This is a genomic window from Agromyces litoreus (genome assembly GCF_040496015.1).
In the GTDB taxonomy this organism is placed as follows: Bacteria; Actinomycetota; Actinomycetes; order Actinomycetales; family Microbacteriaceae; genus Agromyces; species Agromyces litoreus.
Window position 1 is genome coordinate 1 of record NZ_JBEPKA010000014.1, and the last position, 56,587, is coordinate 56,587.

51 protein-coding genes, 1 pseudogene and 1 riboswitch (1 of these 53 cut by a window edge) are annotated in these 56,587 nt (G+C 72.5%); of the genes and pseudogenes, 27 read left to right on the forward strand and 25 right to left on the reverse strand.

Annotated features, from left to right (window positions below; all coding sequences use genetic code 11):
- Nucleotides 1-830, reverse strand: an 830-nt coding sequence (locus ABME01_RS11415) for a carbohydrate kinase family protein (protein WP_353828536.1), incomplete at its 3' end; no start/stop codon positions are given.
- A complete protein-coding gene (locus ABME01_RS11420; protein ID WP_353828537.1) occupies nt 814-1,734 on the reverse strand; it encodes a pseudouridine-5'-phosphate glycosidase in 921 nt (306 codons plus the stop codon). The genes ABME01_RS11420 and ABME01_RS11415, both read right to left, overlap by 17 nt.
- A 186-nt stretch (nt 1,735-1,920) precedes the next feature.
- Here ABME01_RS11420 and ABME01_RS11425 point away from each other — a divergent pair, with 186 nt between their 5' ends.
- The gene (locus ABME01_RS11425; RefSeq protein WP_353828538.1) at nt 1,921-4,650 is read left to right on the forward strand and encodes an AMP-binding protein; all 2,730 of its coding nucleotides are present in this window, start codon (nt 1,921-1,923) and stop codon (nt 4,648-4,650) included.
- Here ABME01_RS11425 and ribH read toward each other — a convergent pair.
- The 6 genes from ribH to ABME01_RS11455 all read right to left on the reverse strand — a co-directional run bounded on the left by ribH (nt 4,616) and on the right by ABME01_RS11455 (nt 10,761).
- Complete coding sequence (gene ribH, locus ABME01_RS11430; RefSeq protein WP_353828539.1) at nt 4,616-5,086, reverse strand: 6,7-dimethyl-8-ribityllumazine synthase; 471 nt, start codon at nt 5,084-5,086, stop codon at nt 4,616-4,618. The genes ABME01_RS11425 and ribH overlap by 35 nt on opposite strands.
- Nucleotides 5,083-6,387 carry a GTP cyclohydrolase II gene (gene ribA, locus ABME01_RS11435; RefSeq protein WP_353828540.1) on the reverse strand — a complete coding sequence of 435 codons (1,305 nt, stop codon included), beginning with the start codon at nt 6,385-6,387 and terminating at the stop codon, nt 5,083-5,085. The genes ribH and ribA overlap by 4 nt, the downstream gene beginning before the upstream one ends.
- Nucleotides 6,384-7,085 carry a riboflavin synthase gene (locus ABME01_RS11440; RefSeq protein WP_353828541.1) on the reverse strand — a complete coding sequence of 234 codons (702 nt, stop codon included), beginning with the start codon at nt 7,083-7,085 and terminating at the stop codon, nt 6,384-6,386. The genes ribA and ABME01_RS11440 overlap by 4 nt, the downstream gene beginning before the upstream one ends.
- Nucleotides 7,086-7,088: 3 nt before the next feature.
- The gene (gene ribD / locus ABME01_RS11445) at nt 7,089-8,144 is read right to left on the reverse strand and encodes a bifunctional diaminohydroxyphosphoribosylaminopyrimidine deaminase/5-amino-6-(5-phosphoribosylamino)uracil reductase RibD (RefSeq protein WP_353828542.1); all 1,056 of its coding nucleotides are present in this window, start codon (nt 8,142-8,144) and stop codon (nt 7,089-7,091) included.
- 75 nt (nt 8,145-8,219) lie between these two features.
- A riboswitch (FMN riboswitch) is annotated at nt 8,220-8,363 on the reverse strand.
- A 103-nt stretch (nt 8,364-8,466) separates the two neighbouring features.
- Nucleotides 8,467-9,663, reverse strand: coding sequence for a hypothetical protein (locus tag ABME01_RS11450; RefSeq protein ID WP_353828543.1), 1,197 nt, complete (start codon nt 9,661-9,663; stop codon nt 8,467-8,469).
- A gap of 93 nt (nt 9,664-9,756) precedes the next feature.
- Nucleotides 9,757-10,761, reverse strand: coding sequence for a sugar-binding transcriptional regulator (locus ABME01_RS11455; protein ID WP_436407430.1), 1,005 nt, complete (start codon nt 10,759-10,761; stop codon nt 9,757-9,759).
- A 123-nt stretch (nt 10,762-10,884) separates the two neighbouring features.
- On the opposite strand from ABME01_RS11455, the gene ABME01_RS11460 reads away from it, so the two are divergent.
- The 3 genes from ABME01_RS11460 to glpK all read left to right on the forward strand — a co-directional run bounded on the left by ABME01_RS11460 (nt 10,885) and on the right by glpK (nt 15,111).
- On the forward strand, nt 10,885-12,630 hold the full coding sequence (locus ABME01_RS11460; RefSeq protein WP_353828544.1) for a glycerol-3-phosphate dehydrogenase/oxidase: 1,746 nt from the start codon (nt 10,885-10,887) through the stop codon (nt 12,628-12,630).
- Between the two features lie 131 nt (nt 12,631-12,761).
- The gene (locus ABME01_RS11465) at nt 12,762-13,535 is read left to right on the forward strand and encodes an MIP/aquaporin family protein (RefSeq protein WP_353828545.1); all 774 of its coding nucleotides are present in this window, start codon (nt 12,762-12,764) and stop codon (nt 13,533-13,535) included.
- A 61-nt stretch (nt 13,536-13,596) separates the two neighbouring features.
- On the forward strand, nt 13,597-15,111 hold the full coding sequence (glpK, locus tag ABME01_RS11470; RefSeq protein WP_353828546.1) for a glycerol kinase GlpK: 1,515 nt from the start codon (nt 13,597-13,599) through the stop codon (nt 15,109-15,111).
- Between the two features lie 117 nt (nt 15,112-15,228).
- On the opposite strand, the gene ABME01_RS11475 is transcribed toward glpK, so the two are convergent.
- The 8 genes from ABME01_RS11475 to sdhC all read right to left on the reverse strand — a co-directional run bounded on the left by ABME01_RS11475 (nt 15,229) and on the right by sdhC (nt 22,876).
- A complete protein-coding gene (locus ABME01_RS11475; RefSeq protein WP_353828547.1) occupies nt 15,229-16,026 on the reverse strand; it encodes an HAD family hydrolase in 798 nt (265 codons plus the stop codon).
- Nucleotides 16,023-17,033, reverse strand: coding sequence for a tryptophan--tRNA ligase (gene trpS, locus ABME01_RS11480; RefSeq protein WP_353828548.1), 1,011 nt, complete (start codon nt 17,031-17,033; stop codon nt 16,023-16,025). Before trpS ends, ABME01_RS11475 begins: the two co-directional genes overlap by 4 nt.
- 23 nt (nt 17,034-17,056) lie before the next feature.
- A complete protein-coding gene (locus tag ABME01_RS11485; RefSeq protein ID WP_353828549.1) occupies nt 17,057-17,893 on the reverse strand; it encodes an exodeoxyribonuclease III in 837 nt (278 codons plus the stop codon).
- Nucleotides 17,894-17,947: 54 nt separating this feature from the next.
- The gene (locus ABME01_RS11490) at nt 17,948-19,279 is read right to left on the reverse strand and encodes a YihY/virulence factor BrkB family protein (RefSeq protein ID WP_353828550.1); all 1,332 of its coding nucleotides are present in this window, start codon (nt 19,277-19,279) and stop codon (nt 17,948-17,950) included.
- Nucleotides 19,280-19,411: 132 nt separating this feature from the next.
- A complete protein-coding gene (locus tag ABME01_RS11495; RefSeq protein WP_353828551.1) occupies nt 19,412-20,179 on the reverse strand; it encodes a succinate dehydrogenase iron-sulfur subunit in 768 nt (255 codons plus the stop codon).
- Between the two features lies 1 nt (nt 20,180).
- Complete coding sequence (sdhA, locus tag ABME01_RS11500) at nt 20,181-21,989, reverse strand: succinate dehydrogenase flavoprotein subunit (RefSeq protein ID WP_353828552.1); 1,809 nt, start codon at nt 21,987-21,989, stop codon at nt 20,181-20,183.
- Nucleotides 21,990-21,996: 7 nt separating this feature from the next.
- The gene (locus ABME01_RS11505; RefSeq protein ID WP_353828553.1) at nt 21,997-22,443 is read right to left on the reverse strand and encodes a succinate dehydrogenase hydrophobic membrane anchor subunit; all 447 of its coding nucleotides are present in this window, start codon (nt 22,441-22,443) and stop codon (nt 21,997-21,999) included.
- A gap of 10 nt (nt 22,444-22,453) precedes the next feature.
- Nucleotides 22,454-22,876 carry a succinate dehydrogenase, cytochrome b556 subunit gene (gene sdhC, locus ABME01_RS11510; RefSeq protein ID WP_353828554.1) on the reverse strand — a complete coding sequence of 141 codons (423 nt, stop codon included), beginning with the start codon at nt 22,874-22,876 and terminating at the stop codon, nt 22,454-22,456.
- A gap of 137 nt (nt 22,877-23,013) precedes the next feature.
- Here sdhC and ABME01_RS11515 point away from each other — a divergent pair, with 137 nt between their 5' ends.
- The 10 genes from ABME01_RS11515 (at nt 23,014) to ABME01_RS11560 (ending at nt 33,528) form a co-directional block, all read left to right on the forward strand.
- The gene (locus ABME01_RS11515) at nt 23,014-24,132 is read left to right on the forward strand and encodes a mannose-1-phosphate guanylyltransferase (RefSeq protein ID WP_353828555.1); all 1,119 of its coding nucleotides are present in this window, start codon (nt 23,014-23,016) and stop codon (nt 24,130-24,132) included.
- A gap of 211 nt (nt 24,133-24,343) precedes the next feature.
- The gene (locus tag ABME01_RS11520) at nt 24,344-25,447 is read left to right on the forward strand and encodes a BMP family lipoprotein (RefSeq protein WP_353828556.1); all 1,104 of its coding nucleotides are present in this window, start codon (nt 24,344-24,346) and stop codon (nt 25,445-25,447) included.
- Nucleotides 25,448-25,610: 163 nt separating this feature from the next.
- Entirely contained in the window at nt 25,611-27,152 is a 1,542-nt protein-coding gene (locus ABME01_RS11525) for an ABC transporter ATP-binding protein (protein ID WP_353828557.1), read from the forward strand.
- On the forward strand, nt 27,149-28,453 hold the full coding sequence (locus tag ABME01_RS11530) for an ABC transporter permease (protein ID WP_353828558.1): 1,305 nt from the start codon (nt 27,149-27,151) through the stop codon (nt 28,451-28,453). Before ABME01_RS11525 ends, ABME01_RS11530 begins: the two co-directional genes overlap by 4 nt.
- Complete coding sequence (locus ABME01_RS11535) at nt 28,450-29,760, forward strand: ABC transporter permease (RefSeq protein ID WP_353828559.1); 1,311 nt, start codon at nt 28,450-28,452, stop codon at nt 29,758-29,760. The genes ABME01_RS11530 and ABME01_RS11535 overlap by 4 nt, the downstream gene beginning before the upstream one ends.
- Before the next feature lie 11 nt (nt 29,761-29,771).
- Nucleotides 29,772-30,191, forward strand: coding sequence for a cytidine deaminase (locus ABME01_RS11540; protein ID WP_353828560.1), 420 nt, complete (start codon nt 29,772-29,774; stop codon nt 30,189-30,191).
- The gene (locus tag ABME01_RS11545) at nt 30,188-31,489 is read left to right on the forward strand and encodes a thymidine phosphorylase (protein ID WP_353828561.1); all 1,302 of its coding nucleotides are present in this window, start codon (nt 30,188-30,190) and stop codon (nt 31,487-31,489) included. The genes ABME01_RS11540 and ABME01_RS11545 overlap by 4 nt, the downstream gene beginning before the upstream one ends.
- 101 nt (nt 31,490-31,590) lie before the next feature.
- Nucleotides 31,591-32,712, forward strand: coding sequence for an adenosine deaminase (locus ABME01_RS11550; RefSeq protein WP_353828562.1), 1,122 nt, complete (start codon nt 31,591-31,593; stop codon nt 32,710-32,712).
- A 55-nt stretch (nt 32,713-32,767) separates the two neighbouring features.
- Nucleotides 32,768-33,247: a PTS sugar transporter subunit IIA gene (locus ABME01_RS11555; RefSeq protein ID WP_353828563.1), complete on the forward strand. Its 480-nt coding sequence runs from the start codon at nt 32,768-32,770 to the stop codon at nt 33,245-33,247.
- Nucleotides 33,244-33,528 (forward strand): PTS sugar transporter subunit IIB, encoded by a 285-nt coding sequence (locus ABME01_RS11560; protein ID WP_353828564.1) that lies wholly within the window; start codon nt 33,244-33,246, stop codon nt 33,526-33,528. Before ABME01_RS11555 ends, ABME01_RS11560 begins: the two co-directional genes overlap by 4 nt.
- 18 nt (nt 33,529-33,546) lie before the next feature.
- Here ABME01_RS11560 and ABME01_RS11565 read toward each other — a convergent pair whose 3' ends face one another.
- The gene (locus ABME01_RS11565) at nt 33,547-35,223 is read right to left on the reverse strand and encodes a phospho-sugar mutase (RefSeq protein WP_353828565.1); all 1,677 of its coding nucleotides are present in this window, start codon (nt 35,221-35,223) and stop codon (nt 33,547-33,549) included.
- A 64-nt stretch (nt 35,224-35,287) separates the two neighbouring features.
- Nucleotides 35,288-36,115 (reverse strand): purine-nucleoside phosphorylase, encoded by an 828-nt coding sequence (locus tag ABME01_RS11570; protein WP_353828566.1) that lies wholly within the window; start codon nt 36,113-36,115, stop codon nt 35,288-35,290.
- A 123-nt stretch (nt 36,116-36,238) separates the two neighbouring features.
- Here ABME01_RS11570 and ABME01_RS11575 point away from each other — a divergent pair, with 123 nt between their 5' ends.
- Nucleotides 36,239-37,669: an NAD(P)H-quinone dehydrogenase gene (locus tag ABME01_RS11575; RefSeq protein WP_353828567.1), complete on the forward strand. Its 1,431-nt coding sequence runs from the start codon at nt 36,239-36,241 to the stop codon at nt 37,667-37,669.
- A gap of 114 nt (nt 37,670-37,783) precedes the next feature.
- Here the strand turns inward: ABME01_RS11575 and ABME01_RS11580 are convergent, their stop codons facing one another.
- Entirely contained in the window at nt 37,784-39,556 is a 1,773-nt protein-coding gene (locus ABME01_RS11580; protein ID WP_353828568.1) for an acetyl/propionyl/methylcrotonyl-CoA carboxylase subunit alpha, read from the reverse strand.
- A 74-nt stretch (nt 39,557-39,630) separates the two neighbouring features.
- Nucleotides 39,631-40,335, reverse strand: a complete 705-nt coding sequence (locus ABME01_RS11585; RefSeq protein ID WP_353828569.1) for a Maf family protein — start codon at nt 40,333-40,335, stop codon at nt 39,631-39,633.
- Nucleotides 40,336-40,493: 158 nt separating this feature from the next.
- Here ABME01_RS11585 and ABME01_RS11590 point away from each other — a divergent pair.
- The 4 genes and pseudogenes from ABME01_RS11590 to ABME01_RS11605 all read left to right on the forward strand — a co-directional run.
- Nucleotides 40,494-41,741 (forward strand): annotated as a pseudogene (locus tag ABME01_RS11590) (class I SAM-dependent RNA methyltransferase); the annotation flags it as partial.
- A gap of 62 nt (nt 41,742-41,803) precedes the next feature.
- Nucleotides 41,804-42,508 carry a response regulator transcription factor gene (locus ABME01_RS11595; protein WP_353828570.1) on the forward strand — a complete coding sequence of 235 codons (705 nt, stop codon included), beginning with the start codon at nt 41,804-41,806 and terminating at the stop codon, nt 42,506-42,508.
- The gene (locus tag ABME01_RS11600) at nt 42,495-43,730 is read left to right on the forward strand and encodes a sensor histidine kinase (protein WP_353828571.1); all 1,236 of its coding nucleotides are present in this window, start codon (nt 42,495-42,497) and stop codon (nt 43,728-43,730) included. Before ABME01_RS11595 ends, ABME01_RS11600 begins: the two co-directional genes overlap by 14 nt.
- Nucleotides 43,727-44,734 (forward strand): DUF8320 family protein, encoded by a 1,008-nt coding sequence (locus ABME01_RS11605; RefSeq protein WP_353828572.1) that lies wholly within the window; start codon nt 43,727-43,729, stop codon nt 44,732-44,734. The genes ABME01_RS11600 and ABME01_RS11605 overlap by 4 nt, the downstream gene beginning before the upstream one ends.
- A 405-nt stretch (nt 44,735-45,139) precedes the next feature.
- Here ABME01_RS11605 and ABME01_RS11610 read toward each other — a convergent pair whose 3' ends face one another.
- Entirely contained in the window at nt 45,140-45,370 is a 231-nt protein-coding gene (locus ABME01_RS11610) for an acyl-CoA carboxylase epsilon subunit (protein WP_353828573.1), read from the reverse strand.
- A gap of 9 nt (nt 45,371-45,379) precedes the next feature.
- Entirely contained in the window at nt 45,380-46,981 is a 1,602-nt protein-coding gene (locus ABME01_RS11615; RefSeq protein ID WP_353828574.1) for an acyl-CoA carboxylase subunit beta, read from the reverse strand.
- A gap of 136 nt (nt 46,982-47,117) precedes the next feature.
- Here ABME01_RS11615 and ABME01_RS11620 point away from each other — a divergent pair, with 136 nt between their 5' ends.
- From ABME01_RS11620 to ABME01_RS11630, 3 genes are all read left to right on the forward strand, one after another.
- A complete protein-coding gene (locus ABME01_RS11620) occupies nt 47,118-47,957 on the forward strand; it encodes a biotin--[acetyl-CoA-carboxylase] ligase (protein WP_353828575.1) in 840 nt (279 codons plus the stop codon).
- Between the two features lie 7 nt (nt 47,958-47,964).
- Complete coding sequence (locus ABME01_RS11625; RefSeq protein ID WP_353828576.1) at nt 47,965-48,549, forward strand: PH domain-containing protein; 585 nt, start codon at nt 47,965-47,967, stop codon at nt 48,547-48,549.
- A 101-nt stretch (nt 48,550-48,650) separates the two neighbouring features.
- Complete coding sequence (locus ABME01_RS11630) at nt 48,651-49,493, forward strand: DarT ssDNA thymidine ADP-ribosyltransferase family protein (protein WP_353828577.1); 843 nt, start codon at nt 48,651-48,653, stop codon at nt 49,491-49,493.
- Here the strand turns inward: ABME01_RS11630 and ABME01_RS11635 are convergent.
- On the reverse strand, nt 49,463-50,101 hold the full coding sequence (locus tag ABME01_RS11635) for a GtrA family protein (protein ID WP_353828578.1): 639 nt from the start codon (nt 50,099-50,101) through the stop codon (nt 49,463-49,465). The genes ABME01_RS11630 and ABME01_RS11635 overlap by 31 nt on opposite strands.
- A 65-nt stretch (nt 50,102-50,166) precedes the next feature.
- On the opposite strand from ABME01_RS11635, the gene ABME01_RS11640 reads away from it, so the two are divergent.
- The 3 genes from ABME01_RS11640 (at nt 50,167) to ABME01_RS11650 (ending at nt 53,229) form a co-directional block, all read left to right on the forward strand.
- Nucleotides 50,167-51,309: a 5-(carboxyamino)imidazole ribonucleotide synthase gene (locus ABME01_RS11640; RefSeq protein ID WP_353828618.1), complete on the forward strand. Its 1,143-nt coding sequence runs from the start codon at nt 50,167-50,169 to the stop codon at nt 51,307-51,309.
- A 91-nt stretch (nt 51,310-51,400) separates the two neighbouring features.
- Nucleotides 51,401-51,868 carry a 5-(carboxyamino)imidazole ribonucleotide mutase gene (purE, locus tag ABME01_RS11645; protein ID WP_353828619.1) on the forward strand — a complete coding sequence of 156 codons (468 nt, stop codon included), beginning with the start codon at nt 51,401-51,403 and terminating at the stop codon, nt 51,866-51,868.
- Nucleotides 51,865-53,229 (forward strand): LCP family protein, encoded by a 1,365-nt coding sequence (locus ABME01_RS11650; RefSeq protein WP_353828579.1) that lies wholly within the window; start codon nt 51,865-51,867, stop codon nt 53,227-53,229. The genes purE and ABME01_RS11650 overlap by 4 nt, the downstream gene beginning before the upstream one ends.
- A 22-nt stretch (nt 53,230-53,251) precedes the next feature.
- On the opposite strand, the gene ABME01_RS11655 is transcribed toward ABME01_RS11650, so the two are convergent.
- Together ABME01_RS11655 and ABME01_RS11660 are read right to left on the reverse strand one after the other, a co-directional pair.
- Nucleotides 53,252-54,388, reverse strand: a complete 1,137-nt coding sequence (locus ABME01_RS11655; RefSeq protein ID WP_353828580.1) for a glycosyltransferase — start codon at nt 54,386-54,388, stop codon at nt 53,252-53,254.
- Nucleotides 54,389-54,507: 119 nt separating this feature from the next.
- Complete coding sequence (locus ABME01_RS11660) at nt 54,508-55,488, reverse strand: glycosyltransferase (protein WP_353828581.1); 981 nt, start codon at nt 55,486-55,488, stop codon at nt 54,508-54,510.
- A gap of 42 nt (nt 55,489-55,530) precedes the next feature.
- On the opposite strand from ABME01_RS11660, the gene ABME01_RS11665 reads away from it, so the two are divergent.
- Nucleotides 55,531-55,815, forward strand: coding sequence for a hypothetical protein (locus ABME01_RS11665; protein WP_353828582.1), 285 nt, complete (start codon nt 55,531-55,533; stop codon nt 55,813-55,815).
- On the forward strand, nt 55,812-56,587 hold the 5' portion of the coding sequence (locus ABME01_RS11670; protein ID WP_353828583.1) for a glycosyltransferase family 2 protein. 742 nt of this gene lie beyond the right edge of the window; the window shows 776 of its 1,518 coding nt (coding positions 1-776); the start codon lies at nt 55,812-55,814; the stop codon falls past the right edge of the window. The genes ABME01_RS11665 and ABME01_RS11670 overlap by 4 nt, the downstream gene beginning before the upstream one ends.

Below are 56,587 nucleotides of genomic sequence, written 5' to 3' on the forward strand. Positions count from 1 at the left end.
GCGACGCAGGCCGCCGTGGCATCCGCCCCGCCGATCCTGGCCGCGAGCCAACCCGCCGCGAACGCGTCGCCCGCACCGGTGAGGTCGCGGACCCCCGCGACCGGCGGAACCGGGACCCGGGCGGCGAGCTCGCCGGTCTCGTATACCTCCGTCGGGTCCGGTCCGTGCTTGATCACCACGGTTCCCGCGAGCGGGACGGCCGCGTCGCCGCCGCCGGCGATGCCGAGCAGCGCCGCCTCGCTCCCGTTCGCGAAGAGCACGTCCGGCGCGAGGTCGGCGATCCAGCCCCGGACCCGCTCGACGCCGAGGCCCTCGATCAGCCCGGTCGAGGAGGCGTCGACCGAGCTGCGCGCGCCGCGGCGCCCGGCGAGCGCCGCGAGCCGGTGCAGCTCGCTCCGCATGGGCTCGTGCTCGAGGCCGTAGCAGGGCAGGTGCAGCCAGGCGATCCCGTCGAGCCAGCCGGGCTCGACCTCGGCGAGGTCGGCCGCCGACGCGCGGTCGGGGAACATGGTGCGCTCGCCGTCGGGCGCGACGACGACCACGACCGCGCCCGTGCGCCCGGCGCGCTGGACGCGCACGTCGACGCCGGCCGCGGCCAGCGCCGTCACGAGCGCGACGCCCGCGGCATCGTCGCCGACGCGCCCGATGAACCGCGTCGGCGTGCGCGACGCGGCATGGGCGGCGACGTTCGCGGCGCTGCCCCCTCGGGAACGGAACACCTGCGCCGCGGAGTCCGTGGCCGCGCGGATGGGCTCGGTCGCCCAGACGACGATGTCCTCGAGGAGGTCGCCGACGACGACGAGCGCGCCCGACTCAGCCGGCGAGTGCACGCGCGATCTCCGCACCGAGCCGGGCGTTCCCGCGGTAGACGGCGAGGTTCGCCTCGAGGCTGCGCCCGCCGGTCGCCCGCTGCACGAAGTCGAGCAGGAACGGGGTCGTGTCATGGCCGGTGACGCCGCCGGCCTCCGCCGCGGCCAGCGCCTCGGCGAGCACCCGGTCGTGCAGTTCCGGGTCGAGCTGCTCGGACTCGGGCACCGGGTTGGCGACGAGGACGGCGGCGTCGAGCCCGAGTTCGTCGCGGGCGAGCGCCACCGCGGCGGCCTCCGCCGCCGAGTCGACACGCGACGGCACCGGGAAGCCCGAGTCGGCGAGCGTGAATCCCGGGAAGCGGTCGGTCCGGTAGCCGACGACGGTGATGCCGAGCGTCTCGAGGCGTTCGAGGGTCGCGCCGACGTCGAGGATCGACTTCACCCCGGCGCTGACGACCACGATCGGCGTCGCGGCGAGTGCGGGGAGATCGGCCGACTCGTCGAACGTCGCGCCCGCGCCGCGGTGCACGCCGCCGAGCCCGCCCGTCGAGAAGACGCGGATGCCGGCGCGGTGCGCGAGCCACGCGGTCGCGGCGACGGTCGTGCCCGCGTCGAGCCCGGCCGCGCGCGCCACGGGCAGGTCGCGCGTGCTCGCCTTCGCCACGCCCCGGGCGGTGCACAGCCGCTCGATCTCGTGCTCGTCCAGGCCCACCGTCGCGACGCCGCCGACGACGCCGATCGTCGCCGGCTCCACCCCGGTACGCCGCACGGCGGCCTCGGTCGCCAGCCCGACCTCGAGGTTGCGCGGGCTCGGCAGTCCGTGCGTCAGGATGGTCGACTCGAGGGCGAGCACGGGTCGCCCTGCCTCGACCGCTGCGCGCACGCGGTCCGCCACCCTGAGGGCGGGGACGGCGGCGGCTGGCATGGGCCTCATGCTATGCCGGTCTGCACGCTCGTGGGACCGGGCACGGGTGCGCGCCGGAGCCGCCGCGCGCCCGAGGGGAGCCGATCGTCCGATTTCGACGCCGCCGGTCCCTTCGCGTAAGGTAAGCCTTACCTTCCCGTCGATCGCGACGGGCACCGATCCACCCGCGACCTCCCGGATCCCGCCATGCCGATGCTCCTGACCAGGACCGAGCCCGCGCTCGACCTGCTCGGCGGCGACCCCGGTGCACCCGCGCTGGTCACGCCGGAGGCGCAGGTCGACTACGCCGAGCTGCGGGCCCGGGTCGACGAGCGGCGCATCGCCCTCGGCGGCGGGCGGCGCCTGGTGTTCCTCTCCGGATCGAACACGGTCGAGAGCGTGGTCACGTACCTCGCCGCGCTCGCCGCGGGTCACCCGGTGCTCGTGCTTCCGCCGGGGCTCGACTCGGCGGCGCGCGACGCACTCGTCGCCGGCTACCTGCCCGACGTCGTCGCGCACGCGGACGAGTCGGGCGTCGAGATCGCGGACGCCGGACCCGGCAGCGCGCACGAGTTCCATCCGGAGCTCGCACTGCTCGCCAGCACGTCCGGGTCCACCGGGTCGCCCAAGCTCGTTCGGCTGTCCCGTGCCAACGTGCTCGCGAACGCGCGCAGCATCGCGCAGTACCTCGCCCTCACTCCCGCCGATCGGGCCGCCACGACGCTCCCGCCGGCGTACTGCTACGGATTGTCCGTCGTGAACAGCCACCTCGTCGCGGGCGGGAGCCTGCTGCTCACCGACCGCTCGGTCGTCGAGCCCGAGTTCTGGGACGAGTTCGCCGAGCTCGGGGCCACGTCGTTCGCCGGCGTGCCCTACACCTACGAGCTGCTCGAGGCGACCGACTTCGCGAGCCGCGAGCTGCCCGACCTCCGCTACGTCACCCAGGCCGGTGGACGCCTCGCGCCCGAGCGCGTGCGCGCCCTCGCCGGCCTGGGGCGCGAACGCGGGTTCGAGCTGTTCGTCATGTACGGCCAGACCGAGGCGACGGCGCGGATGGCGTACCTGCCGCCCGCGCTCGCCGAGTCCGCGGCCGGCGCGATCGGCGTGCCCGTCCCGGGAGGGTCGTTCCGCATCGACGAGTCCGTCGGCGAAGGCGGGGGCGAGGGCGAGCTCGTCTACGCCGGCCCGAACGTCATGATGGGCTACGCCGAGACGCCGGCGGACCTCGCGCGCGGGGCGGAGCTGGACGAGTTGCGCACCGGCGACCTCGCCCGGCGGCGGCCCGACGGCCTGCTGGAGCTCACGGGACGCCTCAGCCGCTTCGTCAAGAGCTACGGCCTGCGGCTCGACCTCGACCGGATCGAGCGTCGCCTCGCCGAGGACGGCATCGAGGCCCGCACCGTGGCGCTCGACGAGCGGCTCGTCGCCTTCGTCGCCCACGACCGCCTCGTCGCGGCGGCCCGGGGCACGATCGCCGCGCACACGGGCCTGCCCGGCCGCGCGTTCGACGTCCGCGTCATCGCCGAGTTCCCACGTACCTCCAACGGCAAGCCCGACCACGCCGCGCTGCGGGCGCACGCCGCACTCCTGGCCGGCGCCGCGTCCCCGGCCGCGCCGGACGCCGCGCGGCCCGCGTCCGCGACGTCCGCGGGCGAGGCGACGGCCGACCTGCGCGACCTCTTCGCCGAGCTGCTCGGCCGGCCGGACGCCACGGCGGATGACACCTTCGGCTCCCTCGACGGCGACTCGCTGAACTACGTCGAGCTCGCCATCCGGCTCGAGGAGCGCATCGGCGAGCTGCCGACGGACTGGCCCGGTCGCACCATCCGCGACCTGGCGGCCCTCGGCAGCGAGCGCGCGGGCGGCACCCTCCGCGCGGCGCCGGAGCCCGCGTCCGCGGAAGCGCCCGTCCATGCCGGCCGGGGCCCGCGGGTCGAGGGCGATGCGCCGCCCGCCGTGCCGGCGGGTCGGGCGCGCCGGCGCTGGGCACGCCTCGAGACCTCCGTCGTGCTGCGCGCCGTCGCGATCGTGCTCGTCGTCGCGACGCACGCCGACGTCGTCCAGCTCAAGGGCGGGGCGCACCTGCTGCTCGCGGTCGCCGGCTTCAACCTCGCGCGGTTCCGCCTGTCGGGCGGCGTGCCCCGGGCGGGCGACGCCGGGAGCGCTCGTCGTGCGCGCGTGCGCGGCCTGCTCCGGAGCGTGGGCGCGATCGCCGTGCCGGCGGTCCTCTGGATCGGCGGGGTCGCGCTCATCGCCCGCAGCTACGACCCGACCACGGTGCTGCTGTCGAACTGGCTGGTGCCGGGCGCCGAGGCGTGGAGCGACCAGTGGCGCTTCTGGTTCCTCGAGGCGCTCGTCTGGTCGATCGCCGTGCTCGCCGCCGTGTTCGCGATCCCCCGGGCCGACGCCCTCGAGCGGCGCCACCCGTACGCGTTCGCCGCGGTCGCGCTCGGCGCCGCGCTCGTGCTGCGCTACGTCGTGTCGGGCGGGATCACGCCCTTGTCGCCGATGCGCTACGCGCTCCCGGCCATCGCGTGGCTCATCGCGCTCGGCTGGCTGGTCGCGCGGTCCGACACGACCCGGCGTCGCGTGGTCGCGACGCTCGTCGCCGTCGCGACCATCCCCGGCTTCTTCGGCGAACCGGTGCGGGAGGGCATCGTGCTCGGCGGCATCCTGCTGCTGGTCTGGGCCCGCAGCATCCCGGTTCCCGCGGCGATCGCCGGTGCCCTCGGCACCGTGGCGTCGGCGTCGATGTTCGTCTACCTCACGCACTGGCAGGTGTACCCGCAGGTCGAGGAGGTGTCGCCGCCGCTGGCGATCGTCGCCTCCTTCGCCCTCGGCCTCGCCGTGTGGTGGGCGTGGGGCCGCGCGACCGGATGGCTCCGCTCTCGACGACGGCGACTCAGCCGCGCAGGCGCGCCAGCAGCCGCGCGGTGACGATCGCGGCCTCGCTGGCCTCCCGCCCCTTGTCCTCCTTCGATCCCGGCAGTCCCGCCCGGTCGAGGCCCTGCTGCTCGTCGTCGAGCGTGAGCACGCCGAAGCCCACCGGCTTGCCGGTGTCCAGCGCGACGCGCGTGAGGCCGTCGGTCGCGGCCGACGAGACGTACTCGAAGTGCGGCGTGCCGCCGCGGATGATCACGCCGAGCGCCACGACGGCGTCGGCTCCGGCGTCGAGGGCCGCCTTCGCGGCGACCGGCAGCTCGAAGCTGCCGGGCACGCGCACGAGGTCGTAGTCGGCGCCGGCCGCCTCGAGCGTGCGCGTGGCGCCCGCGATCAGGCCGTTGGTGATCTCGTCGTGCCAGCTTCCGGCGACGACGACGACGCGCAGGCCGCGGCCGTCGACCTCGAGTTCAGGGGATCCGGCTCCGCTCATGATGCATGTCCTCTCAGGAGTTCGTCCGCAGCCGCATCGGTCAGCTGCGCGTCGTCGATGGCGTGGCCCATGCGGGTCCGCTTGGTCTCGAGGTACTCGTGGTTCACCGCGCCGACGCCCACGACGAGCGGGATCCGGTCGGCGACCCGGATGCCGTGCGCCTCGAGCTGGCGCACCTTCTCCGGGTTGTTCGTCAGCAGCCGCACCCGATCGACGCCCAGGTCGTCGAGGATGGCGCTCGCCGCAGTGTAGTCGCGCGCGTCGATCGGCAGGCCGAGCGCCAGGTTCGCGTCGAGCGTGTCGAGTCCGCCCTCCTGCAGGCGGTACGCACGCAGCTTGTTGATCAGCCCGATGCCGCGGCCCTCGTGGCCGCGGAGGTAGACCACGACCCCGCCGCGCTCGGCGATCGTCGCGAGGGCCGTGTCGAGCTGCGGTCCGCACTCGCACTTGAGCGAGCCGATCGCCTCGCCCGTGAGGCACTCGGAGTGCACCCGCGCGATCGCGCCCGCCGGGTCGGAGGCCGGGTCGCCGGCGATGATCGCCAGGTGGTCGGCACCCGTGTTGTTGTCGCGGTAGGCGCGGACGCGGAACGTGCCGTGCACGGTCGGCAGGTTCGTCTCGACCTCGAAGCGCACGCGCGGGGACTCGTCGATCGGCGTCGGGGACTCGCCCTGCGCCAGGTCGTGGCCGTCGTGGTGCTCGCGCAGCCAGTCGACGAGCGCCGCCACGGTCGTGACCGGCAGGCCCTCGCGCTCGCCGAGCTCGATGAGGCCGGGCAGCCGCATCATCTCGCCGTCGTCGGCGACGAGTTCGCCGATCACGCCGACGGGGGAGAGCCCCGCGAGTCGCATGAGGTCGACGGCGGCCTCGGTGTGCCCGCCGCGTTCGCGCACGCCGCCGTCGACGGCGCGCAGCGGAAGGATGTGGCCGGGCCGGATGAGTCGGTCGGGCGTGGAGCCCGGGTCCGCGAGCACCCGGAGCGTGTGGGCCCGGTCGGATGCGGAGATCCCGGTCGACGTGCGGTCCGCCGCGTCGACGGACACGGTGTAGGCGGTCCCTCGCGCGTCTTCGTTGCGCTCGACCATGAGGGGAAGGCCGAGGCGGTCCGCCACGGTGTTGGGCATCGGCGCGCAGAGGTAGCCGCTCGTGTTGCGGACCATCCACGCGATCCACTCGCGCGTGGCGAACTCGGCCGCCATGATGGCGTCGCCCTCGTTCTCGCGCGCCTCGTCGTCTGCCACGATCACGGGCGTGCCCGCGCGGAGCGCCGCCAGGACCTCTGGGATCGTCGCCAGGCTCATCGGTCTCCTCCGAATCCGATCGACGCCGGGTCGCCGGCGCCCACCTCCCACTCCGGACCGCCCGGCTCGGCGAGCGACGAGGGCAGTGCGCGGTGCGCGTCCAGGCGCAGCATCCGCTGCACGTGGCGTGCGAGCACGTCGGTCTCGAGGTTGACGCGATCGCCCGGTCCGAGCGAGCCGAGCGTCGTCGCCGCGAGCGTCTCGGGGATGAGCGAGACCTCGAACCACGATCCGTCCGGGTCGTCGCCGAGCGCGCTCACGGTGAGTGAGACGCCGTCGACCGCGATCGAGCCCTTGTCGACGACGAGGGCCGCGAGCGGTGCCGGGAGTGAGAACCGGACGACGCTCCACGCCTCACCGGGCGTGACCTGCAACACCTCGGCGGTCCCGTCGACGTGTCCCTGCACGATGTGACCGCCCAGGCGGTCGCCGACGAGCGCCGCGCGCTCGAGGTTGACGCGCCGGCCCTCGGCCACCGCGTCGAGCGTCGACATCGCGAGCGTCTGCGCCATGACGTCGGCGCTGAACGACTCGGCGTCGGCGTCGACCACGGTCAGGCACACGCCGGAGACCGCGATCGAGTCGCCGTGGTGCACGCCCTCGACGACCTTCGGCCCGCGCACGGTGACGCGCACGACGTCCGCGCGCGGTTCGACGCGCGTGACCTCGCCGAGTTCCTCGATGATTCCGGTGAACATGTGTCAGGCCCTCTCTCGGGTGTCGGTCTCGGGGTGCACGGGCCGGGCGACGACGAGCAGGTCGTCGCCGAGCCGCACCACGTCGGTGAGGTGCAGTCGCAGCGCGTCGGAGATCGTGGCGACCCCGAGGTCGCCGATCGCCGTGCGCGGCCCGCCGATGAGGGCGGGGGCGAGGTACACGAGCAGGTCGTCGGCGAACCCGGCCGCGAGGAACGCGCTCGCGAGCGTCGGGCCGCCCTCGACGAACAACGACCGGATGCCGCGCCGCTGCAGCTGCTCGAGGTCGTCGGCGAGGTCGGCGCCCGCGAGCACCACCGGCTCGTGCGGATGGCGCAGGAGCGCGGCGCCGACCGGGATGGGCCGTCGCCCGAAGACGACCGGGATCGGCTGGTGTCCGAGGAGCGCGCCGTCGTCGTCCCGCGCCGTGAGCGCGGGGTCGTCGGCGAGGACGGTGCCGGTGCCGACGGCGATCGCGTCCGCCGCCGCGCGGCGGCGGTGCACGTCGGCGCGCGCGTGGGGGCCGGTGATCCACCGGCTCGTGCCGTCGGCTGCGGCGGCGCGTCCGTCGAGGCTCGACGCCCACTTGACGGTGATGCGCGGCCGCCGCTCGCGCGCCGCGAACAGCCAGTCCTCGAGGAACGCCTCGACCTCGTCCGCGAGCACGCCCGAGGTCACCTCCACGCCCGCATCGCGGAGCGTGCGCGCCCCGCCGGCCGAGTGCCGACCCGGATCGTCGACCGCGTACACCACGCGGGCGATCCCCGCGTCGATCAGCGCCGCCGAGCACGGGCCGGTCCTCCCGGTGTGGTTGCACGGCTCGAGGGTCACCACCGCCGTCGCACCGCGCGCCCCGTCGTCTCCGACCTTCGCGAGCGCGTCGACCTCGGCGTGCGGGGTCCCGGCGCCGCGGTGCCAGCCCTCGGCGAGCACGTCGCCCGCGGGGGAGAGGATGACGCAGCCCACCCGGGGATTCACGCCCCTCGCCGGTCCGCGTTCGGCCAGCCCGAGCGCTCGGCGCATCGCAGCGGCATCGGTCGCCGCTCGCGTGACCGTGGTCATCGCCTGTCGCCTGCCTTCCAGGCTCCGGGGCGTCCCGGCAGCGCCGGATCCGTCGACCGCGCAGGGCGCCGCCGACCCGTGCTGCCTCCCATCCGGACTTTCACCGTCGGTACCGGAGTTCCACCGGTTCAACCGTTCGCGCGCGACCGGACGGTCACGCGCTCGCGGCTCGCGGACTTTCACCGCCGGTTCGGACTTGCACCGACCCCGGAGCACGTTGTGTCTCGATTCTAGGACAACGCGCGAGGGCGTCCGGTATTCCCCGGCCCGACGGGCCTCGGGCGGCCCCGGCGGACCGCCCCGGACGGCAGTCCGTCAGGGCTCAGCGGCAGCCCTCGGCGGCCGCGACCTGCGCGTCGGTCGGCCGGCCGTAGGGCTCGATGCCCGCGCCCGGCAGGTCGTATCCCATCGAGATCGCCCACGCGGTCGCCCACGTCTCGTGGTCGCCCGCGAACTGGTCTCCGGTCAGGATCGCGAGGCACTCCTCGCGTAGCGCCTGCAGGTGGCCGACCTCGTGCACGACGACCGCCTTCGCGTTCTCGTCCCACGACCAGGCGTCCTCGATGCTGAACGTGAGGGACATCAGGCCCCAACTCGCGCCGTCCTGGGGGAACTCGACGGTGCCGGAGTAGTACTCGGCACTGGAGTAGCCGCCGACCTCGTCGGCCCACTCGGTGTCGAACGGCACGTCGAACGAGATGGATCGGGCGAAGTCCTCGATCTCCGCGCGCACGGGATGCTCGGCCAGGCGCGCGAGCTCGGCGTCGTTCGAGGCGCGGACCTCGTCGACCGCGTTCGCCAGCTCCTCGTAGCGGTCTCCGCTGCCCGAGGAGATCGTGGACGAGCGCCGGAGCCCGTCGATGGCCTGCTCGAGCTCGAACCGGGCGCGGTGCGTCGCCGACGGGCTCGCGGCGAGCACGTCGAGCGCACGGGCCTCGGTTCCGGCGACGAGGCGCTCCGAGGCGTCGGCCAGCGCCACCGTGCGTTCGGCGACCCGGTCGCGGGCGTCGTCGATGCGCTCGGCCGCTTCGGCGCGCTCGGGGATGAGCCCGAGCATCCGCCAGGCGTCCGAGTACCGCTCCCAGGCGGGTGCGAACCGGTCGGGCGATCCGAGCGCGGCGATCCCCGGGCCGGCGGGGCGGTCCTCGATCACCGACTGCGCGAGCGCCAGTTCGGCTTCGAGCGCCTCGACGTCGGCGGGGTCGACGAGGTCCCCTGCCGCGATGCCGAGCAGCGCGTCGCCGCGCCGGATCGCGCTCAGGCCGCGCTCCGCCGTCGAGCGGTAGTCCGTGACCGACTTCACGTAGCGACCGTCGCTCTCGACCCAGGCGGGCCAGAGCTCCGCGTGCGCGGCGGCGGCGAGAGCCTGGTGTCCGACCGCCCACGCGGCGATCACCGCCGTGATCGCGAGGCCGGCCGCCACCGCGCGTCCACGTCCGCGCCTCGAGGCGGCGCGTGCCTCGGCCGCGGGGGTCTCTGCGCCGTCGCGCCGCTCGTCGTCGGTGGTGAAGTCGTGCACGGGTGTTCCTTTCGGCGGGCGGCTCGAGCGAGCGCCCGGGTCAGGCTACCCCGGCGCGCCGGCCGGACGGGATCACGAACCGGTCGCGATCGATCACGCGGCCGGAGCGTCCTCCACGAGCCGGCGCGCGGTGCCCTCGTCGACGATGAGGTCGGTGATCAGGCCGGCCGCGAGGGCGCCCTCGAGTCCGGGCAACTTCGCCCTGCCGCTCACGACGCAGATCCGGCGCGGGGCGTGCCGGAGCGTCGTGAAGTCGGGACCGGTGGCGCGCTCGTTCAGGGCGATGCCGTCGGTGGAGCCGTCCTGCCGGTAGAACACGGTGGCGACGTCCCCGACGACGCCGTCCCGGCTGAGCGCCTCGTAGTCCGCGCGCTCCAGGTACCCGCCCTGGTACACGTGGCTCGGCACCTCGGCGAACGGCGAGCCGATGCCGAAGATCGCGACGTCCAGGGACGCCTGCAGGTCGAGCAGGCGCCGGGTGCTGCGTTCGCGCCAGAACGCCTGCTTGGTCGCGGGGTCGTCGAAGAACGCCGGCACGGGGAACTGCTGCACCCGTGCCCCGAACGCGTCGCCGAAGCGACGCAGCAGCTCGGACGCGTACAGGATCCCGGTGGTGCGCAGGTTGCCGGCGCCGTTCAGCTGCACGATCTCGGAGTTGTGCGTGGCCTTCGGGGTGAGGTGCCGGCTCATGGCGCTCATCGTCGACCCCCAGGCGACGCCGATGGCCTGGTTGGAGTCGATGAACCGAGTGAGAATCCGTGCAGCCGAGAGGGCGACGCGCTCGAGCCGGTCGACGTCGCTGGCGTGATCGGGCACGGGCACGACGTGCGCGGCGACCTCGTGGCGCTCGAGGATCTCCTGCTCGAGCCGGCTCGGCAGGTCGAGGGGCGAGTGGATGGAGATCTCGACCAGTCCCGTCGCCCGGGCATGACTGAGCAGGCGGGAGACCGACGACCTGGAGGTGTGCAGCTCCCGGGCGATGGCCTCCATCGTGAGGTCCTGCAGGTAGTACAGGTGGGCTGCGCGCAGGGCGTCGCGGGTCTTGCCCGTGGGCATCTCGTCGGGGCCCGCTGCCCCCGCGGCATCCGTCACGACCATGGGGGACTCCGTCCTGCACGTATGTGCATATGACTTGCAAGGATGTGCATCACTGCCACGATGTATTCATCCACACGCGGGGGGCGCACCGCAACCCGCCGGGACCAGCTCGAAAGGACAGCGATGTCGCCCACCACCTCGCCGACGAACCCCGCCACTCCCGCCGACGGCACCCGCCCCGAGATCGCCGCGCTCCGAGCGCGCCCGACGGCCGAGGTCGTGATCATCGGCGGCGGCATCAACGGCCTCGCGACCTTCCGCGACCTCGCCCTCCAGGGCGTCGACGTCGTGCTCGTCGAGCGCGACGACTTCGTGGCCGGGGCGTCGGCCGCGTCCAGCCACATGATCCACGGCGGCATCCGCTACCTCGAGAACGGCGAGTTCCGCCTCGTGAGGGAATCGGTGCAGGAGCGCAACGGGCTCCTCAGGATCGCGCCGCACTACGTCCGGCCGCTGCAGACGACCGTGCCGATCTTCTCGACCTTCTCGGGCATCCTCTCGGCGCCGCTGCGCTTCCTCACCCATCGGCAGGGCAAGCCCTCCGAGCGCGGCGCCGCGCTCATCAAGGCCGGCCTGACGATCTACGACGCCTTCTCGCGCGACGGCGGGGCGGTGCCGCGCCATCGCTTCCTCGGTCGCACGCGCTCGCTGCAGGAACTGCCCGCACTGAACGCCGACGTGAGGTTCACCGCGACCTACTACGACGCGAGCATGCACGACCCCGAGCGCCTCGCCCTCGACGTGCTGTTCGACGGGCTCGCCGCGGGGCCGAACGCCCGGGCCGCGAACCGGCTCGAGGCCATCGGGCTCGGCGCCCGCGGGGTGCGCGTGCGCGACGCCGTCACGGGCGGCGAGTTCGACCTGGCCGCCGAGGCCGTCGTCAACACGTCGGGCCCGTGGACCGACCTCACGAACGCGCAGCTCGGTCGCCCGACCCGGTACATGGGCGGGACCAAGGGCTCGCACATCGTGCTCGACAACGACGAGCTGCTCGAGGCGACCGGCGGTCGCGAGATCTTCTTCGAGCACTCGGACGGTCGCATCGTGCTCATCTACCCGCTCAAGGGGCGCGTCATGGTCGGCACGACCGACCTCGAGCACGACATGCGCGAGCCCGCCGTGTGCACCGAGGAGGAGGTCGACTACTTCCTCGACCTCATCGCGCACGTGTTCCCCGACGTCCGCGTGGAGCGGTCGCAGATCGTCTTCCGCTTCTCGGGCGTGCGGCCGCTGCCGCGCCACGACGACACGCAGCCGGGGTTCGTGAGCCGCGATTACCGGATCGAGCGCTCGGAGGTCGCCGAGCGGCCGGGCACCACGCTCCTGAGCCTCGTCGGCGGCAAGTGGACGACGTTCCGTGCGCTCGCCGAGCACCTCTCGGACGAGGTGCTCGGCCTGATCGGCCGGGACCGGATCCGATCCACGAAGGGCCTGCCGATCGGCGGCGGCGCCGGCTACCCGACGACGGATTCCGCGCGGCTCGTCTGGATCGTGGGCCACGGCGACGGCGTCGGTCGTGACCGGGCCGAGGTGCTGCTCGAGCGCTACGGCACGCGCGCCGAGCTGATCATCCGTGCGGTCGAGGAGGCCGCCGAGACGCCGCTCGCGGATGCCCCCGGGTACTCCCGGGAGGAGATCGCCTGGCTCGTCGCCAATGAGCGCGTCGTGCACCTCGTGGACGTCCTGCTGCGTCGCACGAGCCTCGCCTTCACCGGCGCGGTCACCGCGCCGCTCCTCGACGAACTGGCGGAGGTCGTGGGCGACGTCCTCGGCTGGGATGCGGCCACGCGTCGAGAGGAGGTCGGGCTCGCCCGCACCGCGCTCGCCGAGCGCCACGGCGTCGAGGTCGCGGAGATCGCGACGCCCTGAAATCTGCACGGATGTGCATGGGGATCGCCGCGTGATCGGCCGATTCCGCCGGTACGTTTCTTCCGGGCCGGCTGAACCCGGCCCGGAAGCGGCGGTCCGGCCAGGGCCGCCCGTAACCCGGAAAGGTCAACGTGGACAATCTCGGAGTGCTGTTCCTCTCGGAACTCGTCGGCACCGCCATGCTCGTGCTGCTCGGCTGCGGCGTCGTCGCCAACGTCGCCCTCACGAAGAACAAGGGCTTCAATGGCGGATTCCTGATGGTGAACATCGGCTGGGGCCTCGCGGTCTTCGCCGGCGTCATCGTGGGCTACGCCTCGGGCGCGCACATCAATCCGGCCGTGACCCTCGGACTGGTCGCCAACGGCGCGACCGAGTTCGGCAACGCGGACCTGGGCACGACGGTTGCGGTCAACGTGCTGAGCGTGCTCACCTTCATCGGCGCGCAGTTGATCGGCGCCATCCTCGGCGCGGTGGTCGCGTGGCTCGCGTACAAGCAGCACTTCGACGAGGAGCCCGAGCCGGCGACCAAGCTCGCGGTGTTCTCGACCGGTCCTGCGATCCGCAGCTACGCGTGGAACCTCGTGACCGAGATCATCGGCACGTTCGTGCTGGTGTTCGTCGTCATCGGCTTCGGCCGCAACGGCGACGCCTCGGGCCTGGCCGCGCTCGGCGCGCTGCCCGTGGCGCTGCTGGTCATCGGCATCGGCGCCTCCCTCGGTGGCCCGACCGGCTACGCGATCAACCCGGCCCGCGACCTGGGCCCGCGCATCGCGCACGCGATCCTGCCGATCGCGGGCAAGGGCGGCAGCGACTGGAGCTACTCCTGGGTGCCCGTCGTCGGCCCCATCATCGGCGGGGTCCTCGCCGGATGGGCCGCGCTCGTCGCCCTGCCGGTGCTCGGCTGAGCACGGCATCCGGCCCCGTCACCCAACCTCCATCCATCACTGACAGCAACGGAGTTCTCAGATGGCCGACTACGTCCTCGCGATCGACCAGGGCACGACCTCGTCGCGCGCGATCATCTTCGACCGGCACGGCTCGATCGTCTCGACCGGGCAGCTCGAGCACGAGCAGATCTTCCCCAAGGCGGGCTGGGTCGAACACGACCCCAAGGAGATCTGGGCCAACACCCGTGAGGTGATCGGCCAGGCCCTCGGCAAGGCCGAGCTGACCCGGCACGACATCGCCGCGGTGGGCATCACCAACCAGCGCGAGACCGCGGTCGTGTGGGACCGCACGACGGGCGAGCCCGTGTACAACGCGATCGTCTGGCAGGACACGCGCACCCAGCCGATCGTCGACCGCCTCGCGGCCGACGGCGGGGTCGAGCGCTTCAAGGCCACGGTCGGCCTGCCGCTCGCGACCTACTTCTCGGGCACCAAGATCGTGTGGATCCTCGAGAACGTCGACGGCGCGCGCGAGAAGGCGGAGGCCGGCGACCTGATCTTCGGCACGACCGACACGTGGGTGCTCTGGAACCTCACCGGCGGCGTCGACGGCGGCGTGCACGCGACGGATGTCACCAACGCGAGCCGCACGATGTTCATGGACCTCGAGACCCTGCAGTGGGACGACGAGATCCTCGGCATCTTCGGGGTGCCGCGCTCGATGATGCCGGAGATCAAGTCCTCCTCGGAGGTCTACGGCACCGTCAGGTCCTCCAGCCTGCTCCGCGAGACGCCCATCGCGGGCATCCTCGGCGACCAGCAGGCCGCGACCTTCGGCCAGGCGGCCTTCGACGCCGGCGAGGCGAAGAACACGTACGGCACGGGCAACTTCCTGATCTTCAACACGGGCGAGGAGATCGTCCACTCGAAGAACGGGCTGCTCACGACCGTCGGGTACAAGCTCGGCGACCAGCCGGTGCACTACGCCCTCGAGGGCTCGATCGCGGTGACGGGGTCGCTCGTGCAGTGGCTGCGCGACAACCTCGGCATCATCTCGAGCGCACCGGAGGTCGAGGAGCTGGCGAAGTCCGTCGAGGACAACGGCGGCGCGTACTTCGTGCCCGCCTTCTCGGGGCTCTTCGCCCCGTACTGGCGTCCGGATGCGCGCGGCGCGCTCGTGGGCCTGACCCGCTACGTGAACAAGGGGCACATCGCGCGGGCGGCACTCGAGGCGATCGCGTTCCAGACGCGCGACGTGGTGGAGGCCGTGAACGCCGATGCGGGGATCGACCTCACGGAACTCCGCGTCGACGGCGGTGCGACGGCCAACGACACGCTGCTGCAGTTCCAGGCCGACGTCCTCGGCGTGCCCGTGGTGCGCCCGGTCGTCGCCGAGACGACCGCGCTCGGCGCCGCGTACGCGGCCGGCCTCGCCGTCGGATTCTGGACCGACCTCGACGACCTCGCCAAGAACTGGCAGGAGGACCGTCGCTGGGAACCGTCGATGGACGAGGCCGAGCAGGGGCGCCTCGTGCGCAACTGGAAGAAGGCCGTCACGAAGACCCTCGACTGGGTCGACGACGACGTCCGCTGACGCGGTCGGAAGGCCGGCTCACTCGCACGGGTGAGTGGACGGTGCGGGCCGGGGTGCACGGGAAGGCACCCCGGCGCGCGCCGTCTGCGGCCGATCCGCCGGCACCTCCGCACCCCGTCAGGCGAGACGCTCGGCGAGCAGCGGCGCGAGCTCGTGCAGCGTGCGGATCTCGTGCACGCCGGCCGCCGCGGCATCCTCCGCGTCCGGGCGGACGGGCCGCGCGCCCGACCGATTGAGCCACACGCCGAACAGTCCCGCCTCGGCCGCTCCGATGGCGTCGGTGCGCAGCCGGTCGCCGACGTACGCGGCGCGCGAGACCGCGCCATCGCGCGCGAAGCGTGCCACCGCGGCGCGGAAGATGCGGGCGTCGGGCTTGGTCGTTCCCTCGGCGCCCGAAGCGACCAGGTGCGCCATCCTCCCGGCGTCGCCGACCCCGATCCCCAGCTGCCGGAGCTTGGCCAGCTGGAAGTCGGGTTCGCCGTTCGTGATGACGCCGAACCGCACCCCTGGCAGCACCCGTTCCAGCGCGTCGAGCGACGGCTCGACGTCGTCGTGCAGGCGCCACGCCTCGCGGTACCGCTCGAAGTAGCGCGCGAACCACGCGCTCGCGGCCTCGTCGTCGATCGCGTCGCCATGCGCGAGCGCGAACTCGGCGGCGCGCGCCCGTCGCTGCTCCTCGAACGAGAGCTCGCCCGCGAGGTAGGCGTGGTAGTGCCGTTCCTCGAGCTCGTGCCAGAACCGCTGCGCCGCTGTCTCGTCGGCGTCGTAGCCGCGATCGCGCAGGTGCTGCACGATGCCGCTCGCGACCGCCTCGCGATGCGCCATGAGCGTGTCGTCGAGGTCGAACAGCACGAGCGGGCGCCCCTCGATCCGCCCGCCGGAGGCGCGCTCGCCGTGCGACCCGCTCGACGTCACCGGCGGCGCAGGAACCCGACGCGGTCGTACACCGTCGCGAGCGTGCGCTCGGCGCGCTCGGCGGCCTTGTCGGCGCCGATGCCGAGCAGGCGGTCGAGCTCGGCCGGATCCTGCATCAGCTCCAGCGTGCGCTCGCGGATCGGGGCCACGCGATCGACGACGACCTCGGCGAGGTCCTTCTTCAGGTCGCCGTAGCCCCGGCCCTCGTACTCGGCCTCGAGCTCCGGGATGGAGCGGCCGGTGACGGTCGCGTAGATGTCCAGCAGGTTCGCAATGCCGGGCTTGGCCTTCGGGTCGTACCGGATCTCGCGCTCGGTGTCGGTGACCGCGCTGCGGATGCGCTTCGCGATCACCTTCGGGTCATCCATCAGGTTGATCAGGCCGTTCGGGCTCGAGGCCGACTTCGACATCTTCGCCGTCGGGTCCTGCAGGTCGTAGATGCGGGCCGACTCCTTCGGGATCATCGCCTCGGGGACGACGAACGTGTCGCCGTACCGCGAGTTGAACCGGCCCGCGAGGTCGCGCGAGAGCTCGAGGTGCTGGCGCTGGTCGTCGCCGACCGGAACCAGGTGCGTGCCGTAGAGCAGGATGTCGGCGGCCATGAGCACCGGGTAGGTGAAGAGGCCGACGGTGGTCGACTCGGCCCCGAAACGCGAGGACTTGTCCTTGAACTGCGTCATCCGGCTGGCCTCGCCGAAGCCGGTCATCGTGCCCAGCACCCAGGCGAGCTCGGCGTGCGCCGGCACGTGCGACTGCACGAACAGGGTCGAGCGCTCGGGGTCGACGCCGGCCGCGAGGTACTGCGCGGCGGTGCGCCGCGTCGCCGCGCGCAGCGTCTCCGGGTCCTGCGGGACGGTGATCGCGTGCAGGTCGACGACGCAGTAGATCGGGTCGTGGTCGTCCTGGAGCGCGACCCAGTTCACCAGGGCACCGAGGTAGTTGCCGAGGTGGAGCGAGTCGCCCGACGGCTGCATGCCGGAGAAGACGACGGGGCGTGCGGTGTTCATCGTTGGTGGGGGTCCTTTGCGTGTCAGATGGCGTAGTCGACGACGACTGGGGCGTGGTCGGACCATCGCTCGGCGTACGCCTCGGCGCGGTCGACGGCATAGGAGACCATCGCGTCGGCGAGTGCGGGTGTGGCGAGCTGGTAGTCGATGCGCCACCCGCTGTCGTTGTCGAACGCCTGGCCGCGCCAGGACCACCACGTGTACGGGCCGGGGACCTCGCCGGCGGAGCGGCGCCCGAGGTCGACCCAGCCGAATCCGCCGCCGGCGTTGTAGTCGTCGTCGCCCTCGGCGCCGACGTAGCGGTCGAGGTAGGCGCGCTCCTCGGGCAGGAACCCGGCGTGCTTCCGGTTGCCCTTCCAGTTCTTGATGTCGAGGGTGCGATGGCCGATGTTGAGGTCGCCCACGACCACCGCGAGCTCGTGCGTCGCGAGCTGCGACATCCGATCGCTCATCGCGTCGAGGAAGTGGTACTTCTCGACCTGCTTCGGGGTCTCGGCCACCCCCGAGGGCACGTAGCAGCTGACGACCGTGACGATCCGGTCTCCGACCTCGTAGTCGGCCTCGAGCCAGCGGCCCGCGGTGTCGTGCTCATGCCCGCCCAGCTCGACGCGGTGGATCCGAGCGCTCGCGCGACTCGCGATCGCGACGCCGGCGCGGCCCTTCGCGGTGGCGGGCTCGTGGAGGACGCTCCACTCGTCGCCGAGGAGTCCGGCGAGGTCGTCGGTCGAGGCGCGCACCTCCTGCAGGGCGAGGATGTCGACCTCGCGCGACGCGAGCCAGTCGCCCATGCCGCGACGGAACGCCGCCCGGACCCCGTTGACGTTGGCGCTGGCGATCCTGAGCGGGGAGTCGGCGGGCATGCCTTCGATCCTAGGCGAGCCCGCCGACCTCGCCGCGCGCCGACGGCGCCCCGCTCACGAGCGCGAGGATCTGCGATCGCCGTTGCGGCCGCCGTTGCGCCAGGGGTGCGAGCGGACCGGTGGCGGAGGCGGCGGCGAGGCCTCGAGCTCGTCCAGGTCGCGCCGCGCACGGGTCAGCCGGCGCCCCGCCTGGAGGCGCTCGTACCACCGCACGTGCTCGGCCGTGAGGAGCGCATCGCGCACGCGCACCCGAGCCGCCGTGACGAGCGCGTCGTACTCCCGCTGGCGTCGTTCCGCCTCGAGCTCCTCCGCCGTGACGCGACGGAGCGACTCGTTGCGATCGGCGGCCTCGACGGCGATCCACGCCCCGGCGACGAGGATGATGATGCTCGCGATCCGGAACCACAGCAGCAGGGCGACGATCACCGTGAACGTGGCCAGGAGCGGGTTGCCGCCGGCCCACGAGAGCACCCAGCCGCCGATGAGCTGCAGCACGCTGAGCGCGGCCGAGCCGAGCAGCGATCCCGTCCACATGCGACGCCACGGCACCTCGGCCCCCGAGAGGAACCGGAACATGACCGCGAGCGCGAGGGTGTCGATCACGAACACGATGAGCAGTGCGCCGAACTGCAGGCCGACCTTCACGCCGGGCGACTCGGAGTTCAGGTCGACGCCGACGAGGCCGAACAGCCAGTCGAGGAAGCCCGTCGCGACGATCGAGAGCACGGCGGCGAGCAGGATGGCGAGGCCGAACAGGAACGCCGCCGCGAAGTCGCGGGCCTTGAGGTACAGGTATGCGCGACGGTCCTTGGGCAGCATGAAGATGCTCCGCACCGCCATCCGCGAGTACGTCACCCACCCGATGGCCGTCCAGATCAGGCCGCCGAGGGCGACCGCGCCCGTCCACCCGAACAGGCTCGTGCTCGAGTTGGCGGCCTCCTGCAACGCCTCGGGCGTGATGATGCCGTTCTCGCCGACCAGGCCGGGGGCGTAGGTGTTGATCAGCACGTAGAGCGCATCGAGCGTGTCCTGGTCGTTGAAGAGCCACAGCCCGGCGACGGCGAAGACGATGTAGATGGCCGCGAACACCGCGAACAGCGACTGGTAGCTCATGCCCGCGGTCAGCAGGAACCCGTTCCGGGCGAGGAAGTGCCGCCACACCCGCACGGGGAAGAGTCCCATCGCCCAGTCGGTGACGTGCTCGGCGCGCGAGATGGGCTCGTCGAGCCGCTCCAGGATCGGGACGCTCGCCGCCTCGATCCGGTCGCGGACGCGCGCGGCGGCGGAGCCCGTCTCGCGGCCCGCCGCCGCGGCAGTCGCGTCCGCCGCCGCGGCGTGCCCGGCCGTCGGCGCCGCGTCCGCGCGTCCCCGTCCGCGATCGCTCACGCATTCACCCTAGCGAGCGGATGCGGCGCTCCGGCCCGCCACGGCCGGCACCGGGCCGGCCGGCGCGGTCCCCGGGAACGCCGGAGGGGCCGGCGCGATCGCACCGGCCCCTCCGCTCCGCGGGACGTCCGCTCAGGGCTTGCCGCGCATGATGGCCTGCTTGACCTCGGCGATGGCCTTGGTCACCTCGATGCCGCGCGGGCACGCGTCGGTGCAGTTGAAGGTCGTACGGCAGCGCCACACGCCCTCCTTGTCGTTGAGGATGTCGAGGCGCACCTTCGCCTCCTCGTCGCGCGAGTCGAAGATGAACCGGTGCGCGTTCACGATCGCCGCCGGGCCGAAGTACTGCCCGTCGGTCCAGAACACGGGGCACGACGAGGTGCACGCGGCGCACAGGATGCACTTGGTCGTGTCGTCGAAGCGCGCGCGCTCGGCGACCGACTGCACGCGCTCCTTGCCCTGCGCCGGGGCGCTGGTGGCCTGGAGGAACGGCTGCACCTCGCGGTAGCTCGCGAAGAAGGGCTCCATGTCGACGACGAGGTCCTTCTCGAGCGGCAGGCCCTTGATCGCCTCGACGTAGATCGGCTTCGAGATGTCGAGGTCCTTGATCAGCGTCTTGCAGGCGAGCCGGTTGCGGCCGTTGATGCGCATGGCGTCGGAGCCGCAGATGCCGTGGGCGCACGAGCGGCGGAAGGTCAGCGAGCCGTCCTGCTCCCACTTGATCTTGTGCAGTGCGTCGAGCACGCGGTCGGTCGCGTACATCTCGACGTCGAAGTCCTGCCAGCGCGGCTCCGAGTCGACCTCGGGGTCGAAGCGTCGGATCAGGAAGGTGACGGTGAACGACTGGGTCGCGGCATCCGCGGCACCGGTCGACTTCTTCTCGATCGTGGCGGTCGTCACGTCAGTACTTCCTCTCCATGGGCTGGTAGCGCGTGATGGTCACCGGCTTCCAGTCGAGCCGGATATGGTCGGAGGCGACCGACGAGTGCGCGTCGCCCGACAGGTAGGCCATCGTGTGCTGCATGAACTTCTCGTCGTCGCGGTCGGGGAAGTCGTCGCGCATGTGGCCGCCGCGGCTCTCCTCGCGGTTCGCCGCGGATGCGACGACGACCTCGGCGAGGTCGAGCAGGAAGCCCAGCTCGACCGCCTCGAGCAGGTCGGTGTTGAAGCGCTGGCCCTTGTCCTGCACCGAGATGCGCTGGTAGCGGTCGCGGAGGTCGGCGATCACGGACGCCACGTGCGAGAGCGACTCGCTGGTGCGGAACACCTGCGCGCCCTTGTCCATCTCGTCCTGCAGCTCCTTGCGGATGGCGGCGATGCGCTCGGTGCCGGTCGCCGCGCGGAGCTGCTCGAGCATGCCGCGGACCTCGGCGGCCGGGTCGTCCGGCAGCGGGGTGAAGTCCACGCCCGAGTTGACGTACTCGACCGCGTTGCGGCCGGCGCGCTTGCCGAAGACGTTGATGTCGAGCAGCGAGTTCGTGCCGAGTCGGTTCGAGCCGTGCACCGAGACGCAGGCGCACTCGCCGGCGGCGTACAGCCCGGGCACGACCGTGGTGTTGTCGCGCAGCACCTCGGCCTTGACGTTGGTCGGGATGCCGCCCATCGCGTAGTGCGCGGTCGGCATGACCGGGACCGGCTCGTAGACGGGGTCGACGCCGAGGTAGGTGCGTGCGAACTCGGTGATGTCCGGGAGCTTCGTCTCGAGGACCTCGGCGCCCAGGTGCGTGCAGTCCAGCAGCACGTAGTCCTTGTTCGGGCCGGCGCCGCGTCCCTCGGCGACCTCCTGCACCATGCACCGGGCGACGATGTCGCGCGGCGCGAGGTCCTTGATCGTCGGTGCGTAGCGCTCCATGAAGCGCTCGCCCGAGGCGTTGCGGAGGATGGCGCCCTCGCCGCGGGCGCCCTCCGTGAGCAGGATGCCCAGGCCCGCGAGCCCGGTCGGGTGGAACTGGAAGAACTCCATGTCCTCGAGGGGCAGGCCCTTGCGCCAGACGATGCCGACGCCGTCGCCCGTGAGGGTGTGCGCGTTCGAGGTCGTCTTGTAGATCTTGCCGAATCCGCCGGTCGCGAAGACGACCGCCTTGGCCTGGAAGACGTGGAGCTCGCCGGTGGCGAGCTCGTACGCGACGACGCCCGAGGGCTGCTTCACGCCGTCGACCTCGGTCATCACGAGGTCGAGGGCGTAGTACTCGTTGTAGAACTCGATCCCGAGCTTGACGCAGTTCTGGAACAGCGTCTGCAGGATCATGTGGCCCGTGCGGTCGGCCGCGTAGCACGCGCGGCGGACCGGCGCCTTGCCGTGGTCACGCGTGTGGCCGCCGAAGCGGCGCTGGTCGATCTTGCCGTCGGGAGTGCGGTTGAACGGCAGGCCCATGTTCTCCAGGTCGATGACGGCGTCGATCGCCTCCTTCGCGAGGATCTCGGCGGCGTCCTGGTCGACCAGGTAGTCGCCGCCCTTGATCGTGTCGAAGGTGTGCCACTCCCAGCTGTCCTCCTCGACGTTCGCGAGCGCGGCGGCCATGCCGCCCTGCGCGGCGCCCGTGTGGGATCGCGTCGGGTACAGCTTCGAGATCACGGCGGTCTTCGCACCCGGCCCGGCCTCGATGGCCGCGCGCATGCCGGCGCCGCCCGCGCCGATGATGACGATGTCGTACTGGTGGTAGTGGACGCCGTCGACGACCTTCGTCTCGACGTGGTTCTCGCTGGTCACGTGTCTCCTATGCGGCGGGGCAGAACGAGGGGAGCAGCTCGGCGGGCGAGCCGGCGGGGCACGGGTCGAAGGTGAAGACGACCAGCGTGCCGAGGACGATCAGTACGGCGGTCGACAGCAGGAGCGCCCACTTCAGCACGCGCTGGACGGTGCCGGGGCTCGTGTAGTCGTTCACGATGGTGCGCATGCCGTTCGCGCCGTGGATGAGGGCGAGCCAGAGGATGAGCAGGTCCCACCACTGCCAGAACGGGTCGGCCCACTTGCCCCCGACGAAGCCGAAGTCGATGGCCTTGACGCCCTCGCCGACCATGAGGTTGACGTAGAGGTGGCCGAAGATCAGGACGATCAGGAGCACGCCGGAGGCGCGCATGTAGATCCAACCCCACTTCTCGAGGTTGACGCCGCGCCGCGGCGCGGGACGTGCAGGGGTGCGCGGGGAGTCGATGACGGTCATCTCGGCGCTCCTAGTGGCTGAAGACGTTCATGAGGTGCCGCGGCACGAAGGCGAGCATCGTCAGGACCCAGAGGCCGATGACGACCCAGAACAGCACGCGCTGGTTGCGGGTCGCCCACGACCAGAAGTCCACGAGGATGACGCGCAGGCCGTTGAACGCGTGGAACACGATCGCGCCGACGAGGCCGACCTCGCCGATGCCCATGATCGGGGTCTGGTAGGCGCCGATCACCGCGTTGTACGCCTCGGGGCTCACCCGGACCAGCGCCGTGTCGAGCACGTGCACGAGGAGGAAGAAGAAGATCGCCACCCCCGTGATCCGGTGCAGCACCCACGACCACATGCCCTCGCGGCCGCGATAGAGCGTGCCGCCCGGCTTCTGCTTCGCCGGCGTCTCGGGTGCGATCGGGGTCCGTGTCGTCGTTGCTGACATGGACGTCCCTCCTGGCGGTGTGCGTCGCCCGACTGCGGGCATACGGGACCGATGGCCCGGATCCGAGTCTAGTCCCGACGCCGAGGTGGTCCGTTCGCCACGGTGGAGGGTTCGGGGTGCGCGGCTATCCTGACTGGATGCGACAGGCTCCCATCGACCGCTTCTACAGCGTGATCCCCGCCGGCGGCGTCGGTTCACGGCTGTGGCCGCTCTCGCGCGCCGACGCCCCGAAGTTCCTGCACGACCTCACCGGGTCGGGGCAGACGCTGCTGCGGGACACATGGGACCGACTCGCGCCCCTGTCCGGTGCGCAGCGCATCATGGTCGTGACCGGGCGCGCGCATCGCGCCGCGGTCGAGGGGCAGCTGCCCGAGCTGGCCGACGAGAACATCGTGCTCGAGAGCGAGCCGCGCGACTCGAGCGCGGCGATCGGCCTGGCCGCGGCCATCCTCGAACGACGCGAGCCGGGCGTGATCATCGGCTCGTTCGCCGCCGATCACGTCATCTCCGGGCCGCGGCACTTCCGCGAGGCGGTCACCGCGGCGGTCGCCGCCGCCGACGCGGGGTACATCGCGACGATCGGCATCACCCCCACCGAGCCGGCGGTCGGATTCGGCTACATCGAGTGCGGCGAGCCGCTCGAGGTCCCGGGCACCGAGCAGGTCACGGCGGTCTCGAGCTTCGTCGAGAAGCCCGACCTCGAGACCGCCCGCACGTACCTCGACAGCGGACGGCACCTCTGGAACGCCGGCATGTTCATCGCCAGGGCGGATCGACTGCTCGAGGAGCTGGCCCGCACCAAGCCCGAGCTCCACGCGGGCCTCGTCGAGCTCGCCGCGGCGTGGGACGACCCCGACCTCCGCGGGCCGGCGGTCGACCGGATCTGGCCGAAGCTGGAGAAGATCGCCATCGACTACTCGGTCGCCGAGCCCGCGGCGGCCGCCGGCCGGCTCGCCGTCGTGCGGGGGCACTTCCCGTGGGACGACGTCGGCGACTTCGCCTCGCTCGCCAAGCTCAACAGCTCCGGCCGCTCCGGCGAGCTCGCGATCCTCGGTGAGCACGCGCGCGTGCTCGCCGACGCGTCGAGCGGGATCGTGGTGAGCCGGGCCAAGCGCGTGATCAGCCTGATCGGCGTGCAGGACATCGTCGTCGTGGACACGCCCGACGCCCTGCTCGTCACGACGAGCGAGCACGCGCAGAGAGTCAAGGCCGTCGTCGACGCGCTCCGGCTCGGCGGATCCAGCGACGTGCTGTAGCCGCTCCCGCGGCTCCACGGCGCGACGGCCCTCGGGAGGGGCCGTGTCCCCTGCTCGGGGGTGGGAGAACCCTGCTCATATGAGCAGAAGGTCGCGGCTTCATAACCTTTGCCCGATGCGGATGGACCCGCCCGTGGCGCCGCGGGAAACACGGGGTAACGTGACTTCCCGGTCCCCGAGCTGTTCGGGGTGCAGTCTTTTGGAGGACACTGTGACGTTCACGTTCAAGAAGGCCGCGGTCGGCGGCCTCGCGACGCTCGGCACCGTCGCGCTGCTGGCGGGCTGCGCTTCGGCTCCCGAGGAGTCGGGCGACGGCGGCAACGGGGGCGAGGCCCTCGACTTCCTGCCCTGCATGGTCTCGGACGCCGGCGGCTTCGACGACAAGTCGTTCAACCAGCTCGGCGCCGAGGGCCTCGAGGCGGCGTCCGACGAGCTCGGGGTCGACCCGATCCTCGTCGAGTCGCAGGCCGAGACCGACTACGCGTCGAACCTGACGAGCCTCGTCGACCAGGGCTGCGACCTCATCGTCACGGTCGGCTTCCTGCTCGCGCCCGCCGCCCTCGAGTCGGCGACCGCGAACCCCGACCTCGAGTACGTCTCGATCGACGACACCGTCGACACGGACTTCGACGGCACGACGGACGCCGACAACATCCAGCCGATCATCTTCGACACCGCGCAGGCCGCGTTCCTCGCCGGGTACCTGTCGGCCGGCGTGACCGAGTCCGGCTCGGTCGGCACCTTCGGCGGCATGAACATCCCGACCGTGTCGATCTTCATGGACGGCTTCGCCCAGGGCGTCGACTACTACAACGAGGAGAACGGCACCGACGTCAAGGTCCTCGGCTGGGACCGCGACGCACAGGACGGCTCCTTCACCGGAGGCTTCGAGGCGAACGACACTGCGCGCCAGGTCGCCCAGGGCCTCATCGACCAGGACATCGACATCCTGCTGCCCGTGGGCGGTCCGATCTACCAGTCGGCTGCGGCGGCCATCCGCGACTCGGGTCGCGACATCATGATGCTCGGCGTCGACGCCGACGTCTACGAGACCGACCCGTCGGTCGGCGACCTGCTGCTCACCTCGATCCTCAAGGGCATCGACGTCGGCGTCCAGGACTCGGTGCTGGCCGCGGGCAACGGCGAGTTCGACACCGAGCCGTTCGTCGGCACGCTCGAGAACGAGGGCGTCGGCATCGCGCCGTTCCACGACTTCGAGGACGCCGTCCCGGCCGACCTCGCGTCGAAGCTCGACGAGCTCAAGCAGATGATCATCGACGGCGACATCACCGTCGAGTCCTACCTGGCTCAGTAGCACCTTCACCGCGAGGGGGAGGCCGGATCCGTCCGGCCTCCCCTTCGTCGTCCCCGGCGAATCTGCGCACTCGCCACAACATCTGAGCAAACCGCTCCGCTCATCGGCGCACTTCGGCGCACGGGCGCTGAGTTCGCGGGGCTCGATCAGTAGGATCAGTGGCATGAAACTCGAACTCCGAGGAATCACGAAGAAGTTCGGTTCCCTGGTGGCGAACGACCACATCGACCTCACTGTCGAGGCGGGGGAGATCCACTGCCTCCTCGGAGAGAACGGGGCCGGCAAGTCGACGCTCATGAACGTCCTCTACGGCCTCTACCAGGCCGATGAGGGTGAGATCCTCCTCGACGACCAGGTGCAGCACTTCGCCGGTCCGGGCGACGCGATGCGAGCCGGCATCGGCATGGTGCACCAGCACTTCATGCTCATCCCCGTCTTCACCGTGGCCGAGAACGTCATGCTGGGCCACGAGGAGACCCGCGCCGGCGGCCTGCTCGACCTGCCCGCGGCGCGACGGCGCGTGCGCGAGATCAGCGACCGGTTCGGGTTCGACGTCGACCCCGACGCGCTGGTCGACGACCTTCCGGTGGGCGTGCAGCAGCGCGTGGAGATCATCAAGGCGCTCTCGCGCGACGCCCGCGTGCTCGTGTTCGACGAGCCCACCGCGGTGCTCACCCCGCAGGAGACCGACGAGCTCATGGGCATCATGCGCCAGCTCAAGGAGAGCGGCGCGTCGATCGTCTTCATCACCCACAAGCTCCGCGAGGTCCGCGAGGTCGCCGACAAGATCACGGTCGTCCGGCTCGGCAAGGTGGTCGGCGAGGCCGAGCCCACGGCGTCCAACGCCGAGCTCGCCTCCCTCATGGTCGGTCGAGCGGTCGAGCTGACGGTCCAGAAGGAGGAGCCCACGCTCGGCGAGGACGCCCTCGAGGTGGAGCACCTCCGCGTGATCGACCCGATCGGGCAGCTCGTCGTCAACGACGTCAGCTTCACGGTGCGCAAGGGCGAGGTGCTCGCCGTCGCGGGCGTCCAGGGCAACGGCCAGACCGAGCTCACCGAGGCGCTCGTCGGCCTGCAGCCGCGCGTCGAGGGCAGCGTCCGCCTCGACGGCACGGAGATCACCCGGCACTCGGTGCGACGCATCCTCGACGCGGGCGTCGGCTTCGTGCCCGAGGACCGCACCGAGGACGGCCTCGTGGGCGAGTTCTCGATCGCCGAGAACCTCATGCTCGACCGTTCCGACGGCGAGCCGTTCGTCAAGGCGGGCAACGTCCAGCGCGCCTTCCTCGCCGAGTTCGCCGCCGAGAAGGTGGCCGAGTTCGACGTGCGCACCCCGGGCATCGAGACGAAGGCGGGTCGCCTCTCCGGCGGCAACCAGCAGAAGGTCGTGCTCGCCCGCGAGCTGAGCCGCGACCTCAATCTGCTCGTCGCCGCCCAGCCCACGCGCGGCGTGGACGTCGGCTCGATCGAGTTCATCCACAAGCGCATCATCGAGACCCGCGACGCCGGCGTGCCCGTCGTCGTCGTCTCGACCGAGCTCGACGAGGTGACCGCCCTCGCCGACCGGATCATGGTGATGTACCGCGGCAGGGTCGTCGGCATCGTGCCCGGCGACACCCCCCGCGACGTACTCGGCCTGATGATGGCCGGCGAGACCCCTGGCGCGTCCGGTGGCGCCCCGACTCCCGAAGGAGCCGTCGCATGACCGACCGCAACGACCCCGACGTCGCGCTCGAGACGAGTACCCAGGTCCCGCCGGACGAGCCCGTCGTCGAGCCCGAGCGCGAGCCCGAGGGCTCGCGCTGGCAGCAGGCGCTGCGCGAGATCGCCAGCGGCAACGCGATCATCTCGGTGCTCGCGGTGCTGCTCGCCCTCGTCGTCGGCGCCGTCATGATCGCGTTCACCGACGAGCGCGTCCAGGAGGCGTCCTCGTACTTCTTCGCCCGGCCGGGCGACACGCTCGCCGCGATCTGGGATTCCGTCGCAGGCGCGTACTCGGCCCTGTTCCAGGGCGCGATCTACAACTTCCGCCGCGACGACTTCCTGTCCGGCATCAAGCCGCTCACCGACACGCTGAACTTCGCGACGCCGCTCATCGCGGCGGGCCTGGGCGTGGGCCTCGCCTTCCGGGTCGGCATGTTCAACATCGGTGGCCGAGGCCAGATGCTGCTCGCCGCATCCGCGGCCGGATGGGTGGCGTTCTCGTTCGACCTGCCGCCCGTCGTGCACATGATCGTCGCCCTGATCGCGGGCGTGGTCGCCGGGGCGCTGTGGGCGGGCATCGCGGGTGCGCTGAAGGCGCGCACCGGCGCGCACGAGGTGATCGTCACGATCATGCTCAACTACGTGGCGCTGTACCTCGTGACCTGGATGCTGCGCACCCCGGGACTGCTGCAGGCCCCGGGTTCGAACAACCCGAAGACGCCGCCCATGAAGGACACGGCCGTGTTCTTCGACCTGCTCGGCCCCCGCTTCAACCTGCACTTCGGATTCCTCCTGTCGCTGGCGGCCGTGGTGCTGGTGTGGTGGATCCTCGACCGGTCGAGCCTCGGCTTCCGGTTCCGGGCCGTGGGCCTGAACCCGAAGGCGGCCCGCGTCGCCGGCATCAACGTCAACGCCATGTACATCTACGCGATGCTGATCTCGGGCGCCCTCGTCGGCCTCGCCGGCGTCGACCAGGTGCTCGGCACGGTCACGACCGGCTTCTCGTCCGGCATCGACGCGGGCATCGGCTTCGACGCGATCACGGTCGCGCTGCTCGGCGGTTCGAACCCGTGGGGCATCCTCGCGGCCGGCATCCTGTTCGGCGCGTTCAAGGCCGGCGGATTCTCGATGCAGGCCGCCGAGGGCGTGCCGATCGACATCGTCCTCGTCGTCCAGTCGCTCATCGTCCTGTTCATCGCGGCACCGCCGCTCGTGCGCGCCATCTTCCGGCTGCCCCAGCCGGGCACGAAGCCCAAGAAGCGAACGCGCACGCCCCGCAAGGAGGAGGTGGCGGCAGGATGACCGCTTCCAGCCAGCACCACGCCACCACGGCTCCGGCCCAGACGCTCGACACGACGGTCGTCGTCAGCTGGAAGGCGCCGATCTCGTTCGCGGTCGTCACCGTCCTGCTCGCCCTGCTCTTCGCGGCGACCCGGCACGGCGGCGAGGCCGTCTTCCGCATCTCCGACCCGTCGGACGTGATCCAGATCCCGCCGTTCACGGTCAGCGGCCCGGTCGTCACCTGGACGGCCGTCGCCATCATGACCATCATCACGGTCGTCTCGGCCGCGCTCGTCCGGGCCCGGCGCAGCGTGCCGCTGTGGCTCGTCGTGATCTTCGCGGTGGTCGGGCTGTTCGCGTTCCTCGCCTGGGCGGCGGCGGGCGCGAGGACGCCGAACATCCTGCTCCCCGGCCTGCTCGCCGGCGGACTCAGCCTGTCCGTGCCCCTGATCTTCGGCGCCCTGTGCGGCGTGATCTCCGAGCGGGTCGGCGTCATCAACATCGCGATCGAGGGGCAGCTGCTGGCCGGCGCGTTCACGTCCGCGGTGGTCGCGTCGATCATCGGGCAGCAGTGGCTCGGACCGATCGTCGGGCTCATCGCCGCCGCGATCTCGGGCGTCCTGGTCGCCTTCGTGCTCGCGGCGTTCGCCATCAAGTACTTCGTCGACCAGGTGATCGTCGGCGTCGTGCTCAACGTGCTCGTGATCGGCCTGACCAGCTTCCTGTTCTCGCAGGTGCTGGCGCCGAACGCGGCCCTGCTCAACTCGCCGCCCCGCCTGCAGCGCATCCCGATCCCGCTGCTCTCGGAGATCCCGCTCATCGGGCCGATGTTCTTCCGGCAGACGCTGATCGTGTACGCGATGTACGTGATCGTCGTGCTCGTCTACATCGGGCTGTTCCACACCCGCTGGGGCCTCCGCCTCCGCTCCGTGGGCGAGCACCCGACCGCGGCCGACACGGTGGGCATCAACGTGGCCCGCACCCGGTTCTGGAACGTGTCGCTGGCCGGTGCGATCGCGGGCTTCGGCGGCGCGTTCTTCACCCTGGGCGCCGTCGGTGCGTTCAACAAGGAGATGACCGCCGGCGCCGGCTTCATCGCCCTCGCCGCGGTGATCTTCGGGCAGTGGGACCCGATCCGGGCGACGCTCGCCGCGCTCCTGTTCGGCTTCGCGCAGAACCTTCAGAACACGCTCTCGGTGATCGGTGCGCCGGTGCCGAGCGAGTTCATGCTCATGCTGCCGTACGTCGTCACGATCCTCGCCGTCGCCGGGTTCGTCGGGAAGGTCCGCGGCCCTGCTGCCGCCGGCAAGCCCTACATGAAGTCCTGACGAGGAGCACGATGACCGAGCAGCACCCCATCGACTGGAACCACCTCCGCGAGATCGCCCGGGAGGCGATGGCGAAGGCGTACGCGCCGTACTCGCAGTTCCCGGTCGGCGCCGCCGCGGTGGCCGACGACGGGCGGATCCTGAGCGGATGCAACGTCGAGAACGCCTCGTACGGCGTGACCCTGTGCGCCGAGTGCTCGCTCGTGTCCGCACTGGTCATGTCCGGCGGCGGCCGGCTCGTCGCGTTCACGTGCGTCGACGGGCACGGCAACGTGCTCATGCCGTGCGGGCGGTGCCGCCAGCTGCTCTACGAGCACTCGGCGGAGGGGATGGTCCTCGAGACCGTCTCGGGACTGAAGACCATCGACGAGGTGCTGCCCGACGCGTTCGGTCCGCGGCAGCTCGCGGAGTACAAGGGGGAGCGCGCATGAGCGCCGTGGAGGCCTTCGACGCCGTCGACCTGATCCGCACCAAGCGGGATCGCGGCGAGCTCTCGACCGACCAGATCGGATGGCTCGTCGACGCCTACACGCGCGGCTACGTCGCCGACGAGCAGATGTCGGCCATGACCATGGCGATCTTCCTGAACGGCATGAGCCGCCGGGAGATCCGCGACATGACCATGGCGATGATCGCCTCGGGCGAGCGGATGGACTTCTCGGGCCTCGGCAAGCCGACGACCGACAAGCACTCCACCGGCGGCGTGGGCGACAAGATCACGCTGCCGCTCATGCCGCTCGTCGCCGCCTTCGGCGTCGCGGTGCCCCAGCTCTCCGGCCGCGGACTCGGTCACACCGGCGGCACGCTCGACAAGCTCGAGTCGATCCCCGGATGGCGCGCGGAGCTCACGAACGAGGAGATGTTCGCGCAGCTGCGCGACGTCGGCGGCGTCATCTGCGCGGCGGGCGCGGGCCTGGCGCCCGCCGACAAGAAGCTGTACGCCCTGCGCGACATCACGGGCACGGTCGAGGCGATCCCGCTGATCGCCTCGTCGATCATGTCGAAGAAGATCGCCGAGGGCACGGGTGCGCTCGTGCTCGACGTGAAGTTCGGCTCGGGCGCGTTCCTGACCGACATCCAGCACTCGCGCGAACTGGCCAGGACCATGGTCGAGCTCGGCGAGGACGCGGGAGTCGCCACGTCGGCGCTGCTGACGAACATGAACGTGCCGCTCGGGCTGACGATCGGCAACGCGAACGAGGTCCGCGAGTCGGTCGAGGTGCTGGCCGGTGGCGGACCGGCCGACGTCCGGGAGCTGACCGTGGCGCTCGCCCGGGAGATGCTCGCGCTCACGGGACGCGTCGACGTGGACGTCGAGGCGGCGCTCGACGACGGTCGCGCCATGGACACGTGGCGCGCCGCCATCCGGGCCCAGGGAGGCGACCCCGAGGCGCCGCTGCCCGTCGCGCGCGAGCAGCATGTCGTGACGGCCGATCGCGACGGCGTGCTCGTGCGGCAGGAGGCGCTGCCCTTCGGGATCGGCGCGTGGCGGCTCGGCGCCGGTCGCGCGCGCAAGGAGGACCCGGTCCAGCAGGCCGCCGGCATCGACCTGCACGCGAAGCCGGGCGACGCCGTCCGCGCCGGCCAGCCGCTCTTCACGCTGCACGCCGACGAGCCCGCGCGCTTCGCACGCGCCCTCGAGGCGGTCGACGGTGCCTGGGAGATCGGCGATCCGGGCAGCGACATCCAGGACGGCGGTCCCCTCGTCGCCGGCCGCATCGGCGTCTAGCCGCCAAGCGGATCGTCCACGCCGCCGCGCCGCGCCGCGCCGCACGGCGTGCGCAGCGATTTCCCTGCGTCGGCACGCGTGCGCGCCGCTATCGTGGTGGGGTGGACACGCGCGCGACGGACTACCGGATCGAAGGCGACGGCACCGACATCCGGTCGCTGCCCAAGATCTCGCTGCACGATCATCTCGACGGCGGGCTCCGGCCCCAGACGATCATCGAACTGGCCGACGAGATCGGGCTCGAACTGCCCGCGACGGAGGCCGACGAACTCGGCACCTGGTTCGCGGAGCAGTCCGACTCCGGCTCCCTCGTGGAGTACCTGAAGACCTTCGACGTCACCACCGCGGTCATGCAGACGCGCGCTGGCCTGACCCGGGTCGCACGCGAGTTCGTGCACGACCTGGCCGAGGACGGCGTCGTCTACGGCGAGATCCGCTGGGCCCCGGAACAGCACCTCGCGCGCGGCCTCACGCTCGACGAGACGGTGGAGGCCGTGCAGGCCGGGCTGGACGAGGGCGTCGACGACGTCCGTCGGCAGGGGAGCCGCATCCGCGTCGGCCAGCTGATCACGGCCATGCGCCACGCCGACCGCAGCCTCGAGATCGCCGAGCTCGCCGTGCGCCACCACGACCGGGGCGTCGTCGGCTTCGACATCGCCGGTGCCGAGGCGGGGTTCCCGCCGAGCCGCCACCGCACGGCGTTCGACTTCCTCGCGACGCGATTCATGCCCGTCACCGTGCATGCGGGCGAGGCGGACGGCCTCGAGTCGATCCGCAGCGCGCTCTTCGACGGACGGGCCCTCCGGCTCGGGCACGGCGTCCGGCTCGCCGAGGACCTCACGATCGAGCGGCAGGATGACGAGAACACCTACGTGTCCCTCGGGCCGGTCGCGCAGTGGGTCCGGGACCGCGAGATCGCGCTCGAGACCAGCCCGTCGTCGAACCTCCAGACCGGGGCCATCGCGGCGTGGGGCGACGAGCTCGTCGACCACCCGTTCGACCTGCTGTACCAGCTCGGGTTCCGCGTCACGGTCAACACCGACAACCGGCTGCAGTCCGGCACGACGCTCACCCGGGAGCTCGCGCTGCTGTCGGACGCGTTCGGCTACGACCTCGACGACTTCGAGATGTTCCAGCTCAACGCGGCCGCCGCGGCCTTCCTGCCGCTCGACGACCGCGAAGACCTGGCCGAGCAGATCCAGGACGGCTTCGACGAGGCCTGACGCGCGCAGGCGCCATCCGTCGCACCACCGAATCCGACCGCTGAAACGAGCCCCGATGACCCTCCCGCCGCTCTCCGAGGACGCGATCGCGCTGAGCGCCGACGTCGCGGACTGGCGCGCCGCCGTCCGGGCGGCCGGGGACGCCCTCGCCCGCTCCGGATCGACCATGCCGGGCTACACCATCCGGATGATCGAGGTGCTCGAGGAGTTCGGCGCCTACATCGTCGTCGCGCCCGGGCTCGCACTCGCCCACGCTCGACCCGGACCCGACGTGCGGCACAGCGGCCTCTCGGTCGTCACGCTCGCGGACCCGATCGCGTTCGGCCATCCGCACAACGACCCGGTGCGCGTGGTCGTCGGCCTGGCCGTGACCAACGCTGAGGAGCACGTGGCGAGCGTCGCCGACCTCGCCAACGTCTTCAACGACCCCTCCGCGATCGACCGCCTCGCGACCGCGGACTCGGCCGACCTCGTGCGCCAGGTGCTGTCCGGCGGCGCCGGACCCGTCTCCGACGCCGGGGGAACCGGCTCATGAGGATCGTCGCGGTGTGCGGGGTCGGGATCGGCACGTCGGCCATCCTCAAGGGCAACGCCGAGCGCGCCCTCGACCGGCTCGGGCTCTCGGCCGACGTCTCGGCGAGCGACCTGGCCGGCGTCGCATCCGCGGCGGCGGACGCCCAGGTGGTCCTCACCTCGACGGAGCTCGCGGACCGCGTGCGCGACGCGCTCGGGAAGACCTGGGCCGAGATCATCGAGGTCGAGAACTACTTCGACGTCGAGGAGATCGGCCGCAAGCTCGAGGCCTCGCTGGGCTGACCCGCCGGCGCGACCGGGTCAGGCGACCAGCTCGCGCATGCCGGCCTCGAGGCGCGCGACCGCGTCGGATGCCGCGGCTCGTCGCTCGGCGACGCCGCCCTCCGCGGAGGTCGCGTCGAGGTAGGCCTTGAGCTTGGGCTCCGTGCCGCTCGGGCGCACCATCACGCGGGCGCCGCCGTCGAGCACGATCCGCAGGACGTCGGCCGGCGGGTGCCCGTCGACGCCCTGGGCGAAGTCGTCGATCCGCGTCACCGCGATGCCGCCGATCTCGGCGGGGGGCTCGGCTCGCAGCCGCGCCATCACATCGGAGATCCTCGACAGGTCGGTGACCCGGATGGAGACCTGACCCGACTCGTGCGCGCCGAATCGCTCGACGAACTCGTCGAGCCGGTCCGCGATCGTGCGTCCCTCGGCGGCCAACCGTGCCGCCAGGGAGAGGAACGCGACGGCGGCGGAGATGCCGTCCTTGTCGCGCACGGTCGACGGATTCACGAGGTAGCCGAGCGCCTCCTCGTAGCCGAAGACGAGCCCGGGGGCGCGTGAGATCCACTTGAAGCCCGTGAGGGTGGCGCGGAAGTCGAGGCCGTGCGCTCGCGCGACCGCCTCGAGGCCGGGGGAGGAGACGATCGAGCAGGCCAGCGTGCCGCTCGAGGCTCGCTCGGCGACCTGCCAGCCGAGGAGCAGCCCGACCTCGTTGCCCGTGAGGCGGCGGTAGCCGTCGGTGGCGGCGGCGTCGGGGATCGCGACCGCGAGGCGGTCGGCGTCGGGATCGTTCGCGATCACGAGGTCGGCGCCGGCGGCCCGCGCGGCCTCGAACGAGAGGTCCATGGCGCCGGGTTCCTCGGGGTTGGGGAACGCGACGGTGGGGAACCGCCCGTCCGGCTCGATCTGCGCGGGCACGAGCTGCGGAAGGTCGAAGCCCGCGCGCTCGAGCACGCGGCGCAGCGTCTCCCATCCCACGCCGTGCATGGCCGTGTACACCACGCGCGGCTGCGCGGCCGGCGGTTCCGCGACCGCGGCCGTCGCGTCGACGTACGCGTCGACGACGGATTCGTCGGCCGTCTCGACCTCACCGCGCGGCAGGTCCGCGACCGAGGCCGTCTCGGCGACCCGGGCGATCTGCGCCGCGATCTCGGCGTCGGCCGGGGCGACGATCTGCGAGCCGGCGTCCGGTCCGCCCAGGTAGACCTTCATGCCGTTGTCGTTCGGGGGGTTGTGCGAGGCGGTGATCATGACGCCCGCGCTCGTGCCGAGGTGCCGGACGGCGAACGCCAGCACCGGGGTGGGCAGCAGGCGGGGCAGCAGGACGGCGCGGACGCCGGCCCCGGACATGACCTCGGCGACGTCCCGCGCGAACACCTCGGAGTTGCGCCGTCCGTCGCAGCCGACCACGACGCTCGGGGCGCCGTCGCCGTCCGCTCCCTCGAGCAGGTGGGCGGCCAGGCCCGCGGCGCCCTGCGAGACCAGCACCCGGTTCATCCGGTTCGGGCCCGCGGCGATCTCGCCGCGCAGCCCCGCGGTGCCGAACGCGAGGCGGTCGTCGAAGCGCGAGGCGAGGTCGGTGGCGGCGCCGTCCTTCCCGGATCGGACGGCCGCGATGAGCGCCGTCAGCTCCTCGCGGGTCTCGGGGTCGGGATCCTGGGCGATCCACGCCTCGGCGAGGGCGATGCGCTCGTCGTCGGTGCGCTGCGGCATCGGAGGCCTTCTCTCTCGATTGCGACGTGGTCCCGTCGCGTGTGCGGTGTGCGGGCGGCGCGACTCAGATCGAGTCGACGATCCTCGCGAGGAGTCCGGAGATCTTCGCCTCGGCGGCGCGACCCGCCTCGATGACCTCCTCGTGACTGAGCGGGGTGGTCTGGATGCCTGCGGCGAGGTTGGTGATCAGCGACATCCCCAGCACCTCCATGCCCGCCTGGCGTGCCGCGATGGCCTCGAGCGCGGTCGACATGCCGACGATGTCCCCGCCGATGGTCTTCGCCATCTGCACCTCGGCGGGCGTCTCGTAGTGCGGCCCGCGGAACTGCACGTACACGCCCTCGTCGAGCGACGGGTCGATGCCGTGCGCGAGGTCGCGCAGCCGCGACGAGTACAGGTCGGTGAGGTCGACGAACGTCGCGCCCTCGAGCGGCGAGTCGGCGGTGAGGTTGATGTGGTCGCTGATCAGCACGGGCGTGCCGGGGGTCCAGTGCTCCCTGATACCGCCCGCGCCGTTGGTCAGGATCATGGTCGTCGCGCCCGTGGCCGCGGCGGTGCGGACCGAGTGGACGACCCGGCGCACGCCGTGGCCCTCGTAGTAGTGCGTGCGCGCGCCGATGACGAGCGCGCGCTTGCCGTTCGGCAGCGCGACGGAACGCAGCGTGCCGACGTGGCCCTCGAGGGCGGGCCTGGAGAAGCCGGGCACCTCGGTGGCCGGGATCGTGTGGGTCGTCTCGCCGATGAGCTCGGCGGCGGCACCCCAGCCCGACCCGAGCGTCAGCGCGAGGTCGTGCCGTTCGACCCCGGTGAGCTCCGCGATGCGGGCGGCCGCATCGGCGGCGACGGCGAACGGATCGGCGGCGGGGTCGTCGAGCGGGTTCAGCTGCTGCATGCCCTCATGCTACGCAAGCACCGGTGGTGCGGCACGCGTGCGCGCCATCCTGCTCGTCTGCGCGGCATCCGCTCGCACGGGCGCGTTCGCGCGCGCCCGTGCGCGTATACGAGAATGGTGGCCATGCACACCACCTTCGAGCGCACCCAGAGGATCGCCGTACTCGGAGGTGGACCGGGAGGCTACGAAGCCGCGCTCGCGGCCGCCCAGCTCGGCGCCGAGGTCACGCTCGTCGAGCGCGCCGGCGTCGGCGGCTCCGCGGTGCTGACCGATGTCGTGCCGTCGAAGTCGCTCATCGCGACCGCCGAGGCGTCGAACGCCGTGAAGGAGGCGGCCGACCTCGGCGTGCAGTTCTTCGCCAAGGGCGCCGACGCGAAGGCCGTGAAGCCGGACGTCGCCATCAACCTGCAGGCGGTCAACAAGCGGCTGCTCGGCCTCGCCGCCCAGCAGTCGGAGGACATGCGCACGAAACTCCTCGACGCGGGCGTGCGCCTCGTGCAGGGCGAGGGGCGGCTCGACGGCCCGAACGCGCTGATCGTCGCGACCGCCAAGGGCGGCACCGACTTCGACCGGATCGAGGCCGACACGCTCGTGATCTCCACGGGTGCCACGCCGCGCATCCTGCCCTCGGCCGTGCCGGACGGCGAGCGCATCCTGACCTGGACCGAGCTCTACCGGCTGAAGCACGTGCCCGAGCACCTCATCGTCGTCGGGTCCGGCGTGACGGGAGCCGAGTTCGCCTCGGCGTACCGAGCGCTCGGCGCGAAGGTGACGCTCATCTCCAGCCGCGAGCACGTGCTCCCCGGCGAGGACGCCGACGCCGCCGCGGTCATCGAGAAGGTGTTCAAGCGCAACGGGATGAAGGTGCTCTCGAAGTCGCGAGCCGATTCCGTCGTGGTCGACGGCGACGGCGTGCTGGCCACCCTCGCCGACGGACGCGAGGTGCGCGGCTCCCACTGCCTCATGGCCGTCGGCTCGATCCCGAACACGGCCGACATCGGGCTCGAGGAGGCCGGGGTGCAGCTCGCGGAGTCGGGCCACATCCGCGTCAACCGGGTGGCGCGCACCTCGATGCCGAACATCTACGCCGCGGGCGACTGCACGACGTTCCTCCCGCTCGCGTCCGTGGCCTCGATGCAGGGCCGCACGGCCGTCTTCCACGCGATGGGCGACATCGTGAACCCGCCGGAGAACCGGAACATCACGTCGAACATCTTCACGCAGCCCGAGATCGCGACGGTCGGCTGGACCGAGAACGAGATCGAGCAGGGCGTCGTGCCGGGCGTCGTCTACAAGCTGCCGCTCGCCTCGAACCCGCGCGCGAAGATGATGGGGATCCGCGACGGATTCGTGAAGCTCTTCGCGTCGAGCGCCTCGGGCTCGATCATCGGCGGCGTCGTCGTCGCGCCGAAGGCCTCGGAGCTGATCTTCCCGCTCGCGCTCGCGGTCGAGCACCGCCTCACCGTCGACCAGTTCTCCGAGGCGTTCCCGGTGTACCCGTCGCTGACGGGCTCGCTCACCGACGCGGCGCGCGCGATGCACGTCGTGCGCTGACCCGCGTCGCGTCCGCGTCACGGGGCCCGCCCGTGCCTCGCGACGCTTCTCGTGACTCCTGAGAACCGTCGAGCCGTGAGACCGCGCGATGCGACGCGACTCGGACGGCGCGCGTCAGTCGTCGGCGATGGAGAGGAGCAGGTGGCCGCTCGAGACCGTGGTGCCGGGCTCGGCGTTCACGAGGCCGATCACGCCGTCCTTGTGCGCGACGATCGGCTGCTCCATCTTCATGGCCTCGAGCACCAGCACCAGGTCGCCCTTGACGACCTTGTCGCCCTCGGCGACGGCGACCTTCACGACGGTGGCCTGCATCGGCGCCGTCACGGCGTCGCCGGTTGCGGTGTCGACCGAGTGGTGCACGGAACGACGACGGGGGGCCGGACCGCGCGTCGCGCCGTCGGGGGTGGGGCCGCCGGCGAGCCGCTTCGGCATCGAGACCTCGATGCGGCGGCCGTCGACCTCGACGACCACGCTCGCCCGGGCCGCCGGGCCCTTCGTCTCGGCGAGCTCGCCCGACCACGGCTCAAGCGTGTTGTCGTACTCGGTCTCGATCCAGCGCGTGTACACCGAGAAGGGCTCGTCGCCCGCCGGGGCGAACGCGGGGTCGCGGACGATGTCGCGGTGGAAGGGGAGCACGGTCGGCAGGCCGGCGACCTCGAACTCGTCGAGCGCGCGGCGCGCGCGCTCCAGCGCCTCCTGGCGCGTCGGCGCCGTGACGATCAGCTTGGCGAGCAGCGAGTCGAACGCGCCCGAGATCTCGTCGCCGCTCGTGACGCCGGAGTCGACCCGGACGCCCGGACCTCCGGGGAAGCGCAGCTGGTGGATCGGGCCGGGCGCGGGAAGGAAGTTGCGGCCCGGGTCCTCGCCGTTGATCCGGAACTCGAAGGAGTGGCCGGTCGTGACGGGGTCCGGGTAGTCGAGGACGCCGCCCTCGGCGAGCCGGAACTGCTCGCGGACCAGATCGAGCCCCGTGACCTCCTCGGAGACCGGGTGCTCGACCTGCAGGCGCGTGTTGACCTCGAGGAACGAGACGGTGCCGTCCTGCCCGATCAGGAACTCGCAGGTGCCGGCGCCGACGTAGCCGACCTCCTTGAGGATGGCCTTGGACGCCTCGTAGAGCAGGCGGTTCTGCTCCTCGGTCAGGAACGGCGCGGGCGCCTCCTCGACGAGCTTCTGGTGGCGACGCTGCAGCGAGCAGTCGCGAGTGGAGACCACGACGACGTTGCCGTGCTCGTCGGCCAGGCACTGGGTCTCGACGTGCCGGGGCTTGTCGAGGTACTTCTCGACGAAGCACTCGCCGCGGCCGAACGCCGCGACGGCCTCGCGGGTCGCGGAATCGAACAGCTCGGCCACCTCGTCGCGCTCGCGCGCGACCTTCAGCCCGCGGCCGCCGCCGCCGAAGGCGGCCTTGATCGCGACGGGTAGTCCGTGCTGGTCGACGAACTCGAGCACTTCGGATGCGTCCGCGACGGGATTCAGGGTGCCGGGGGCCAGCGGTGCGCCGACCTTCTCGGCGACGTGGCGAGCGGAGACCTTGTCGCCGAGACGTTCGATCGCCTCGGGGGAGGGCCCGATCCAGATGAGCCCGGCGTCGATGACGGCACGGGCGAAGTCGGGGTTCTCGGCGAGGAAGCCGTAGCCGGGGTGCACCGCATCGGCGCCCGAGCGACGGGCGACCGAGAGCAGCTTGTCGATCACGAGGTACGTCTCGGCGCTCGTCGCGCCGTCGAGGGCGTATGCCTCGTCGGCGAGCTTCACGTGGCGCGCGTCCCGGTCCTGGTCGGCGTAGACGGCGACGGAGCCGAGCCCGGAGTCGCGGGCGGCACGGATGACACGAACGGCGATCTCGCCGCGGTTGGCGATGAGGACCTTGGTGATGCGACGCATGATGACCAAGCCTATTGGCGGATTCCCAGCCGACTTTGGGTGCTGTCGACAAAAAAGGCCCGCGGGTGTTTCGGTCACGGACAACGGTTCGTGGCGCGCACGCCGTCCGCGCCGAGTCCGAGCCGTGGTCCCGCCGAGTCCGTGCCGAGGTCCCAGAGGTCCGTCCACTCCACGCCGAGCTCGCGCACGAGGTCGCGCAGCGTGGAGAGCGACAGGCCGACCACCGTCGACGGGTCGCCGGTCACCGACCGGATGAAGGGGCCGCCGAGGCTGTCGACCGTGAAGGCGCCGGCGACCGCGAGCGGCTCGCCCGAGGCGACGTAGGCGTCGATCTCGACGTCGTCGAGCCGCGCGAACTCGACGACCGCCGACGCCGGCCGGCCCACGGCGCCCCGCACCGCGCCGCCGCGGTGGTCGATCACCCAGTGCCCGGACCACAGCACGCCCGATCGCCCGTTCTGGCGGTGCCACCGCTCGCGGGCGACCTCGGGCCGGTGCGGCTTGCCGTGGAGGGTGCCGTCGACGAGGAACGCGGAGTCGCCGCCGAGGATCAGCCCGTCGATCGGCGCTCCGTCGAACTCGCGACCGACGATCGCCTCGGCCTTGCGCCGGGCGAGCAGCTGCACGAGTTCGTCGGGCTCGAGCGGGCCGTGCGCGGCCTCGTGCTCGGCGACCGCCGCCTCCTCGTCCACGCCGGGGGCGAGCAGTGCCGGCTCGATGCCCGCCTGGCGCAGCAGCTGTCGTCGGGCGGGCGAGGTCGAGGCGAGGTACAGGCGCATGCGTCCCATCCTGCCCGGGCCGCTCCCGGCGTGCACACGGGGCCGTGTGGGATCCTCGGAGGATGGCCGAGACCCATCGCCGACGCCCACGCCGACCCTCCCGGGGCCCCGCCCGAGGGGAGCCGCGCCGGTCCGCTCCGGCGCGGCCGGCGGAGCCCGGGCCCGTGCTCGACCTCGAGGTCGAGCGCATCGCGCACGGCGGCGTCGCGGTCGCGCGGCACGACGGCCGCGTCGTCTTCGTGGCCGACGCGATCCCCGGGGAGCGCGTGCGCGCGCAGGTCACCGATGCCGGGCGCGAGCGATTCTGGCGTGCCGAGACGCTCGAGGTGCTCGACGCCTCGCCCGACCGCCGCGAACACGTCTGGGCCGAGGCGTCGGTCGACCGTGCGCCGCAGGACCGCGCCGGCGGCGCCGAGTTCGGCCACATCGCGATGCCGCGCCAGCGGACGCTGAAGGCCGAGGTGCTGCGCGATGCGCTCTCCCGCATGGGCGGGGTCGACCGCGAGGTCGACGTGGTCCCCGTCGACACGGCCCTCGCGCCGGGCGTCGATGCGGAGGCGGGCACCGGATGGCGCACGCGCGTGCGCCTGCACGTGGCCGAGGACGGCACGGTCGGCCCCTACGCCGCGCGCACCCACCACGTGGTGCCGGTGCGGGCGATCCCCCTCGCCGGCGAGGCCCTCGCCGAGCTCGCGCCGCTCGGCGGGGTGGAACCGGGGGCGACGGCCGTCGACCTCATCGCGCCCTCGTCGGGTGGCGGACAGGTCGTCGTCCGGACGCCCGGCGGCGACCGGCACGAGCCCGCGCCCACGGTGACCGAGGTCGTCGGCGAGCGCCGGTTCACGGTCGACCGCGACGGATTCTGGCAGGTGCATCGCGGTGCCGCGGCGATGCTCACCCGCGCCGTACAGGAGGCGATCGACGCCGGCCGCTTCGATCCGGCCGCGCCGAACCAGGACCTCTACGGCGGCGTCGGGCTCCTCGCGGCGGCGGTCGGCGACCGCTTCGGTCCTGCCACCCGGATCACCACCGTCGAGGCCGACGGCCGGGCGACCGAGCACGCGGGCGCGAACCTCGCCGACTGGGTCGGCGCCCGCGCCCTCACCGACCGGGTCGACCGATACCTCGAGCGGATGGTCGCCGACGCCGCAGGCGTCCCTGCGCTCCGCGGGGCCGCCGTCGTGCTCGACCCTCCCCGCTCGGGCGCGGGACGCGCCGTCGTCGAGCGCCTCGCCGCGCTGGGTCCCGCGCAGGTCGTCTACGTCGCCTGCGATCCGGTCGCGCTCGCGCGCGACGTGGCGACGTTCCGGGCGCAGGGCTACGAGCTCGAGGCCCTCGAGGCGTTCGACCTCTTCCCGAACACGCACCATGTCGAGGCGGTCGCGCGTCTGACGGCTATCGTGTGAGGACGGACCCGCTGCGGCGCACGACGCGTCGCCGGGGCGGGCCGCGGCGACGGGGAGGCGACGTGACGACCGAGGCGATCCGAGGCGGGACGCGACCGGCCACGACCGTCGCGATCGTCGACGACCACGAGGCGGTCCGACTGGGGCTGCGCGCCGCGTGCGGCGACGCCGGGTACGTCGTCGTCGCCGACACCGCGGACGTGCCGACCCTGCTCGGAACCCTCGGCGACCCGGCCGCCGAGCCGGCCCGGGTCGTCCTGCTCGACCTCTCGCTCGGCGACGGATCGCAGGTCACCGACAACGTCCGAGCGGTGCTCGCGACCGGCAGCCTGGTGCTGGTGCACAGCATCGCCGACCGGGTCGCGGCCGTCCGCGAGGCCCTCGCGGCGGGCGCGGCCGGCGTCATCCCGAAGTCCGCGCCCACCGCGGCGGTCATCGCCGCGATCGCGACCGTCGCGCGCGGCGAGGCGCTGAACAACGTCGAATGGGCGAGCGCGATCGAGGCCGACCGGGACTTCGCGAAGGCCCAGCTGGGCCGCCGCGAGCGCGACGTGCTGAACCTCTACGCCTCGGGCCTGCCGCTGAAGCTGGTCGCCCAGCAGCTGGGCATCGCGCACTCCACGGCACGCGAGTACCTCGATCGCATCCGCGCGAAGTACGTCGAGGTCGGCCGGCCCGCGCCGACCAAGGTGGACCTGCTGCGGCGGGCCGTGGAGGACGGCATCCTCCCCGGGCTCGATGCCGAGGCCGGGGATGCCCGCCGCTGAGTGGCGGGCGAGCCGGCTCGTCCCGCGCCGCTCGGCCGTGAGCCGGGCGCAGGTCGAGACGGTCACGGCACGCGCGCTCGGGGCGTTCGGCCTGGTGTTCGGCGCGCAGACCGTCCCGGATGCGGTGGCCCAGTCGATGTACCTCGCGGACGGCGCGGGCGCGGCCATGATGGCCGTCCTGTACGGGTCGATCGCCGCGCTGGCCGCAGCGACCTTCACGCGGGTCGCGGTGCGTGCGGCCGCGCTGGCGTTCGCGGCCGCCTATGCGCTCGCGCTGCTCGCGTGGCCGTTCCTGGTCGTCGACCCGTCCGCCATGCAGGACGTCACGCCGTGGCTCTACTACCTGTGCACGGTGGCGACCACGGCCGCCGTCGTCGCCCTGCCGCTGGCGCCCGCGGTCGCGTACACGCTCGCCGTCCCGGCGCTCTACGGCATCGTCCGGCTGAGTCCGTCGGGCGGCGCGCCGGGCGCCCTGATCGCGGTCCTCGACGCCATGTACGCCGTCATCCTCGGTGTCGTGGTGCTCGTGATCATCACGATGCTGAGGCAGGCCGCCATCGCGGTCGACGCCGCGCAGGAGGCCGCCCTGGAACGCTACGACGCGGTCGCGCGGCAGCACGCGACCGAGATCGAGCGCGTCAAGGTCGATGCGCTCGTGCACGACAGCGTGCTCACCACGCTGCTGTCGGCCGCCGCGGCGACCACCAGGTCCGAGCGCACGCTCGCCGCCAGGATGGCGGGTGACGCGGTCCGCCGCCTCGACGAGGCCGCGATCGAGGTCCCGGGCGCAGGCGACAGGGTCGCACTCGCGGTCCTCGTCCGCCGTCTCAGGTCCGGCGTCGCCGGATTCTCCGCACCCTTCCTCGTGCGCGTGGCGGGGGCGGACGGCGTCGAACTGCCGGTCGAGGTGGTGGACGCGCTGTCGTCGGCGGCGATGCAGGCGATGGTCAACAGCGTGCAGCACGCCGACGGCCGGGGCGGCCGGGTCCGACGCGAGCTCGAGGTCGTCGGGGTCGGCGCGGGCGGCTGCGTCATCCGGGTCGTGGACGACGGGGTCGGCTTCGACACGGCCGCGGTGCCGGCGAGCCGCCTCGGCCTGCGCGTCTCGATCGAGGAGCGGATGTCGAACGAGGGCGGTGCCGCGCGCATCGACACGCGTCCCGGCGCCGGCACGCGGGTGACCCTCTCGTGGCCGGCCGGGGTGGAGGCGGGGGGCGCATGATCTCGGTGCCACGCTGGCTGCTGATGGCGCTCGCGGCCATGTTCTCCGGATACCACATCGTGCTCGGCGTGTCGTCGCTGGCCACCGGCGCGCTCGCGTCGCCCTGGCCGGTGGTGGTCGCGCTCGTGCTCTACGCCGTCGCCACGACGCTGAGCCTCTGGCCCGCACGTCGCGCTCGGATGCCCGACTGGCTGGCGGCGCTGGACCTCGCGGTCGCCGTCGTGCTGCCGCTGCTCGTCACGAGCCAGCTCGATCCCGACGCGGACAACGGCTACGCGACGTGGTACGTCGCCGCGGTCGGCACCCTGATGACGATCGCGGCCGCCCGCCGGCAGCTCATCGTGGCGTGGGTCGGCGTGGTCGTGCTCGCCGTGCAGACGGTCGCCTGGGACGGTCCGCTCGCCCTCGGCGCCCTCGGGGTGGTCGGCAGCATCGTATGGGTCGCGATCGCCCACATGCTCTCCGCGGCCCTCTCCGGCGCCGCCCGGGCCACGAGGCGGTACGCGCAGGCGGAGCGCGAGGCCGCGGCGTGGCAGGCCGCGCAGGACGCGCACCTCTTCGAGGGGCGGATGCGACTGGCGCAGACGCAGCGGATCGCCTCGCCCATGCTCCGGCGCATCGCGGAGGGCGACGTGCTCACCGATGCCGACCGGGCGGAGTGCCGCACGCTCGAGGCCGCGATCCGCGACGAGATCCGGGGCCGGATGCTGCTCACCGATGCGGTGCGGTCCGCGGTGCGCCACGCGCGCGACCGCGGCGCCACGGTGACGCTCCTCGACGAGGGCGGGATCGACGACCTCGACGAGGCGGAGCGCGACCGGATCCTCTCGCAGCTCGCGACGGCGGTCGAGGGCAGCACCGCCGACCGGATCATCGCGCGCACCGCGTCCGAGGGGTCGCCGGTCGCGGTGACGGTCGTCGGGCTCAGCGGAGGCGACGGCGAGGTCGTCGAGTCCGAGGACGCCGAGGTCGCGCTGTGGCTGGAGATCCCGCGGTCGGGGTGACGGCCGGACGCGGCGGAGAGCCGGCCGGCGCCGACGGATGCGGTGCCCTCGATGTGCCGCGAATGCCCCCCGGACATGGAAGCGGGGGGTCGGCCCCTACCGACCCCCCAGCAAGCCCGAGTCACGGCGACAACCCGAATATCGCCCTGACTCGCCCCCAGAGCGCCACCGGTTACCCAGCCGGTGACGGTTACGACTCCGATGGAGTGCGTACGTCCATCGTACGGATTCCGCCCTCGCAGCGAAGTCAGCATTTCGGGGGACACGAGGGGGGACACGAGGGGGACCCGACGTGGACCCGAAGTGGACCCGAAGGGGACCGCTGAGCGGCGCTGCCGCTCCATCGGCGGAAGGGGCTCGTCCGGAGTCCGTCGCCCGGACCCGGCGAACGGGGGACACGCCCGGTCAGCGTGCGGAGCCGACCCAGCGTCCGGGGCCCACCTCGATGCGAGGGCGCAACGCGCCGCGCGGGTGGGACCAGTCGCTGCGGCGCTGCGGCTCGGGCACCTCGCGGTCCTCGTGCACGGTGGCGACCATGACCGCGGTCACGGCGGCGGCTTCCTCCGGCGTGACGTCGCGGGTGAGGAACCGCAGGTCGAGGGTCTCGGCGTCGCCCTCGGGTGATGCACTGGTCATCGTCTCCTCCTAGAGCGGGATGTTGCCGTGCTTCTTGGGCGGCAGGCTCGCACGCTTGGTCCGGAGGGCGCGCAGCGCCTTGGTGACCGAGACACGCGTCGCGGCGGGCTCGATGACGCCGTCGAGCTCCCCGCGCTCCGCGGCCAGGAAGGGCGAGGCCACGTTGTACGTGTACTCGTTCGCGAGCTTCGTGCGCACGGCTGCGACATCCTCGCCCGCCTCCTCGGCGCGCTTGATCTCGCCCCGGTAGAGGATGTTCACGGCGCCCTGGCCGCCCATGACCGCGATCTCGGCGGTGGGCCAGGCGAGGTTGATGTCGGCGCCGAGCTGTTTGGATCCCATGACGATGTACGCGCCGCCGTACGCCTTGCGCGTGATGACGGTCACGAGCGGCACGGTCGCCTCGGCGTACGCGTACAGCAGCTTCGCGCCGCGGCGGATGACGCCCGTCCACTCCTGGTCGGTGCCGGGCAGGTAGCCGGGCACGTCGACGAGGGTGAGGATCGGGATCGAGAACGCGTCGCAGAACCGGACGAACCGGGACGCCTTCTCGCCCGCGGCGATGTTCAGCGTGCCCGCCATCTGGCTCGGCTGGTTCGCGATGATGCCGACCGAGCGGCCCTCGATGCGGGCGAAGCCGACGACGATGTTCGGCGCGAACAGCGGCTGGACCTCGAGGAAGTCGCCGTGGTCGACGATCCCCTCGATGATCGAGTGCATGTCGTAGGGCTGGTTCGGCGAGTCGGGGATGATCGCGTTGAGGCGGCGGTCCTCGTCGGTGATCTCGAGTTCCGACTCGCTCTCGTAGACCGGCGCCTCGGACATGTTGTTGTCGGGCAGGAACGAGACGAGCGTGCGTGCGTAGTCGAGCGCATCGGACTCGTCGCTCGCGAGGTAGTGGGCGACGCCCGAGACCGTGTTGTGGGTGAGCGCGCCGCCGAGTTCCTCCATGCCGACGTCCTCGCCCGTGACGGTCTTGATGACGTCGGGCCCGGTGACGAACATCTGGCTGGTCTTGTCGACCATGATCACGAAGTCCGTGAGCGCCGGGGAGTACACGGCGCCGCCGGCAGCCGGACCGCAGACGATGGAGATCTGGGGGATCACGCCCGAGGCGGCCGTGTTGCGGCGGAAGATCTCGCCGTACTTGCCGAGCGCGACCACGCCCTCCTGGATGCGGGCGCCCCCGGAGTCGAGGATGCCGATGATCGGCACGCCCGTCTTCAGCGCGTGCTCCATGACCTTGATGATCTTCTCGCCGGCGACCTCGCCGAGCGATCCGCCGAAGATGGTGAAGTCCTGCGAGTAGACCGCGACGGGGCGCCCGTGGATGGTGCCGAGGCCCGTGACGACGGCATCGCCGTAGGGTCGCTTGCCCTCCATGCCGAACGCGTGCGTGCGGTGCCGCACGAACTCGTCGAGCTCGACGAACGAACCCGGGTCGAGCAGTTCGGCGATGCGCTCGCGGGCGGTCATCTTGCCCTTGGCGTGCTGCTTCTCGATGGCCGCCTCGCCCGAGGCCGTCACGGCCTCGTGGTAGCGCTGCTTGAGGTCGGCGAGCTTGCCCGCGGTCGTGGAGAGGTCGGGGCCGTCGTTCGTCGATTCGGTCACGCCGTTCACTCTACCGGCGCCCTTCCGGCCCGGTTCGTTGACGGATTCCCACAAAAACCACCCCACGGATCGTGCGCATCACGACCGACCCGGTGCGGTCGGACACTACCCTGAACCTCGACGGAAGGGGTCGAGCATGGAGTTGGAGCGGGCGCGCGCGATCGTGCCGAAGCTGGTCTGGCTGGACTCGGTGGGTTCGACGAACGACGTGGTCCGCGACGCGATCCTCCACCCGGACGGCAGCGAGTGGCCGCACGGGTCGACCGTCGTCACCGACGACCAGACCCGGGGCCGTGGCCGTCTCGGCCGCACCTGGCTCGCGCCCACGGGCAAGACCCTCGCGATCTCCGTCCTCCTCCGGCCCGGCGCCACGGCGGGCGTCGCGCTCCCGGCGGACGCCTACGGCTGGCTTCCGCTGATCGCGGGCGCCGCGATGACCGAGGCCGTCCGCGAGGCGGTGGCCGCGGCCGAGGCCGACCGAGGCGGGGAGGACGACGGCTCGGGCGGGGTCGAGGTGGGCCTGAAATGGCCCAACGACGTCCTCGTCTCGGGCTACAAGGCGTGCGGCATCCTGTCGGAGCTCCTCTCCGACGACGCCGTCGTGGTGGGTGCGGGACTGAACCTCACGCTCGACGAGCACGATCTTCCGACGCTCACCTCGACCTCGCTGCTCCTGGCCACGGGCGTGCGCCCCGATGCGGACGCGGTGCTCGCCGCGTACCTCGGCCGACTGCTCGGGCTGGTCGCCGACCTCGTCGCCGCGGGCGGGGACGCCGAGGCGAGCGGCGTGCAGGCCCGGATCGTCGGACTGTGCGGCACGATCGGGCAGGAGGTGCGCGTCGAACTCCCCGGCGGAGCCGAACTGCTCGGCGTCGCCGAGGGCATCGACGCCGACGGCCGCCTCCTGGTTCGCGACGAGGAGACCGGCCGCACCCAGGCTGTCGCCGCCGGAGACGTGACCCACCTGAGGTATTAATGGGCCTATGGGGGAGACGGCCGAGGTTCCCGCGTCGCACGGGCCCGAACACGTCGTGGCGCGCCTGCGTCGGCACGCGCGCATCCTGACCCTGCCGGCGCTGCTCCTCATCGCCGTCGCCGGCGCGGCGGCGTACGCCGTGCCGTGGCTCGAGGAGGGCTGGCCCCGGCTCGCAGCGATCGTGGGATCCGCCCTGGTCATCACGATCGGATGCGTCCTGCCGTACCTGGCCTGGCTGAGCGCGCGGACCACCGTCACGACGCGCCGGATCATCGTGCGTCGCGGGCTGTTCGTGCGCGTTCGACGAGAGCTGTGGCACCGGCGCGGCTACGACGTGCAGGTCCGGAGGTCGTGGCTGCAGCGCCTCGCCGGCTCCGGAGACGTCCGACTCGAGACCGGCCACGAGGTGCCGGTCGTCCTGCGCGACCTGCCCGGACCGTTCCGGGTCCAGGCCGCGCTGCACGAGCTCATGGCCCGCGCCCACGAGCTGGGCGGACCCGCGGTCGGTCCGCCGCTCGGGCCGCCGCTGGGGCCGCCGCTCGGGGGTCCGCTCGCCCCGCCGTCGTTCATCGAGACCGACAGCCGGGTCTGAGCCGTTCGGCCCCCGCCGTGCGCGGGGCGCCGGCCGAGCGCGTACGCTGGTCCGCGGTCCGCGCACCATGGCGGGCCGACGCGACGAAAGGCACCGGCAACTTGGGCGAGGAATGCATCCACGGATTCGATGAGGGACTCTGCGCGATCTGCTCGCCGCCGCCCGAGCCGGAGCCGGCCCCCAAGCCCGCTCGCGCCGCCCGTCCCGCCGGGCGCCGCACGCCCCGCGAGCGTGCGACCGTCCGTGGCGAGGGGTCGGCTCCCGCCCGCAGCGGCCGGGCGAGCTCCGCGTCCGCCGCGCCGGTCGACGTCGGCGCGACGCGCATCTACCACGTGACGCACATCGAGAACCTGGGCCGCATCCTCGGCGCCGGCGCGCTGCACGCCGCGGCGGGGGAGCCCGCCGCCGAGCCGGTCGTCGACCTGGCCGCGCCGGCCGCGCGCGAGTACCGCCGGGCGGCGAGCGTCCCGGGTGCCGACGCGACGGTCGCGGAGTACGTTCCGTTCCTGCTCAGCACCGACGCCGAACTGTGGGATGCCATCCGCACGGGAACGCCCGACCCGAGGCTGGCGCCCGAGGCCGTGCAGCGGCCGGCCGCCGACCACGTCATCCTCGTGTCATCCGTCGCCGCCGTCGCGGGTGCGCGCAAGGACCTCGCCGGCGAGGTCGTCGCGAGCCCGACCGACGCGGGAGTCGGCGGTGCCGCGCTCGCCGCCGACTGGTCGGCGGTCGAGCGCACCCTCGTGCGGCTGATCCTCGCCGACGACGGCGACGGCCTGCGCGCCGGCGAGCTCCTGGTCCGCGATCGCGTCCCGCTCGAGCGGATCGCGCTGATCGCGGTGTCGAACGACCGGGTCCGCGACCGGGTCCGCGCCGCCCTCTCCGCCGTCGGCGCCCGGACGCGCGTCGCCGTCTACCCGCCCTGGTTCCTCGGCGCCGACTGAGTCGGACCGTCCGGCCCGACACGCCTCGCGGGCGCGCCGTCGGTCCCCGCCGAACGCTCCTCGTGCTCACCCAATCGCTGCAGCGGCGGCTGCTCGAAGAGCGCGCGCTGCGCCTCCTCGGCGCGCGCGAGCCGGGAGAGCCCGTCGGAACGGTGATGCCCGTACACCCAGTAGCGGTAGAGCAGGAAGCGGAAGGCCGTTCCGAGCCCGAGCCCGATCACGTTCGAGGAGATGTTGTCGGCGAGCAGGCTGGTGAACCCGAGCACGTAGTGGCTCACCCACAGGCAGAGCAGCGAGATCGCCATGCCCCCGAGCGACACGGCGACGTACTCGGCGAACTCGCGGAGCACCCGGCGCCGGCGGTGGCTCCGGAACGTCCAGTAGCGGTTGCCGATCCAGTTGAAGACGATCGCCACGCTCGTGGAGACGACCTTGGCGCCGATCGCGGTCTGCGCCCACGTGTCCTCGCCGAAGAGCCCGACGCGCAGCGCGTTGAAGAGCGCGACGTCGATCGCGTACCCGATCAGGCCCACGACGCCGAACTTCACGAGGTACGCGAGGAACCCGTGCCACGCCCGTGCGGCGAGCTCGCGGACCGTGAGGGACATCCCCCGATGCTATCGAGCGGCGACCGTAGACTGGGATGCCGCGGCCAGGGGTGCCGCGGGAACGGATGGTGCGTCAGGTGCGAGTCGGAGTGATCGGCGCGGGGCAGCTCGCCCGCATGATGATCCCCGCGGCGGTCGAGCTCGGCATCGAGCTCCGGGTGCTCGCGGAGGCCGAGGGCATGGCGGCGGAACTCGCCGCCGAGCGCGTGGGCGACTACACCGACCTCGACGCGGTGCTCGCGTTCGCCCGCGAGGTCGACGTCGTCACGTTCGACCACGAGCACGTCCCGCAGGACGTCCTGCGCGGGCTCGTCGACGCCGGCGTCGCGGTGCACCCCGGACCCGACGCCCTGCGCTTCGCGCAGGACAAGCTCCTCATGCGCGAGCGGCTCAGCGAGCTCGACCTCCCCGTGCCCGAGTGGGCGCGGGTGACCACGCCCGACGAGCTCGACGCCTTCATCGCCGAGCACGGCGGCGCCGCCGTCGTGAAGACGCCGCGCGGCGGATACGACGGCAAGGGCGTGCGGGTCGTGCGCGGCGCCGCGGAGGTCGCGGAGTGGTTCGCCGCGGCCGCCGAGGACGGGCGCGACGGCGCGCTCCTCGCGGAGGAGCTCGTCGACTTCCGCCGCGAACTGGCGCAGCTGGTCGCGCGGCGCCCCTCCGGCGAGGTGGTCGCGTGGCCGCTCGTCGAGACCGTCCAGGTGGACGGGGTCTGCAGCGAGGTCATCGCTCCGGCACCGCGTTCGGCCGGGCGCCTGGCCGACGTGGCCGCCGACGTCGCGATCGCGATCGCCGACGGCCTCGGCGTGACCGGGGTGCTCGCGGTGGAGATGTTCGAGACCACCGACGACCGCATCCTCGTCAACGAGCTCGCGATGCGTCCGCACAACTCCGGCCACTGGAGCATGGACGGCGCGACGACGGGGCAGTTCGAGCAGCACCTGCGCGCGGTCCTCGACCTCCCGCTCGGCGGCACCGGATGCCACGCCGAATGGGCCGTCATGGTGAACCTGCTGGGCGGGCCGGCCGAGGGATCGCTCGCCGACCGGTACCTCGAGGCGCTCGCCGCCCACCCGACCGTGAAGGTCCACAACTACGGCAAGGAGCCGCGGCCCGGCCGCAAGGTCGGCCACGTGACCGCGATCGGCGAGAACCTCGACGACGCCGTCTACGAGGCGCGCGCGACGGCGGCCGAACTGCAGGACTGAAGCGCGGCGGTACGCCGAACTCGCAGCCGCCAGCCCTAGTATCGATCGGGTGATCGCAGGCTCTTCCACCACCCCCCTCGTCGGCGTCGTCATGGGCTCCGACTCCGACTGGCCCGTCATGAAGGAGGCCTCCGCGGCGCTCGACGAGTTCGGCGTCCCGCACGAGGTCGAGGTGGTCTCGGCGCACCGCACGCCGGAGAAGATGATCGCGTACGGCAAGGAGGCCGCCGCCCGCGGCATCCGCGTGATCATCGCCGGTGCCGGGGGTGCCGCCCACCTGCCCGGCATGCTCGCGTCGGTCACCACGCTGCCCGTCGTCGGCGTTCCCGTGCCGCTCTCGCGCCTGGACGGCCTCGACTCGCTCCTCTCGATCGTGCAGATGCCGGCCGGCGTGCCGGTCGCGACGGTCTCCATCGGCGGCGCGCGCAACGCGGGCCTCATCGCCGTGAAGATCCTCGCCACCGCCGACGACGCGCTGCGCGATGCGCTCGCCGAGTACGCGGCGTCGCTGGCTGCGCTCGTCGAGGAGAAGAACGAACGGCTGAAGTCGAGTCGATGAGCCTCGCAGACAGCCCCATCCGCTACCCGGACACCCGGTCCCGGTCGATCATGACCCGGCGGGGATGGTGGCTCGTCGGCCTCAACATCCTCATTCCCGGGTCGGCGCAGTCCCTCGCCGGCAACCACCGGCTCGGCCGTTTCGGGCTGGGCTCGACGTTCGTGCTCTGGCTCGCGCTCGTCGCGCTGCTCGTCGCCTGGCTGGTCTGGCCGGCGACCGTCTACACGCTCCTCTCCAACAGCGTCGTGCTCTGGGTGCTCGCGCTCGCCGCCGTGTTCTACGCCGTGCTCTGGGTGGTGCTGACGCTCGACACGCTGCGTCTCGTGCGCCTCGTCAGGACCGTGCCGGCGGCCCGCGCCGGGATCTCGGCGCTCGCGATCACGGTCATGGTCGTGGCCTCGGGGACGGCCGCGTACGGCGCGTACGTGAGCACGACAGCCAGCGGGTTCCTCTCATCGGTCTTCGTCGCCGGACCGAGCGAGCCCCCGATCGACGGGCGGTACAACGTGCTGCTGCTCGGCGGCGACGCCGGGCCCGACCGCGAGGGCCTGCGGCCGGACAGCGTCCGGGTCGTCAGCATCGACGCCGACACGGGGCAGGCCGTGACCATCGGCCTGCCGCGCGACCTCACGAACGTGCCGTTCGACGAGGACTCGCCGATGCGCGAGGTCTATCCCGACGGCTACGGCGCCTTCGGGGTCTGCGACGTCGACGTGTGCCAGCTGAACTCGATCTACACCGAGGTGGAGCTGAAGAGCCCCGAGCGGTATCCGGACGCGGTGGCCCAGGGCAGCGAGCCCGGCATCGAGGCGATGCGGGATGCCGCCGAGGGCGTGACCGGGCTCACGATCCAGTACTACGTGCTGATCGACATGGCCGGGTTCCAGCAGCTCATCGACGCCCTCGGCGGCGTCACGGTCGACGTGCCGCACGACGTGCCGATCCACGCCGACGAGACGTTCACGACCGTGGCGGAGTGGATCCCGGAGGGCGAGCAGCACCTCGACGGCTACCACGCCCTCTGGTACGCGCGGTCGCGCCACGGCACCAGCGACTACGACCGGATGGCCCGGCAGCTCCAGATCCAGGAGGCCGTGCTCGCGCAGTTCAACGCGGCGAACGTGCTCTCGAAGTTCCAGGAGGTCGCCGCCGCCGGGTCCCAGGTGGTGAAGACGGACGTGCCGCAGTCGATGCTGGGCTACTTCGTCGACCTGGCGGCGAAGACGAGGGAACTGCCGATCATCGACGTCCCGCTCGTGCCCGACAACGGCGTCGATCCGCTCGCGCCCGACTACGAGGCCATCCGCCAGATGATCGACGCCGCGATGGTGCCGGTGACGCCCGAGCCTTCGGAAGGCTGAGCGGCCGGAGCGCCGAGGCGGCTCAGAGGTCGGCGTGCAGGTGCCAGACGCGCTCCGCGGCATCCTGCCAGGCGTAGGCGCGGGAACGGTCGTGCCCGGCGACCGCGAGCCGGTAGGCCGCCTCCCGATCCTCGACCACGCGCGTGATCGCCGCCGCGAGGCGATCGGCGAACCCGTCGCCCACGCCGACGGGGACGGTGAGACCGGCACCGGCCGAGATCTCGAGGTAGGCGGGCGTGTCCGAGTGGATCACGGCGGCGCCGAGCGAGAAGGCCTCGATCAGCTCGGTCGCGGAGTCGTCGTCCCTCGCGGGCGCCACGTACGCGGTGCTCCCCGCGATCACGACCGCGAGGTCCTCGGGGTCGAGGTCGTCGTGGCGGTGGATGCGCCGTGCGTCCACGCCGTTCTCCTCGGCCACCTCGGCCAGGTGCTGGTCGCCCCAGCTCTCGGGACCGAGCACCACGACCTCGATCTCGGGGACTCCGCGCCGGCCGAGGGCGGCGAGCACGTCCACCAGGCCCTTGCGTGGCTCGAGCGTGCCCGGGACGACCAGGTACTCGCGGGGCAGGCCCAGGCGCGCCGCGCGCGCCTCGGCGTCCGGCCCGACGACGAGGCCGGTGCGCGGAGCGGTGCCGATCACCCTGACGCGGTCGCCGAAGTCCGCCACCATCGCGAGCCGCTCGGCGAGTGAGTGCGTGGGCACCACGATCGCGTCGGCGTACCGGCGGGCGCGCTTGAGCATGCCCTTCTGCCATGCGACCGACGTCGAGCTCATCGCCTCGGGGTGGGTCCACGCGACCACGTCGTGCAGCGTCACGACCGTCTGGTCGCCGGCGTCGCGGTCGTGCTTGCGCAGCGGCGCGAACAGCCCGGGGGAGTGGATCATGCCACCGCCCGGCGAGGTCGTGAGGTTGAACTGCCACGCTGCGGCGAGCTCGCGTCGCGCGAGCGAGGACTTGTACAGCCCCGCGAGGCCCGGCAGGGCCTCCTCGATGCGGTCGTAGTCGCGGGGGAGCGAGGACGACACGATGCCCTCGACCTCGCAGCCCGGGGGCGTGGCGGCGATGAGCGCGCGCCCCAGGTCGTGCGTGTATCGGCCGAGGGCTCCGGGCACCGGCGCCACGATCTGGTCGACGATCAGGCGCAGCGTCGTCGTCACGTCGCGTTCTCCTTCGGGGTGCATTGGCGGTGGGCTCAGACTAGCGCCGGGGCGCCGCCGGGCGGCCGGGACCATGCACAGGCCCGGTGCCCGCCGCCCGGATCCGTGTGGTCGTGCGGTCAGCCGCGCAGGTACCGGAGCAGGGCGGGCGGGATCGGCCCGCGCACCCGCGCGAGGCCGTGGACGCCGCCGACCACCGTCGCGACGAGGTGCTTCGTGCGCTTGGGCCCGCTCACGATCGCGTCGAACGTCGGGCCGATCTGGCGCTTGATCACCGCGAGCGTCCACCGACGCCGCCGGCGGGCGTTCCGGAACACGAGGTCGATGTTGTTGCGGATGATGTAGTACTGCCGGAACGGCGAGTGGTACTGGTACAGGTGCCCGCCGTCTCGATGGGAGAGGCTCATCCCGAACGGGCGGAACGGCACCATCTCGCCGAGCTCGTGCGCGATGTCGGTGTCCTCGGCGATCGCGATCCGGAACCCGTGGTCGCGGACGCGCAGGCAGTACTCGGTGTCGACGCAGTCGATGACCAGGCGCTCGTCGAAGAGCCCCGCGGTCTCGAGGCACTCGCGCGAGATGACGAAACCGGACTGGATGGCCTCGGGGACCAGGCCGAGTCCCTCGGGCGAGTACCAGGTGGGGATCGAGGGCTGCCCGTTCACGCGATCGGTGCACACGATGCCGACGCGCGTGACCCGGTTGGAGCGGGCGAACGTGTCGAGGCAGGCGCGCACGTACCCGTCGGGGAGGTCGGTGTCCTGGTCGGTGTTCACGACGAAGTCCGCGCGGTCCGCGAGCGCGGCTCGCACGCCTTCGTTCAGGGCTCGTGCGATGCCGGCGTTCCGCTCCAGGCGGAGGATCCGGGTGCCGGGGATCTCCGCCTCGAGGCGCGAGAGCACGCGGTCGGCCGCGGGCCCGGTTCCGTCGTCGACGATGATCAGCTCATCCACCTGCGAGGCGAGCGAACGCATGTTCGCGACGACCTCGTCGTCGGGGTGGAAGGTCGGCACGACCGCGACGACCCTGGGCTCGGCGGTCGGCTCGTGCGGTGCGGTGACCGTCGCCAGGGGTGATCGGGGCGGTCGCGAACGGGGCATTAGGCTAGCTTACGTCCCGCCGTCGGAAGGAAGTCAGCGAGCGTGAGCGAGGTCCCCGGAGTGAGTTGGTCCGAGGGGAGGTCCGATATCGGACTCACCCCCGACGAGCGGGCGATCGAGCAGCACCTCGAGCTGCTCGACCGCGTCATCGGCCTGGAGCAGCAGGTCAGCGAGCTGCAGGCGACGAACCTGCTCAGCCCGTCCGAGACGGTCGCGGTCGAACGCAACCTGGCTGCGATGCGCACGTCGCTGACCTGGCGCGCGGGGCGCGTCGTCACGCTGCCGATCCGCGCCGCCCGGGTGATCAAGCGGCGGATCCTCGGATGAGCGGCGTCGACGACGCAGGCGCCGGGTCGCGCCACGAGGCCTGGATCGACGCCGCGGGCCTCGCACCCGGCGAGGCGCGACGCGCGGTCGACGCCGTCCTCGCGACCGGTGTGCCGGCGAGCCACGTGCGGCTCGTCGTCCAGGCGTCGGCGGAGGTCGCCCTCGACGACGCGCGAGCGGCCGCGTCCGAGACCGGTGCCGCGCTGCTCGACGGCGATCCCGCGTCGCTCGACGGACGACTCGCGGCGACGGATGCCGGCGTGCTCGTCTTCGTCCGGGCCGGCCGAGTCGTGCCCGAGGCGTTCGCGCGCATCGACGGATTCCTCGACCGCTTCCCGCACGTGGACGCCGTCTACGGCGATTCCGTCACCGAGGCCGGCGAGCCGCTGCTCCGTCCGGTCGATTCGCCGATCCGCCTCCTCGGGAACGACTTCCTGGGCCCGGTCGTCGCGGTCAGGACGGAGGTGCTCCGCCGGCTCGGCGGCTTCCGCCCCGACGCCCGGCGCGCCCAGGTGCTCGACGTCGCCCTGCGGCTGCGGCGCGCCGGAGCCCGGCTCGCGTTGGTGCCGGAGGTCCTCGCCACCGAGGACGTGATCCACGACGACTACGCCGGAACCTCCGATGCGCAGCGCCGGGTCGTGGAGCACGACCTCGAGGAGCGCGGGGTCGCGGCCGAGGTGGAGGACGTCGAGCCGTTCCTGCGCCGCGTCCGGTTCGACGTCGCGGAGTCGCCGCTGGTGTCCGTGGTGATCCCGACCCGCGGGAGCAGTGC

Bases quoted from the DNA above. Each gene is read 5' to 3' on its own strand.
- ABME01_RS11570 (WP_353828566.1), bottom strand. From the start codon at position 36,115: ATGCAGCAGCTGAACCCGCTCGACGACCCCGCCGCCGATCCGTTCGCC.
- ABME01_RS11560 (WP_353828564.1), top strand. From the start codon at position 33,244: ATGAGGATCGTCGCGGTGTGCGGGGTCGGGATCGGCACGTCGGCCATC.
- ribH (WP_353828539.1), bottom strand. From the start codon at position 5,086: ATGAGCGGAGCCGGATCCCCTGAACTCGAGGTCGACGGCCGCGGCCTG.
- ABME01_RS11565 (WP_353828565.1), bottom strand. From the start codon at position 35,223: ATGCCGCAGCGCACCGACGACGAGCGCATCGCCCTCGCCGAGGCGTGG.
- ABME01_RS11610 (WP_353828573.1), bottom strand. From the start codon at position 45,370: ATGACCAGTGCATCACCCGAGGGCGACGCCGAGACCCTCGACCTGCGG.
- trpS (WP_353828548.1), bottom strand. From the start codon at position 17,033: ATGAACACCGCACGCCCCGTCGTCTTCTCCGGCATGCAGCCGTCGGGC.
- ABME01_RS11555 (WP_353828563.1), top strand. From the start codon at position 32,768: ATGACCCTCCCGCCGCTCTCCGAGGACGCGATCGCGCTGAGCGCCGAC.
- ABME01_RS11535 (WP_353828559.1), top strand. From the start codon at position 28,450: ATGACCGCTTCCAGCCAGCACCACGCCACCACGGCTCCGGCCCAGACG.
- ABME01_RS11575 (WP_353828567.1), top strand. From the start codon at position 36,239: ATGCACACCACCTTCGAGCGCACCCAGAGGATCGCCGTACTCGGAGGT.
- ABME01_RS11585 (WP_353828569.1), bottom strand. From the start codon at position 40,335: ATGCGCCTGTACCTCGCCTCGACCTCGCCCGCCCGACGACAGCTGCTG.
- ABME01_RS11650 (WP_353828579.1), top strand. From the start codon at position 51,865: ATGAGCCTCGCAGACAGCCCCATCCGCTACCCGGACACCCGGTCCCGG.
- ABME01_RS11515 (WP_353828555.1), top strand. From the start codon at position 23,014: ATGCGACAGGCTCCCATCGACCGCTTCTACAGCGTGATCCCCGCCGGC.
- ABME01_RS11635 (WP_353828578.1), bottom strand. From the start codon at position 50,101: ATGTCCCTCACGGTCCGCGAGCTCGCCGCACGGGCGTGGCACGGGTTC.
- ABME01_RS11425 (WP_353828538.1), top strand. From the start codon at position 1,921: ATGCCGATGCTCCTGACCAGGACCGAGCCCGCGCTCGACCTGCTCGGC.
- ribA (WP_353828540.1), bottom strand. From the start codon at position 6,387: ATGAGCCTGGCGACGATCCCAGAGGTCCTGGCGGCGCTCCGCGCGGGC.
- ABME01_RS11605 (WP_353828572.1), top strand. From the start codon at position 43,727: ATGATCTCGGTGCCACGCTGGCTGCTGATGGCGCTCGCGGCCATGTTC.
- ABME01_RS11660 (WP_353828581.1), bottom strand. From the start codon at position 55,488: ATGCCCCGTTCGCGACCGCCCCGATCACCCCTGGCGACGGTCACCGCA.
- ABME01_RS11530 (WP_353828558.1), top strand. From the start codon at position 27,149: ATGACCGACCGCAACGACCCCGACGTCGCGCTCGAGACGAGTACCCAG.
- ABME01_RS11640 (WP_353828618.1), top strand. From the start codon at position 50,167: ATGGTGCGTCAGGTGCGAGTCGGAGTGATCGGCGCGGGGCAGCTCGCC.
- ABME01_RS11545 (WP_353828561.1), top strand. From the start codon at position 30,188: ATGAGCGCCGTGGAGGCCTTCGACGCCGTCGACCTGATCCGCACCAAG.
- ABME01_RS11440 (WP_353828541.1), bottom strand. From the start codon at position 7,085: ATGTTCACCGGAATCATCGAGGAACTCGGCGAGGTCACGCGCGTCGAA.
- purE (WP_353828619.1), top strand. From the start codon at position 51,401: ATGGGCTCCGACTCCGACTGGCCCGTCATGAAGGAGGCCTCCGCGGCG.
- ABME01_RS11485 (WP_353828549.1), bottom strand. From the start codon at position 17,893: ATGCCCGCCGACTCCCCGCTCAGGATCGCCAGCGCCAACGTCAACGGG.
- ABME01_RS11600 (WP_353828571.1), top strand. From the start codon at position 42,495: ATGCCCGCCGCTGAGTGGCGGGCGAGCCGGCTCGTCCCGCGCCGCTCG.
- ribD (WP_353828542.1), bottom strand. From the start codon at position 8,144: ATGACCACGGTCACGCGAGCGGCGACCGATGCCGCTGCGATGCGCCGA.
- ABME01_RS11580 (WP_353828568.1), bottom strand. From the start codon at position 39,556: ATGCGTCGCATCACCAAGGTCCTCATCGCCAACCGCGGCGAGATCGCC.
- ABME01_RS11420 (WP_353828537.1), bottom strand. From the start codon at position 1,734: ATGCCAGCCGCCGCCGTCCCCGCCCTCAGGGTGGCGGACCGCGTGCGC.
- ABME01_RS11525 (WP_353828557.1), top strand. From the start codon at position 25,611: ATGAAACTCGAACTCCGAGGAATCACGAAGAAGTTCGGTTCCCTGGTG.
- sdhC (WP_353828554.1), bottom strand. From the start codon at position 22,876: ATGTCAGCAACGACGACACGGACCCCGATCGCACCCGAGACGCCGGCG.
- ABME01_RS11455 (WP_436407430.1), bottom strand. From the start codon at position 10,761: ATGGTCGTGACGGATGCCGCGGGGGCAGCGGGCCCCGACGAGATGCCC.
- glpK (WP_353828546.1), top strand. From the start codon at position 13,597: ATGGCCGACTACGTCCTCGCGATCGACCAGGGCACGACCTCGTCGCGC.
- ABME01_RS11620 (WP_353828575.1), top strand. From the start codon at position 47,118: ATGGAGTTGGAGCGGGCGCGCGCGATCGTGCCGAAGCTGGTCTGGCTG.
- ABME01_RS11625 (WP_353828576.1), top strand. From the start codon at position 47,965: ATGGGGGAGACGGCCGAGGTTCCCGCGTCGCACGGGCCCGAACACGTC.
- ABME01_RS11505 (WP_353828553.1), bottom strand. From the start codon at position 22,443: ATGACCGTCATCGACTCCCCGCGCACCCCTGCACGTCCCGCGCCGCGG.
- ABME01_RS11460 (WP_353828544.1), top strand. From the start codon at position 10,885: ATGTCGCCCACCACCTCGCCGACGAACCCCGCCACTCCCGCCGACGGC.
- ABME01_RS11540 (WP_353828560.1), top strand. From the start codon at position 29,772: ATGACCGAGCAGCACCCCATCGACTGGAACCACCTCCGCGAGATCGCC.